General features: G+C 46.6%; 46 protein-coding genes, 1 tRNA gene, 1 rRNA gene and 2 other annotated features. All 48 genes read left to right on the top strand.

Translation table 11 applies throughout. From position 1 onward, the window contains the following. Positions 1–102 precede the first annotated feature (102 nt). Positions 103–176: transfer RNA gene (locus TCA2_RS24970), tRNA-Arg, on the top strand. 565 nt (positions 177–741) lie between these two features. Next, complete coding sequence (locus tag TCA2_RS24965) at positions 742–1,674, top strand: hypothetical protein (RefSeq protein WP_047914317.1); 933 nt, start codon at positions 742–744, stop codon at positions 1,672–1,674. A 129-nt stretch (positions 1,675–1,803) separates the two neighbouring features. After that, on the top strand, positions 1,804–3,135 hold the full coding sequence (gene tig, locus TCA2_RS24960; protein WP_047914316.1) for a trigger factor: 1,332 nt from the start codon (positions 1,804–1,806) through the stop codon (positions 3,133–3,135). Positions 3,136–3,511: 376 nt separating this feature from the next. After that, positions 3,512–4,102, top strand: coding sequence for an ATP-dependent Clp endopeptidase proteolytic subunit ClpP (gene clpP / locus TCA2_RS24955; protein ID WP_047914315.1), 591 nt, complete (start codon positions 3,512–3,514; stop codon positions 4,100–4,102). A gap of 12 nt (positions 4,103–4,114) precedes the next feature. Then, a complete protein-coding gene (gene clpX, locus TCA2_RS24950; protein WP_047914314.1) occupies positions 4,115–5,368 on the top strand; it encodes an ATP-dependent protease ATP-binding subunit ClpX in 1,254 nt (417 codons plus the stop codon). 101 nt (positions 5,369–5,469) lie between these two features. Beyond that, positions 5,470–6,567 carry a flavodoxin-dependent (E)-4-hydroxy-3-methylbut-2-enyl-diphosphate synthase gene (gene ispG, locus TCA2_RS24945; RefSeq protein WP_047914313.1) on the top strand — a complete coding sequence of 366 codons (1,098 nt, stop codon included), beginning with the start codon at positions 5,470–5,472 and terminating at the stop codon, positions 6,565–6,567. Between the two features lie 220 nt (positions 6,568–6,787). Further along, on the top strand, positions 6,788–8,527 hold the full coding sequence (lonB, locus tag TCA2_RS24940; RefSeq protein ID WP_047914312.1) for an ATP-dependent protease LonB: 1,740 nt from the start codon (positions 6,788–6,790) through the stop codon (positions 8,525–8,527). An 87-nt stretch (positions 8,528–8,614) separates the two neighbouring features. Next, complete coding sequence (gene lon, locus TCA2_RS24935) at positions 8,615–10,954, top strand: endopeptidase La (RefSeq protein ID WP_047914311.1); 2,340 nt, start codon at positions 8,615–8,617, stop codon at positions 10,952–10,954. Positions 10,955–11,026: 72 nt separating this feature from the next. Then, positions 11,027–11,641: a ribosome biogenesis GTP-binding protein YihA/YsxC gene (gene yihA / locus TCA2_RS24930; protein ID WP_047914310.1), complete on the top strand. Its 615-nt coding sequence runs from the start codon at positions 11,027–11,029 to the stop codon at positions 11,639–11,641. Positions 11,642–11,914: 273 nt separating this feature from the next. After that, entirely contained in the window at positions 11,915–12,505 is a 591-nt protein-coding gene (locus TCA2_RS24925) for a hypothetical protein (protein WP_047914309.1), read from the top strand. Between the two features lie 317 nt (positions 12,506–12,822). Beyond that, entirely contained in the window at positions 12,823–13,221 is a 399-nt protein-coding gene (speD, locus tag TCA2_RS24920; protein WP_047914308.1) for an adenosylmethionine decarboxylase, read from the top strand. Between the two features lie 382 nt (positions 13,222–13,603). Continuing rightward, positions 13,604–14,989, top strand: coding sequence for a glutamyl-tRNA reductase (gene hemA, locus TCA2_RS24915; RefSeq protein WP_047914307.1), 1,386 nt, complete (start codon positions 13,604–13,606; stop codon positions 14,987–14,989). A 14-nt stretch (positions 14,990–15,003) separates the two neighbouring features. After that, a complete protein-coding gene (gene ccsA, locus TCA2_RS24910) occupies positions 15,004–15,831 on the top strand; it encodes a cytochrome c biogenesis protein CcsA (protein ID WP_047914306.1) in 828 nt (275 codons plus the stop codon). A 5-nt stretch (positions 15,832–15,836) separates the two neighbouring features. Beyond that, entirely contained in the window at positions 15,837–16,493 is a 657-nt protein-coding gene (locus tag TCA2_RS24905) for a bifunctional precorrin-2 dehydrogenase/sirohydrochlorin ferrochelatase (RefSeq protein ID WP_047914305.1), read from the top strand. After that, positions 16,494–17,444, top strand: coding sequence for a hydroxymethylbilane synthase (gene hemC / locus TCA2_RS24900; RefSeq protein WP_047914304.1), 951 nt, complete (start codon positions 16,494–16,496; stop codon positions 17,442–17,444). A 4-nt stretch (positions 17,445–17,448) separates the two neighbouring features. Beyond that, positions 17,449–18,996 (top strand): uroporphyrinogen-III C-methyltransferase, encoded by a 1,548-nt coding sequence (cobA, locus tag TCA2_RS24895; protein ID WP_047914303.1) that lies wholly within the window; start codon positions 17,449–17,451, stop codon positions 18,994–18,996. Positions 18,997–19,014: 18 nt separating this feature from the next. Then, positions 19,015–20,016, top strand: a complete 1,002-nt coding sequence (gene hemB / locus TCA2_RS24890) for a porphobilinogen synthase (protein ID WP_047914302.1) — start codon at positions 19,015–19,017, stop codon at positions 20,014–20,016. Positions 20,017–20,077: 61 nt separating this feature from the next. Then, positions 20,078–21,382: a glutamate-1-semialdehyde 2,1-aminomutase gene (gene hemL, locus TCA2_RS24885; RefSeq protein WP_047914301.1), complete on the top strand. Its 1,305-nt coding sequence runs from the start codon at positions 20,078–20,080 to the stop codon at positions 21,380–21,382. Further along, positions 21,379–22,278, top strand: a complete 900-nt coding sequence (locus TCA2_RS24880) for an RluA family pseudouridine synthase (RefSeq protein WP_370510385.1) — start codon at positions 21,379–21,381, stop codon at positions 22,276–22,278. The genes hemL and TCA2_RS24880 overlap by 4 nt, the downstream gene beginning before the upstream one ends. Positions 22,279–22,430: 152 nt before the next feature. Next, the gene (locus TCA2_RS24875; RefSeq protein ID WP_047914299.1) at positions 22,431–23,888 is read left to right on the top strand and encodes a LysM peptidoglycan-binding domain-containing protein; all 1,458 of its coding nucleotides are present in this window, start codon (positions 22,431–22,433) and stop codon (positions 23,886–23,888) included. Between the two features lie 154 nt (positions 23,889–24,042). Continuing rightward, positions 24,043–24,326, top strand: a binding site (T-box leader). Positions 24,327–24,390: 64 nt separating this feature from the next. Continuing rightward, entirely contained in the window at positions 24,391–27,060 is a 2,670-nt protein-coding gene (locus tag TCA2_RS24870) for a valine--tRNA ligase (protein WP_047914298.1), read from the top strand. A 77-nt stretch (positions 27,061–27,137) separates the two neighbouring features. Beyond that, the gene (locus tag TCA2_RS24865) at positions 27,138–28,514 is read left to right on the top strand and encodes a folylpolyglutamate synthase/dihydrofolate synthase family protein (RefSeq protein WP_047914297.1); all 1,377 of its coding nucleotides are present in this window, start codon (positions 27,138–27,140) and stop codon (positions 28,512–28,514) included. A gap of 4 nt (positions 28,515–28,518) precedes the next feature. Next, entirely contained in the window at positions 28,519–29,889 is a 1,371-nt protein-coding gene (gene murC / locus TCA2_RS24860) for a UDP-N-acetylmuramate--L-alanine ligase (RefSeq protein ID WP_081872823.1), read from the top strand. A 125-nt stretch (positions 29,890–30,014) separates the two neighbouring features. After that, positions 30,015–31,295: an SPOR domain-containing protein gene (locus TCA2_RS24855; protein WP_052512294.1), complete on the top strand. Its 1,281-nt coding sequence runs from the start codon at positions 30,015–30,017 to the stop codon at positions 31,293–31,295. Positions 31,296–31,415: 120 nt separating this feature from the next. Beyond that, positions 31,416–31,658 carry a DUF4321 domain-containing protein gene (locus TCA2_RS24850; protein ID WP_047914296.1) on the top strand — a complete coding sequence of 81 codons (243 nt, stop codon included), beginning with the start codon at positions 31,416–31,418 and terminating at the stop codon, positions 31,656–31,658. A 119-nt stretch (positions 31,659–31,777) separates the two neighbouring features. Continuing rightward, positions 31,778–32,383: a nucleoside triphosphate pyrophosphatase gene (locus tag TCA2_RS24845; protein WP_047914295.1), complete on the top strand. Its 606-nt coding sequence runs from the start codon at positions 31,778–31,780 to the stop codon at positions 32,381–32,383. Positions 32,384–32,438: 55 nt separating this feature from the next. Beyond that, positions 32,439–33,128 (top strand): DNA repair protein RadC, encoded by a 690-nt coding sequence (gene radC, locus TCA2_RS24840; protein WP_047914294.1) that lies wholly within the window; start codon positions 32,439–32,441, stop codon positions 33,126–33,128. A gap of 159 nt (positions 33,129–33,287) precedes the next feature. Continuing rightward, positions 33,288–34,322: a rod shape-determining protein gene (locus TCA2_RS24835; RefSeq protein ID WP_047914293.1), complete on the top strand. Its 1,035-nt coding sequence runs from the start codon at positions 33,288–33,290 to the stop codon at positions 34,320–34,322. A 280-nt stretch (positions 34,323–34,602) separates the two neighbouring features. Beyond that, positions 34,603–35,442: a rod shape-determining protein MreC gene (gene mreC, locus TCA2_RS24830; RefSeq protein WP_081872821.1), complete on the top strand. Its 840-nt coding sequence runs from the start codon at positions 34,603–34,605 to the stop codon at positions 35,440–35,442. After that, a complete protein-coding gene (gene mreD / locus TCA2_RS24825; RefSeq protein ID WP_047914291.1) occupies positions 35,442–35,975 on the top strand; it encodes a rod shape-determining protein MreD in 534 nt (177 codons plus the stop codon). Before mreC ends, mreD begins: the two co-directional genes overlap by 1 nt. 79 nt (positions 35,976–36,054) lie before the next feature. Further along, positions 36,055–36,717 carry a septum site-determining protein MinC gene (minC, locus tag TCA2_RS24820; RefSeq protein ID WP_047914290.1) on the top strand — a complete coding sequence of 221 codons (663 nt, stop codon included), beginning with the start codon at positions 36,055–36,057 and terminating at the stop codon, positions 36,715–36,717. Positions 36,718–36,722: 5 nt separating this feature from the next. Beyond that, positions 36,723–37,517 (top strand): septum site-determining protein MinD, encoded by a 795-nt coding sequence (gene minD, locus TCA2_RS24815; RefSeq protein ID WP_047914289.1) that lies wholly within the window; start codon positions 36,723–36,725, stop codon positions 37,515–37,517. A 6-nt stretch (positions 37,518–37,523) separates the two neighbouring features. Beyond that, positions 37,524–38,705 (top strand): FtsW/RodA/SpoVE family cell cycle protein, encoded by a 1,182-nt coding sequence (locus TCA2_RS24810; RefSeq protein ID WP_047914288.1) that lies wholly within the window; start codon positions 37,524–37,526, stop codon positions 38,703–38,705. A 109-nt stretch (positions 38,706–38,814) separates the two neighbouring features. After that, entirely contained in the window at positions 38,815–39,714 is a 900-nt protein-coding gene (locus tag TCA2_RS24805; RefSeq protein ID WP_047914287.1) for a M23 family metallopeptidase, read from the top strand. Continuing rightward, on the top strand, positions 39,707–40,558 hold the full coding sequence (locus tag TCA2_RS24800) for a M50 family metallopeptidase (protein ID WP_047914286.1): 852 nt from the start codon (positions 39,707–39,709) through the stop codon (positions 40,556–40,558). Before TCA2_RS24805 ends, TCA2_RS24800 begins: the two co-directional genes overlap by 8 nt. Before the next feature lie 70 nt (positions 40,559–40,628). Continuing rightward, entirely contained in the window at positions 40,629–41,819 is a 1,191-nt protein-coding gene (locus TCA2_RS24795; RefSeq protein ID WP_047914285.1) for an Rne/Rng family ribonuclease, read from the top strand. A gap of 74 nt (positions 41,820–41,893) precedes the next feature. Beyond that, positions 41,894–41,978, top strand: a sequence feature (ribosomal protein L21 leader region). Positions 41,979–41,992: 14 nt separating this feature from the next. Then, entirely contained in the window at positions 41,993–42,304 is a 312-nt protein-coding gene (gene rplU, locus TCA2_RS24790) for a 50S ribosomal protein L21 (protein ID WP_047914284.1), read from the top strand. A 13-nt stretch (positions 42,305–42,317) separates the two neighbouring features. Then, a complete protein-coding gene (locus tag TCA2_RS24785) occupies positions 42,318–42,656 on the top strand; it encodes a ribosomal-processing cysteine protease Prp (RefSeq protein WP_047914283.1) in 339 nt (112 codons plus the stop codon). Positions 42,657–42,674: 18 nt separating this feature from the next. Continuing rightward, the gene (rpmA, locus tag TCA2_RS24780) at positions 42,675–42,986 is read left to right on the top strand and encodes a 50S ribosomal protein L27 (RefSeq protein WP_047914282.1); all 312 of its coding nucleotides are present in this window, start codon (positions 42,675–42,677) and stop codon (positions 42,984–42,986) included. Positions 42,987–43,190: 204 nt separating this feature from the next. Beyond that, positions 43,191–43,928, top strand: a complete 738-nt coding sequence (locus TCA2_RS24770; RefSeq protein WP_047914280.1) for a Spo0B domain-containing protein — start codon at positions 43,191–43,193, stop codon at positions 43,926–43,928. 13 nt (positions 43,929–43,941) lie between these two features. After that, positions 43,942–45,252: a GTPase ObgE gene (gene obgE, locus TCA2_RS24765; RefSeq protein WP_047914279.1), complete on the top strand. Its 1,311-nt coding sequence runs from the start codon at positions 43,942–43,944 to the stop codon at positions 45,250–45,252. A gap of 157 nt (positions 45,253–45,409) precedes the next feature. Beyond that, a complete protein-coding gene (locus tag TCA2_RS24760; protein ID WP_047914278.1) occupies positions 45,410–45,847 on the top strand; it encodes an ACT domain-containing protein in 438 nt (145 codons plus the stop codon). 35 nt (positions 45,848–45,882) lie between these two features. Next, positions 45,883–47,169, top strand: coding sequence for a homoserine dehydrogenase (locus tag TCA2_RS24755; RefSeq protein ID WP_047914277.1), 1,287 nt, complete (start codon positions 45,883–45,885; stop codon positions 47,167–47,169). Positions 47,170–47,202: 33 nt separating this feature from the next. Further along, on the top strand, positions 47,203–48,165 hold the full coding sequence (gene thrB, locus TCA2_RS24750; protein WP_047914276.1) for a homoserine kinase: 963 nt from the start codon (positions 47,203–47,205) through the stop codon (positions 48,163–48,165). Beyond that, positions 48,162–49,034 (top strand): prephenate dehydratase, encoded by an 873-nt coding sequence (gene pheA, locus TCA2_RS24745; protein ID WP_047914275.1) that lies wholly within the window; start codon positions 48,162–48,164, stop codon positions 49,032–49,034. Before thrB ends, pheA begins: the two co-directional genes overlap by 4 nt. A gap of 19 nt (positions 49,035–49,053) precedes the next feature. Further along, entirely contained in the window at positions 49,054–49,941 is an 888-nt protein-coding gene (ilvE, locus tag TCA2_RS24740) for a branched-chain-amino-acid transaminase (protein WP_047914274.1), read from the top strand. 189 nt (positions 49,942–50,130) lie between these two features. Next, positions 50,131–51,741: a LysM peptidoglycan-binding domain-containing protein gene (locus TCA2_RS27935; RefSeq protein ID WP_052512293.1), complete on the top strand. Its 1,611-nt coding sequence runs from the start codon at positions 50,131–50,133 to the stop codon at positions 51,739–51,741. Positions 51,742–52,132: 391 nt separating this feature from the next. Further along, positions 52,133–52,230: ribosomal RNA gene (locus TCA2_RS24730) — 16S ribosomal RNA — on the top strand; the annotation flags it as partial.

The raw sequence follows: 52,230 nt of genomic DNA, 5'->3' as shown, positions 1-52,230 counted from the left end.
AGCGTAGGCATCGATAGCATCCGCAGGCTTAACTAAATAAAAAACAGTTAACGCTTGCTATCGTCACATATATATGATACGATATATCTCGCGCTTGAATTTGTCCCAGTAGCTCAGCTGGATAGAGCAACGGCCTTCTAAGCCGTCGGTCGGGGGTTCGAATCCCTCCTGGGACGTAAAAAAAGAGAGACATCCGAAAGGGTGTCTCTTTTTTGCGTCCATAGGGATGAGAACCCCAAATGGGGGTTCGTCGAAGCATAGACATCGATAGCAATCGCATCGCAGTCAGCCGAGAGGCTGTACCCCGAGTGGGACGATGAGAGACATCCGAAAGGGTGTCTCTTTTTTGCGTCCATAGGGATGAGACCCCCAAATGGGGGTTCGTCGGAGCATAGGCATCGATAGCAATCGCATCGCAGTCAGCCGAGAGGCTGTACCCCGAGTGGGACGATGAGAGACATCCGAAAGGGTGCTCTTTTTTGCTTCCGTAGTGATGAGACCCCCAAATGGGGGGTTCGTCGAAGCATAGGCATCGATAGCATCCGCATCGCAGTCAGCCGAGAGGCTGTTTTATCTTAACAACATATCGCTGGTCTGAATGAAATAAGCTAAAATATGTTTTTTTAGACTGAATTCGGTTATGTTAATATATTAGAGCTATACACGGATATGTAGTTTCTATATAATTCAACAAGTCGATTTATAGTTGTCGTTAAACCGGATAGAGAGGAGGCAGTCATAATGAGCGATACGAACTCCCAAACCAAAGAGAAAAATATTGTTCTCTTCCCGAAGACGCTGGATTACTATCAGATTCAGCTTACCGTAATGCTGGAGAATGAGCGCTATTCGGAAGCGATGCGTTTGCTTGAGTTCCTGCTTCAATGCGAAGGGCAGGAGAAACGGAATTGTGAAGAATGGGAAGCTTTGCTGGACTGGCTGCGTGCAGCTTTCCCTCAATATATAGATCGTGATCAGAGAGAAGACGGACGAAGTGACGAGGATCTGGAAGAGAGTGAAGAGGATTTTGCTCGTCAAAATGCCCGAAATAAAATGGCGGAAGATGGAGCATATGCGGATAAGCTGCTAAGAACGGTCATGGAAGAGCCGCTGAGCGAGCAGACGATGCTGGCACTGGATCAGCTGGCCTATATCGAAACACCGGGTATTGATCATTCGCTGTGCGAATGGCTTCAGCAGCGAAAGCTGCATCCATTGCTTCAATTTCGAGTGCTGCAGACCTTGCGCAAAAGAGGATCACAGGCAACGGTATCTCTTACACGAGGATCGGAAAAAGTGGAGGTTGAGGTAGAATCTATTCCACTGAAGCCGGATGAATTCCCGTTTCCGATCATTCGAGTGCTGGAGCTCGTAGCAGATCAGACGGAAGTGCATGAACCAACCCTGTTTTATTTTGCTCAGGAATTATGGTCCCAATATGTGATGGCTGTATATGGCACAAGCGACTACCGTTCTATGCTTGAAGGCGATGATTCGACACTCGATATATGGGCTGCGGCGCTCCATGCGGCAGTCGCTGAGAGTCTGGGCGGATCACTGGACGAAGAAGAGATTAGAAGGGTCTACGAAATCACGAGTGAAGTCAGATTTAGATTCGAGCAGGCGTACCGATCCATTAAACGATTTGTATCCGGCGGACTGGATGTAAAATAGCCGAAAACTTCCTTTTGACGCCTGCAAGGGTTTACCCTTGAAATTGCATTTAATGTTGTTTATACTAAAATGGTTATTTTGTACGCGCTTGACATGGTTAACATGTGAAATTTGGAGGGGAAAGCATAAATGAAAGCAACTTGGGAAAAAATAGAGAAGAACCTTGGGGTTCTTGAAGTTGAAGTAGAAGCAGATCGTGTAGCTGCTGCTCTCGACAAGGCTTTTAATAAAGTCGTTAAACAGATAAATGTACCTGGATTCCGTAAGGGTAAAGTGCCTCGCTCGATCTTCGAAGCTCGTTTCGGCGTAGAGAGCCTGTACCAAGACGCGATTGATATCCTTCTTCCTGAAGTGTACACGGAAGCTGTTGATCAAACAGAAATCTTCCCTGTTGAACAACCAGAAGTGGACATCGATCAATTCGCAAAAGGTGAAGCTTTCAAATTCAAAGCAAAAGTTGTCGTTAAACCTGAAGCAAAACTTGGCGAGTACAAAGGACTTGAAGTTCCTAAGGCAAACACAGAAGTTTCCGAAGAAGAACTGAATGCTGAGCTTGAGCGTCTGCAACAACGTCATGCTGAGCTTGTAGTTATCGAAGAAGGTACTGCAGAGTCCGGTGATATCGCGGTAATCGACTACGAAGGTTCTGTTGATGGAGAACTGTTCGACGGTGGACAAGCTGAGCGTTATTCCCTGGAACTGGGTTCTAACACATTCATTCCTGGCTTTGAAGAGCAAGTAATCGGTCTTGCTACTGGCGACAACAAGGATGTTGAAGTGACATTCCCTGAGGAATATCATGCGGCAGAACTTGCTGGCAAGAAAGCCATCTTCAAAGTGAAAGTGCACGAAATCAAACGCAAAGAGCTTCCTGCAATCGACGATGAGTTTGCGAAGGATGTAAGTGAATTCGATACTCTTGCTGAGTACAAAGAAGATCTTACGAAGCAGCTGTCTGAGCGCAAAGCAGAAGAAGCAAAAGCTAACCAAGAAAATGTTGTTGTTGAGAAAGCGGCTGCTAATGCAGAAGTTGAAATTCCACAAGGAATGATTAACAGCGAAGTTCGCAACATGATGCGTGACTTTGACAACCGTCTTCGTCAACAAGGCATGAACCTTGAAATGTTCATGAGCTTCTCCGGTCAAACGGAAGCAGATCTTCAAAACCAAATGAAGGGCGATGCTGAGAAGCGCGTTCGCAACAACCTGGTTCTTGAAGCAATCGGTAAACAAGAGAACATTGAAGTATCCGATGAGGATATTAACGAAGAGCTGAACAATATGGCGACTTCCTTCAAACGTACTCCAGAAGAGATTCGTCAAATTCTCGAAAGCAACGGTTCTTTCGACAGCCTTCGTGAAGAAGTTCTGCTTCGCAAAACGATTGACTTCCTTCTTGCAAACAGCGTAGAAGTTGACGCTCCAGCTGAGGAAGCTGCTGTAGAAGCAACTGAAGAATAAGATTACACATCACGTTAGAAATAGAACAGATAAGGCACGTAAGGTATTTTACTAAACGTGCCTTATTTCTTCTCATGAATATCCATTTTATAGTTAAATATATTATTAAATGGCAATAAGTGAGCTGTCGTGATATTTTAACTGTACCTTCCATATACTTGAGTTATAGGTCTTAACTCCATAGGATGGAAGTCCGATTTGCACATACATAAAAAAAATGGTTAAATATGATCAAGCTTTCTCTTTAGCAGCTACTTGTCTGAGGAGAACAGTCATAAATGACATTGAACAGGGAACATGATAAAATTAAGACTGAACTTTATTTAACCCTGATTAATGTGGCAGTAAGATTCTATTATGGAGAAGAGGTCGGAACATGAATCTCGTGCCTATGGTTGTTGAACAAACCAATCGCGGTGAACGTTCTTACGATATATATTCAAGACTATTGAAGGATCGTATTATCTTTCTCAGCGGTGCAATAGATGATGATGTGGCCAACAGCGTTATAGCGCAGCTCTTATTCTTGGCTGCAGAGGATCCGGAGAAGGATATCAGCTTATATATCAATTCACCAGGTGGTTCTGTTACTGCAGGGTTGGGTATATATGATACAATGCAATTTATTAAGCCAGACGTTTCAACCATCTGCGTAGGGATGGCTGCCAGCATGGGCTCACTTCTGCTCACTGCGGGTGCACCTGGCAAGCGCTTTGCGCTGGAGAACAGTGAAGTTATGATACATCAGCCGCTTGGCGGGATCCAAGGTCAGGCATCCGATATTCAAATTCACGCCGACTGGATTATTAAAACGCGTCAGAAGCTTAATCAGATCTACGTGGAGCGTACGGGTCAACCCCTTGATAAAATCGAGCGTGATACGGACCGCGACTATTTTATGAGCGCGGAAGAAGCTTTAGAATACCGTATCATTGACCAAGTACTCACCAGACCGATTAATTCTTAAAGGGGTGGTTAGATGTTTAAATTTAACGATGAGAAAGGGCAGCTTAAATGTTCTTTCTGTGGTAAATCCCAGGAACAGGTTCGTAAGCTTGTCGCTGGACCAGGGGTATATATTTGTGACGAATGCATCGAGCTGTGTGCAGAGATTGTAGAGGAAGAACTCGGTCATGATGAAGAGATTGATCTGAAGGATATTCCAAAACCGATGCAGATTCGTGATATTTTGGATCAGTATGTTATCGGTCAGGAGCAAGCGAAGAAATCGCTGTCTGTTGCCGTTTATAATCATTACAAGCGCATTAATACACAGAGCAAGATTGACGATGTAGAAATGTCGAAGAGTAACATTCTGCTATTGGGACCAACGGGCTCTGGTAAAACGCTCTTGGCTCAAACCATGGCGAAGATTCTAAATGTTCCATTTGCGATTGCAGACGCTACCTCGCTCACAGAAGCAGGGTACGTAGGTGAAGACGTTGAGAATATTCTGCTCAAGCTCATTCAAGCTGCTGATTATGATGTTGAGAAGGCAGAGCGCGGCATTATTTATATCGATGAGATTGATAAAGTAGCACGTAAGTCGGAGAACCCTTCGATTACACGTGATGTATCCGGTGAAGGTGTACAGCAGGCCCTCCTCAAAATTCTAGAGGGTACGGTTGCTTCCGTTCCACCACAAGGCGGACGTAAACATCCTCATCAGGAATTCATTCAAATCGATACTACAAATATTTTGTTCATCTGCGGCGGTGCCTTTGACGGACTCGAGCAAATGATCAAACGCCGTATCGGCAAAAAAGTAATCGGCTTTAACTCTTCTGCTGAGCAGAAGGATCTGAAGCCGGGTGAGTACCTCGGAATGGTTCTTCCAGAGGACTTGCTGAAGTTCGGTCTGATCCCAGAGTTTGTTGGGCGTCTTCCGGTCATCTCTACATTGGAGCCGCTTGATGAGGCGACGCTCGTTCGCATTTTGTCTGAGCCGAAGAATGCTTTGGTTAAGCAATATACGAAGATGCTGGAGTTGGACAATGTAACTCTCGAATTTGAGAAGGAAGCACTCGAAGCGATCGCTCGAGAAGCAATCAAGCGTAATACGGGTGCCCGTGGACTTCGTGCGATCATTGAGAGCCTCCTGCTTGATGTGATGTATGAAATTCCTTCCCGCGAGGATGTTACGAAGTGTGTCATTACGAAGCAGGTTGTTGAAGAGAAGACAGCACCTGAACTGCATGGTGATAAAGATAAGAAGCAAGAAGAGAGTGCCTAAATAAACAAGTCTTACTCCACTCGTAATGAGGTTTATTTATACTGGATATTTCCAGGCCTCTAGCGGGTGGAGATTTGACGTTATGGGGAGAGAAAGGAATCATGTTTTTAAGACAAGATACACGTCCCGTAAAAGTCGGCAACATTACCATTGGCGGAAGCAATGAAGTCATTATTCAAAGTATGTGTACAACGAAAACGGCTGATGTGGATGCAACGGTAGCTGAGATTTTGCGGCTTGAAGAAGCGGGATGCCAAATTGTTCGTGTAACGGTCAATAATGATGAAGCGGCAGAAGCGATTAAGGAAATTAAGAAGAGAATTCATATTCCGCTAGTGGCGGATATTCATTTTAATTATAAATTAGCTCTAAAAGCAATCGAAAATGGGATCGATAAAGTTCGGATTAATCCGGGTAACATCGGCAAACGTGAAAAAGTAGAAGCCGTTGTGAAAGCATGTAAGGAAAAAGGAATTCCAATCCGTATCGGTGTGAATGCTGGCTCGCTTGAGAATCATTTGCTTGAAAAATATGGCTATCCTACAGCCGATGCGATGGTAGAAAGTGCCTTGTTCCATATCGGCATTCTGGAAGAGCTGGATTTCCATGATATTATCGTGTCGCTTAAGGCATCTGACGTTCCAATGGCCATCGAGGCTTATACTAAGGCTGCACAGGTGATTCCATATCCATTGCACCTTGGGATTACAGAAGCAGGTACGCTGTTCTCAGGTACAATTAAGAGCTCGGCAGGCATGGGTGCTCTGTTATCTATGGGAATCGGCTCCACAATGCGGATTTCACTCAGTGCAGATCCGGTTGAAGAGATCAAGGTTGCCCGTGAGCTGCTCAAAACCTTTGGTTTGATTACAAATGCGGCCACCCTGATTTCTTGTCCGACCTGCGGTCGTCTGGATATCGACTTGTTCTCCATTGCTAATGAAGTAGAGGATTATATCTCACAAATTAAAGTACCGATCAAGGTATCGGTGCTGGGTTGTGCGGTTAATGGTCCTGGTGAAGCGAGAGAAGCCGATATCGGGATTGCAGGGGCACGCGGCGAAGGACTTCTGTTCCGTCATGGAGAGATGATCCGCAAAGTGCCAGAGGCTGAAATGGTTGAAGAACTGAAGAAAGAAATCGACAAGATCGTAGAAGTGTATGAAGCAACCGGTGTTATTCCGGGACGCAAGCACTAATCTTTTTTTTATAAAATAAGAATTTAACTCTTCACTGCTTCCTCGTATGAGGAAGCAGTTTTCTTTTTGCCTGCCTGAAGAACCGTCTCTGTTCCTGTTTGATGTTGAAATCTATAAGAGAACTTCTGTTTTTGACGTTTATGCCGGAGTGAAAAGGCTATACTACCATGTATCGAACTTTTTGTGGTAAGTGACGAAAAGAACAGGAGGGACACCTAATATGGGTACTGAATTAACCGTTATTGTTATGTTAATCAATTTGTTTTTCGGAGTCGTAATCGGGCTCTATTTCTGGAATATGCTGCGTGGACAGAGAAACAATAAAAGTGCGGTGGAACGTGAGTCTCGGAAGGAACTCGACAAGCTGAGAAAGCTGCGGTCCATATCACTGACCAAGCCGCTTGCCGAGAAGACGCGTCCTGCCAAGATGGAGGATATTGTCGGTCAAAAGGATGGGCTCCGCGCGATGAAGGCAGCTCTCTGCAGTGCAAATCCGCAGCATGTTATCGTTTATGGTCCGCCGGGAGTAGGTAAAACCGCGGCAGCGCGGGTCATTTTGGAGGAAGCCAAAAAGAATCCGGCCTCTCCGTTCAAAGCAGATGCCAAATTTACAGAGATTGATGCGACAACCGCCAGATTCGATGAGCGCGGTATTGCCGATCCACTGATCGGCTCTGTTCATGATCCGATATACCAGGGCGCAGGTGCAATGGGCGTGGCAGGTATTCCTCAGCCTAAACCAGGAGCGGTTACGAAGGCGCACGGCGGGATTTTATTTGTCGATGAAATTGGTGAGCTTCATACGATTCAGATGAACAAGCTGCTCAAAGTATTAGAGGATCGTAAGGTTATTTTGGAAAGTGCGTACTATAACTCCGAAGATACGCATACTCCTGCTTATATCCACGATATTTTCCAAAACGGTCTGCCGGCTGATTTTCGTTTGGTAGGGGCAACGACCCGTTCACCTCACGAAATTCCTCCGGCTCTTCGTTCCCGGTGTATGGAGATCTTCTTCCGCGCACTGCTGCCTGAGGAGATTGGACAAATTGCGGAGGATGCGATCAGTAAGATTGGCTTTGCAGCCAATCCCGAAGCGGTGGAGGTTGTAAAAAGATATGCCACCAATGGTCGTGAAGCGGTGAATATTGTACAGCTCGCCGCAGGACTTGCTCTGACTGAGAATCGGGATGAGCTTCGGGCTTCGGATCTCGAATGGGTCGCCAGCAGCAGTCAGATTCAGCCGAGACCGGACAGGAAGGTGCCAAGTCTTCCACAAGTGGGCTTTGTCAATGGTCTTGCCGTATACGGACCTAACATGGGTGCGCTGCTTGAGATTGAAGTATCCGCGGTGCCTGTAATGAAGGGAAAAGGAATATATAACATCACGGGAGTTGTCGATGAGGAGGAGATTGGCGGCGGTTCAAGAACACTCCGTCGGAAGAGCATGGCCAAAGGGTCTGTAGAAAATGTAATTACCGTGCTCAGATCCATGGGGCTGGAGCCTTCTAACTACGATCTTCATATCAATTTTCCTGGAGGTACACCAATAGATGGTCCTTCCGCGGGAATTGCCATGGCAACGGCGATTGCTTCTGCAATTAAGGGGATTCCCGTCGATCATGAGCTGGCAATGACAGGTGAGATCAGCATTCATGGAAAAGTAAAGCCGATCGGCGGCGTGCTGGCCAAGGTAGAGGCTGCTTTTCAGGCTGGAGCGAAGACGGTTATTATCCCTGCAGACAACTGGCAGACCATTTTTGAAGGTTTGGATGGCTTGAAGGTTATTCCTGTTGAGTCCGTGGATGAAGTATTCGAGCATGTCTTCGGCAAAGAGCTGATGACAGACAATGAAGAGAAGGCTGCACCTGCACCCGAGCTGTTTCCACAATCTTCACCTTCAATACTACATGCGGACTTGAATCGCGGCGGAACGATGAATAGTACAGAAAGCATGTAAAGACTTCTCCTTCATTGGTTTTTTATGTGAACATTTGATAGAATAATGAATGATAACAACCTGAGAGCCATTGGAGGTGTGAAAGCGATGGGGCCGAGCAAAACCAAAGTTCGTCGTTTTCCTTTACTGCCTTTAAGAGGACTTCTCGTCTATCCGAGCATGGTGCTGCATCTCGACGTGGGCAGGGAGAAATCCGTCAAGGCTTTGGAAAAAGCGATGGTAGAAGAACATCTGATTCTCCTGTGTTCTCAATCTGACGTAAATATAGAAGATCCTGCACGTGAGGATATTTATCGGATCGGTACAGTGGCGAAGGTCAGACAAATGCTGAAGCTTCCGAATGGAACCATTCGTGTTCTCGTGGAAGGACTTGAACGAGCAGAGATAACAGAGTATACAGATCAAGACGAGTTCTATGAAGTGCTGGCGGTGGAGCTGCCGGAGGAAGAGGCGGACCATCCAGAGACAGATGCATTAATGCGGACCGTTCTCAGCCAGTTTGAAAATTATATAAATCTATCGAAGAAGGTAACACCCGAGACCCTTGCAGCTGTATCCGATATTGAAGAGCCGGGGCGTCTTGCGGATGTTATAACGAGTCACTTGTCCCTGAAGATCAAGGACAAACAGGATATTTTGGAAACAGTAGATGTAAAACAGCGGCTTGAGAAGCTGCTGGACATTTTGAATAATGAGCGTGAGGTCCTTGAGCTGGAGCGCAAGATTAACCAGCGGGTCAAGAAGCAGATGGAGAAGACCCAGAAGGAGTATTATCTTCGTGAGCAAATGAAGGCGATACAGAAGGAGCTTGGCGAGAAGGAAGGGCGTGCCGGTGAAGTTGAAGAGCTTCGTACGGGTGCGGCAGAGCTGTCACTCCCTGACAAAGTGCGAGAGAAGGTCGAGAAGGAAATTGATCGGCTTGAGAAAATGCCTGCCAGCTCCGCAGAGGGCGGCGTAATCCGCAATTACGTGGATTGGCTGTTAGCTCTACCATGGAGCCGCAAGACGGAAGATGATCTGGATATTCATGCCGCTGAAGAAGTGCTGGATGCAGATCATTACGGTCTAGAGAAGCCGAAGGAGCGCGTGCTTGAATATCTAGCTGTCCAGAAGCTGGTGAAGAAGCTGAAAGGTCCGATTCTTTGTCTTGTAGGTCCTCCAGGGGTAGGTAAGACATCACTTGCGCGTTCTATTGCCAAATCACTTGGCCGTGAGTTTGTGCGTATCTCCTTGGGCGGTGTAAGAGACGAAGCCGAAATTCGCGGACATCGAAGAACGTATGTCGGTGCCATGCCTGGCCGAATCATTCAAGGAATGAAGACCGCAGGTTCACTGAATCCAGTATTTTTGCTGGATGAGATCGACAAGATGGCTTCTGATTTTCGCGGAGATCCATCCTCTGCTCTACTTGAAGTGCTTGATCCTGAACAAAACAATACGTTCAGTGACCATTTTGTAGAGCTTCCCTTTGACCTGTCAAACGTCATGTTTGTAACGACAGCCAATACGATTCACAGTATTCCGCGTCCACTCCTCGATCGGATGGAAGTGCTTAACATTCCAGGGTATACGGAGCTGGAGAAGCTGCAGATCGCAAGCCGGTATTTGCTGCCGAAGCAGATCACAGAGCATGGATTGACCGAAGAACAAGTGGAAGTGCAGCAGGATGCTCTCTTGAAAGTCATTCGTGAATACACGAGAGAATCCGGCGTGAGAAATCTGGAGCAGCAGATGGCTTCCCTATGCCGCAAGGCTGCGAAGAAGATCGTATCCGGCCACACAGGCAAGATTGTTATCGCTCCGGATGATGTGAAAGATTACTTAGGTCCGCAGAAATTCCGTTACGGTGTTGCTGAGCTTGAGGATCAGATCGGGACGGTTACGGGACTTGCTTGGACAGAGGTCGGTGGTGAGACACTCGTTATCGAAGTGACTGTTGTTCCGGGTACAGGCAAGCTTACTCTGACGGGTAAACTGGGGGATGTTATGAAGGAATCTGCGCAAGCAGCCTTCAGTTATACACGTTCCAAAGCAGGGGATCTCGGGATCGCACCTGACTTCCACGAGAAGAACGATATTCACATTCACATTCCGGAAGGTGCCATTCCAAAGGATGGACCTTCTGCCGGAATTACAATGGCTGCTGCACTGATATCTGCATTGACTAACCGTCATGTATCCAAGGATGTGGCGATGACAGGTGAGATTACACTCCGCGGCCGGGTTCTCCCGATTGGCGGACTGAAGGAGAAATCGCTTGCGGCACATCGTGCAGGATATAAGAAAATTTTGCTCCCGAAGGATAATGAACGGGATTTAAGAGATATACCGGACAGTGTACGAGAAGATGTTGAATTCGTACCTGTTGCACACATGGATCAAGTGCTTCAGCATGCACTGGTCGAACAACAGGCAGGTGTGCACTAGATAAGCCAATGAGCATCAACGAGAGTTCCATTATTTCATTGGTGTGTTATGAAGAGAGGATAAATATCGATTATGAAAGTTACAAAATCCGAATTTATCATTAGTGCGGTCAGCCCTAGCCAATACCCTGAGGACGCCTTGCCGGAGATTGCTCTGGCAGGGCGTTCCAATGTGGGGAAATCTTCGCTGATCAATCGATTGATTAATCGTAAGAATCTGGCAAGAACGAGCTCAACCCCAGGCAAAACCCAGCAGCTTAATTATTACCGCATTAATGATGCGCTTTATTTTGTGGATTTTCCAGGCTATGGGTATGCCAAAGTATCGAAGACACAGCGTGCGCTCTTCGGTCAAATGATGGAGAAGTATTTGCTTGAACGAGAAGAACTGAAGCTGGTCATGCAGATGATTGATATGCGTCATCCCCCTACGAAAGACGACATTATGATGTATGAATGGCTGAAGCATCATGGGCTTCCCGTATGCGTCGTGACTACGAAGATGGATAAGATTCCTAAGACACGCCGAGCCAAGCATGCAAAAGTCATAAGAGATGCGATCGGTCTTCATCCCGAAGACAGCTTTGTCTCTTTCTCGTCAGAGGAAGGTTTAGGCAAGGATGAGCTGTGGGCAGTCATATCCCGTTATGCAGGGTTTACAGAAGAACAGCCGTCTATAGAAGAGTAGTCCTAACAATTCTCACCAAAAGCAAGTGACCAGACGATCTTGCAGAACAATCGAGCTAACACGAACTTTCTTGCAGAATAATGAGCATTTTCCCTATGGGATGTATAATTTCAAGTTTCTTCCTGATTTTTAATGATTTAAAGCAGAAATTCATTGCATGGCAGAAGGGCGGGTTCCGCCCGCGGTAGTGTATAATGAAGCTAAGTAATGAACATTACGGTTTTAAATCGGCCTGACTACAGAATGGTCGGGAAAGAATTGAGGAGATTTTTTATGGCTCAGCGGTTAGCCACAGAATATGTTAAAGCCACTTTGAAATTAACAGAACCTCAGATGCAGCAGTTTTTAAAAATGGCCGAAGACAGCCAGCTTCAGCACCAACGAGTGAAAGTGCTGGGCAAGGGCGGGCAGGATGTTGTACTTCGTGATGGTGCTGGAGAGGAAGTCTATTTCCCATTTGATCGAGAAGATGGATTATATGTCTGTGAGTTGTCTTGCCGTCTAGTGAATCCTCAGCTGACGAGTGTCGTGCGCAAATTGTTTCTTGCTTTCAAGGGTGAAGGAATGGAGAACCGGGTGTATGCTGGTTTTACCATGATGTATTTTTATTCCCAAGGCTCTGTTCGCAAGATTATTGAAGTCAAACAAGACCAAGCTCGCATCGTATACGAATACAAGAATTCCTTGCAGGAGTTTGAACAGCAATACCGATCACGTGATGTTGAACAGAAAATATTACGTGTGAAGAGCAGTATTAACCAACTGCTCGATGCAAGAAACAAGGTATCTTGCCAGGAGGAAATTCGTCATATTGATGAGCAGTTACGGATAGAAGCATTCATACTATTTACTCTTGAAGCCTAAATATATTCATAATGCAGAGCCTGCTCTTTACTGAGCGGGCTTTTCTTTGGTTCTAGTAAACCTTACACGGTATTATTTTTTTGGTGTTTGGTCCACTTCAGGTCAAAAAAAATATACTGTATTGTTCTTGAAAAAACTGTTGCATTTGTAATGAATAGGTGTTATTTTTATTCTCGTTGAAAAGAATATAGGAACCAGGATTCACTCAGGACATTGTGTATGTTGCGAGAGATTTATCCCTCGGGAAGTGAATGACGTAGGTCCTAGCGGATGAAATTTTTTCAAACATTTTATTCCTAGGAAGGGGGAACCGAAAGATGGGAAATACAACTTTCGGAAGACACGTTGCTGTTGACACTTGGGGAGTAGACTTTGATCTGTTGAACAATGAGGATTTCTTGCAAGTACAGATGGTAGAAGCCGCAGAAGCTTGTGATGCGACCATCTTGTCCGTGCAATCCAGACAGTTTGAGCCACACGGGGTTACTGTGCTAGTCATGTTGGCTGAGAGTCATCTCTCGATTCATACGCACCCTGAAAGAGGCTTTGCCGCGATTGATTGTTACACTTGTGGAGAATTGGTTGATCCGCAGCTTGCTGTTGATTACCTGGTATCGGCTTTGAACCCGGAGAAGATTTTTTCAAAGACATTAGTGCGTGGGAATGGCGAATTAGATGTCGAACAGCCTGTAAAACAACAGATTGAGCTTGTATAATACACAGATTTATAATACGATACATTTAATAAAGAACCATGGAATTTCCATGGTTTTTTTATATATTTTATGTAATAAACTAGAAATTCTCCTAACTGTAATATTCGATGGTGAGCTGTACAAGTTTCAAATGAGTTTACAACGTATAAATTAATGAAGTGGCGGTAAAATTAAGTAGGCACATTTGAATCCATAGGTTAAGAAGATGAGGATTTCATAAACATGTCATAAAAAGCATTAGGGCGAAACTGTACATATGTTATACTAAATACTGCTTAAGGCTAATTGCTAATAACACATTTAATTGTTTTTATAGACTGAATCTATTTCATGTGAATGGATTTAATGATTTACGAATTTTGTAGAGGCAGGTGAACTTGCAATGCACATCGTCGCAGTTGGGTTAAACTATCGCACAGCGCCTGTAGAAGTAAGAGAACGGTTTACATTTGATGAAAAAGACCTGCCATCAGCGCTCCGAGAGCTCAAGAAGACAAACAGTGTATTGGAAGGCGTCATCGTGGCTACATGCAACCGTACGGAAATGTATGTGGTGGTTGATCGTCTCCATATGTGCGGGTATTTCATACGCAGCTTCATGGAGCATTGGTTTGGTATTTCCCGCGAGGAGTTTACTCAACATCTCTATATATATGAAGATGAACAGGCGATACGTCATTTATTTCGGGTAACCAGCGGACTGGACTCCATGGTGATCGGAGAGACCCAAATTCTAGGCCAGGTTAAGCAGGCCTTCTTAACGGCTCAAGCTGAGAAGGCAACTGGAACGTGGTTTAATACGCTGTTCAAGCATGCCATCTCTGTAGGCAAGAGAGCGCACAGCGAGACTTCGATTGGTGAAGCGGCGGTTTCTGTCAGTTATGCTGCTGTTGAACTAGGGAAGCGCATCTTCGGCTCCTTTAATCATAAGAAGGTCATGATTCTGGGTGCAGGGAAGATGAGTGAGCTCACTGTTCAGCATTTGTATGCGAATGGTGCGGAAGAAGTCATTGTGGCGAATCGGACCTTCTCACGCGCAGAGGAGCTGGCAGCCAAATTTGACGGAACAGCATGCACCATGGAACAGGCATTTACACGTCTTCATGAAGTGGACATTTTGATCAGCTCAACAGGAGCGAAGGATTTCGTTATCTCGGCTGATATGGTTAAAGACAGCATGAAGCGAAGAAAGTCACGTCCGTTGTTCATGATCGATATTGCTGTGCCTCGGGATATAGATCCTGTAATTTCAGATATCGCTAATGTCTTCTTATATGATATCGATGATCTTGAAGGCGTGGTTGAGACCAATCTGGAGATGCGCCGGATCGAGGCAGCGAAGATCGATTCCTTTATCGAGGAAGAGATTGAAGAATTTAATCATTGGCTCAAAACCTTGGGGGTTCGTCCTGTGATTCGAGCTTTGCAGGAGAAAGCCAACAGTGTTCATGAGGAAACGCTGGAGAGCTTGTTTAACAAGCTGCCCGAGCTGGATGAGCGGCAACGTAAGGTGATACGGCGACTGACAAAGAGTATGCTTAATCAAATGACGCATGAGCCCATTAATCGTATAAAAGAAATGGCAGTGGATAAGAATGCGGATGATGCATTATCGATGTTCACTACCATGTTTGGTCTTGAGGAAGAGCTCGAAGACAAGGAAGAGTCTTCTGTTTCCTCAAGAGTGAATATGAAGCCGGCCACGGAGCCTGGTCGTGAGGTGGAGCAAGCACCTTCACGGATTGCATATGTTCCAGTGAGCCTGTAAGGCAGGTGTAAGAAGTGTCTACAGTAGATACGATTCACACTATGCTGATTTATATTTATGCCCTGAGCCTTCTGTTTTATTTCTCGGATTGCATTCGACGCAACACGAGTGCGAAGCGGATGGGCACAGGGCTTCTTGTTGTCGTGTTCCTGATGCAGCTGATTTACCTCATTCTTCGGACGGTGGAACTGGGACATATTCCAATCTATTCGATGTATGATTTTGTATTCTTATTCACCTTCAGCATGGTTATTACATCTCTGATCATGACAACGTTCAGGAAATCAGAATATATCGTATTCCTGCTGAATGTGGTCGGATTTAGTGCTTTGGTGCTCAGTGATTTTTGGCTTGCTCCGGTCGTCAATCCTATGCTGAATTGGCAGACTGTGCATGGGCTTCTTGTCATGCATATCGCTCTTGCTAATCTGGGGTTTGCTGCACTAACGCTCGCTGCCGTATTTGCTGCGATCTATCTCTTTCTGCATTTCCGGCTCAAGTCGAAGCAATGGGGCGATACGATGCGGCGCATGCCGAGTCTTGAAATGCTCTATTTGTACATGAACAAGTCAAGCTCTATCGGGACCCCGATGCTCGGCGTTTCGGTCATGCTTGCTGTATTATCGATCATGGCAGAGAAACGCTGGCCATTATTACTCGATGCCAAAGTGCTTTCAACACTCATTGCATTATGCATCTATTTAGGATACTTCATTTCAAAACGATATAATGGTCATGCTCCCCATGTTATGGCACGGTGGACGCTAATCGGTTATGTCTTTGTCATTATTAGTTTTATCAGTAATGCTTGGTCTGTATTTCACCGCTGGACAGGAGAGTGAAGTAAATGGAGCAAGCTTATGTTCCGATATGGCTGGATTGTTCAGGCCGCACTGTCATTATAATTGGCGGTGGTCCAGTGGCTGAGCGCAAGGTAAGTGGACTTCTTAATTCAGGAGCGAACATTACGATCATCAGTCCCACGATGACCGAGAGACTTCTTCAGCTGGCCCAGCTGAGTGAAGTCTCCTGGATTCAAAGGCCCTACCGTCAGGGAGACCTGAGAGGGGCTTTTCTTGTATATACAGCTACAAATCACGCGGATATTAACCGACAGGTGGTTAAAGAAGCGAAAGAGACAGGTGCTTTGGTGAACAGTGCAGATGAGCCTCGCAGCGGTGATTTTATTACACCGAGTGTCGTACGCCGCGGCAGGATGTCAATCGCTGTGTCAGCCTCGGGTTCAAGTCCAGGAGCAGTCGCACGCATTGCACAGCAGCTGGAGCAAGAATATGGTGATGAATATCAAGTGTACTTTGATTTTTTGCATCAAATTCGTCAAACGATTCTGTCTCGTATTGAAGTTCCAAGCAAGAGAAGACATCTGCTGAGAAAAGTATTAGAGTTAGATATATTAGATGAAATCAGAGAAGGACGCTTCGAATTATGGTCCGATGAACAACGAAATAATTGGATTGCAGACAATCAGGAGGGTAATGAATAAATGCGAACGATTGTAGTAGGAAGCAGACAAAGTGCACTGGCTCTAACACAGACAGGGCATGTCATTGATGATTTGAAGAACCTGTGTAAGCAGCATGGGCTTCTATTTGATTTTGAGATCAAGAAGATTGTAACGAAGGGCGATCAAATCCTGGATGTCACGTTGTCCAAAGTCGGGGGCAAGGGGCTGTTCGTCAAAGAAATTGAGCAGGCTATGATGAACGGCGAGATTGATATGGCCGTACATAGTATGAAGGATATGCCCTCTGTACTTCCCGAACCACTGACTACTGGTGCTGTGCCGCGCAGGAAGGATCCAAGAGATGCCCTCATATCCAGAACCGGATCTTCCCTGGATGAGCTGCCTCAAGGCGCAAAAGTAGGGACAAGCAGTCTGCGCAGAGCGTCTCAGCTCAAAGCTTATCGTCCTGACTTTCAAATTGAATGGATTCGCGGCAATATAGATTCCAGACTTCGCAAGCTTGAGACAGAAGGCTTCGATGCTATAATTCTCGCTGCGGCGGGTCTTTCTCGTATGGGATGGGAGGATCGGATAACGGCTTATTTGTCTCCGGACACTTGTCTGCCAGCGGTAGGCCAGGGTGCGCTCGGTATTGAATGCAGGAAGGATGACAAGGAGCTCCTTCATTTGCTCAGTTTGTACAATGATTTGGAGACGGCCCTGCCGGTTGCAGCTGAACGGAAATTTTTGAATGTGCTGAACGGAGGCTGCCAAGTACCTATCGGAGCGTATGCAACCTGGGCTTCCCATCAAGAAGAGGATGAACATAAGCAGCTTATCGAGCTGACGGGGATGGTTGGAACACCAGATGGATCGACGGTGCTTAAAGAGACGCTGATCGGGAGCGATCCTGAACGTCTTGGGGAGGAAGTTGCAGAACGCTTGATTCAAAAAGGCGCAGAGAAGATACTGGCAGACGTAAGGGGATGAGGAAATGGCAGGTAAGGTCTATCTCGTGGGTGCAGGACCGGGGAATGCGAAGCTTATTACAGTAAAGGGCTGGGAGTGTATTCAGAAGGCAGATGCGGTCGTCTATGATCGTTTGGCCAGTCCCAGACTGCTTCGAATCATGAAGCCTGGAGCTTCCAAAATCTATGTTGGCAAAAAAACAAACCGTCACACAATGAAGCAGGAGGATATTAATCAGCTGCTTGTAGATCTCGCTCTTGAAGGTAAAACCGTCGTTCGTTTGAAGGGCGGGGACCCGACCATTTTTGGAAGAGTCGGTGAGGAGGCAGAGCTGCTTCGCAGGTATAATATTCCTTTTGAGATCGTGCCGGGAGTCACCTCTGCAATCAGTGTGCCGGCCTATGCCGGTATTCCTGTCACACATCGGGATTATGCATCATCCATTTCGATTATTACTGGACATGAGAGTCCGGATAAGCTCAATAGAGCGATCTATTGGGATAAAGTAACGAATGCCACAGGAACCTTGGTATTTATGATGGGAGTCGCTAACATCGGCTATATCAGTCAGCAGCTGATTGATCATGGCAGACCCAAGGATACGCCTGTAGCGCTGATTCGCTGGGGAACTTGGGCTGAGCAGGACACTCTTGTAGGCACACTTGAGGATATTGAGCACAAGGTGCAGGAGCACGGATTCCGTCCACCCGGCGTCATTGTCGTTGGTGATGTCGTCAAGCAGCGTGAACGGCTGCAATGGGCAGAATTCATGCCTCTCTTTGGCAAAAGAATACTGGTGACAAGAGCAAGAAGTCAGGCAAGTGAGCTCGTCACACGGATTGAGGAATTAGGTGGAGAGCCTTATGAGCTGCCTGTTATTGAGACGGTTCCTGTGCAAGCGGATCATCAGAGGGAGCAAATAGCAGAAGCTTTTAATCAGTTAGAACAGTATGACTGGGTCATATTTACGAGTGTGAATGGAGTCGAGCATTTCTTTAGAGCGATGGAGGAACAGGATAGAGATATACGTTCACTCTATCGCGCGAGAATTGTAGCCATTGGACCGTCAACGAAAAAGGTACTTCGAGACAAAGGAATTCTGGCAGAACAGGTCCAGGGATCTTATCAGCAGGAAGGGCTGATGGATACCTTTGATGCTGATCTTCTCCCGGGACAGAAAGTGCTGCTGCCCTCAGGTAACCTGGCTCGTCCTTGGCTCTCTGACAGACTGAAGGAGAAGGGGCTTGAAGTCCACAGTGTCAGTGTATATGAGACGGTCGTTCCTGAAGAGCAGGACGATGAACTGATAGGACTCCTGCAGAAGGGCAAAGTTTATGCTGTCACGTTCACGAGCTCTTCAACAGTAACTCATCTCCTGACGCTATTAGAACGGATGGGATGTGAACAGCCTGCTTCTTTATTTAAAAATGTTCACGTCGCGTGCATTGGACCTGTTACTGCAGAAACGGCGGCAAACGCGGGGCTTCATGTCAGTATCGTTTCAGAAGAGGCGACAATAGAGAGCTTGGCTGATGCACTGTGTCATATGGGAGAACACGTTCATGTTAATTAATGAAAGGGGTTATTCAGAATGGGATTTCCAATCGTAAGACATCGCAGACTACGGCAGTCGGCCGGTATTCGCAATATGGTGCGAGAAACACATTTGAATGTTAGTGATTTTATACAACCGATCTATGTTACATACGGTACAGGGGTTAAACAAGAAATCTCGTCAATGCCGGGAGTATACCGTTTCTCACTCGATACGCTGAAAGAGGAAGTACAAGAGATTGCTGAGCTCGGTATTCCGGCTGTACTTCTATTTGGTATTCCAGATACGAAGGATGCTGTAGGTTCCTCCGCCTATGCAGAGAATGGAATTGTACAGGAAGCGACAAGACTCATCAAATCCTGGTACCCCGATCTGCTCGTCATTGCAGATACCTGCCTGTGTGAGTTTACGGATCACGGTCATTGCGGAATGATTCATACGCATGAACGAGACGGTCATGTATGTGTTGATGTCCTGAATGACGAATCACTTGAGCTGCTGGTGAAGACTGCTGTGTCTCAGGCAGAAGCTGGAGCTGATATCATTGCACCATCCAACATGATGGACGGTTTCGTAGGTGCAATTCGTGCAGGACTTGATGAAGCAGGATTCACCCATATTCCAATTATGTCTTACTCGGTGAAATACGCCTCCGGCTTCTACGGACCTTTCCGTGAGGCAGCAGATTCAGCACCCCAGTACGGTGATCGCAAAGCTTACCAGATGGATCCGGCTAATGCCAGGGAAGCGCTGCGTGAAGCCGAAACGGATGTTCTTGAGGGAGCAGATATGCTGATGGTGAAGCCTTCTTTATCTTACCTGGATGTGATGCGCACGATTAAGGATCAATTTGATCTGCCGCTGGTTGCGTATAACGTCAGCGGTGAATATGCGATGGTCAAAGCCGCAGCGATCAATGGTTGGATTGATGAAGAGAAGGTGGCCATGGAAATCCTGCTCAGTATGAAGCGTGCTGGAGCAGATATGATTATTACGTATTATGGCAAAGACGCAGCCCGCTGGCTGGCAGTTCGTTAATATTTTCGTAAAGATACACTATTGGCATATAAATTTATGAACAGAGGAGTGAGGTTTAAGAATGAGTGAACAGAATCGACAGCCGCGCCGGGAGGAACGTTCCCGTACCGCTTTTGAAGAAGCGAAGCAATACATGCCTGGCGGAGTGAATAGTCCGGTACGTGCATTTAAATCTGTAGGACTGACTCCTGTATACGCAGACCATGGCATAGGTTCTAGAATCTATGATATTGATGGTAATTCTTTTATTGATTATGTGGCCTCCTGGGGTCCTCTTATTATGGGACATGCCCATCCGGAAGTGATATCCGCGATTCAGGAGACAGCTGTCAAAGGGACAAGCTTCGGCGCACCAACACTCATTGAAACGGAAATGGCCAAGCTGGTATGCGAGCGTGTACCCTCCATCGACGTTGTTCGTATGGTGAACTCTGGCACGGAAGCAACGATGAGCGCGATCAGACTTGCTCGAGGAGCAACAGGCAGAAGCAAAATTTTGAAATTTGAAGGCTCTTATCATGGACACGCAGACAGCCTGCTAATCAAGGCAGGTTCGGGAGTAGCAACTCTTGGACTTCCGGATAGCCCTGGTGTTCCAGAAGGAGTAGCTGCCAATACGATTACCGTTCCTTATAATGATCTTGAATCGGTTCGATTGGCATTTGATAAATTCGGGGAACAGATTGCTGCGATCATCGTTGAGCCTGTAGCAGGCAACATGGGGGTTGTGCCGCCAGCGGCAGGATTCCTTGAAGGGCTGCGCCGGATTACCGTAGAATACGGCAGCCTGCTTATTTTTGACGAGGTCATGACGGGTTTCCGGGTAGGGCTTCACAGCGCACAAGGCCGGTTCGGTGTCATCCCGGATTTGACTTGCCTTGGCAAGGTCATTGGAGGCGGCCTGCCTGTTGGCGCCTATGGTGGAAGACGAGACCTGATGGAACAGGTGGCTCCGGTGGGTCCAATCTATCAAGCGGGTACACTCAGCGGTAATCCGTTGGCCATGGCAGCAGGCTATACAACACTTAAGCTTCTTAACGAAGAAGTATACACTCGTCTTGAAGAGCTCGGTGCAAGACTTGCTGCTGGTTTTGAGAAGAATGCGAAGGAGCTGGGTGTTCCTGTAACCATCAATAGAGTCGGATCGATGGTATGCCCATTCTTCACTGATCAAGCAGTGACGAATTATGATGTTGCCAAGTCGAGCAATCTGGATCATTTCCGTGCTTACTTTGGCCATATGCTTCAGGAAGGAATCAGCGTAGCCCCTTCTCAATTCGAGGGGATGTTCATCTCCGGGGTGCACAGCATCCAGGATATCGATGATACAATTGAAGCGAACTATAATGCGTTGAAGGCACTATGATGAAGTATAAGAAAAGAGGAGACTGGGCTGAGCTGATGCCAGGCAAAAAGGTGCTCTCCCAGGATGACCGAAGTATGGCAGCTGAGAAATGGCTGCTTGAGGAGCTGGGTATGCCCGAGAAGCTCCTGAACGAGCTTAAAGCTAATAACGGTATTCAACTTGCAGGGGACCGGCTTCGGCTGGCCCTTTTTCCTTCTGCACCGTATGGAATTGTACCCCGATATGTAGAGCTGGATGTACTCTATGAGGATGATTTTTGCCTTGTTGTAAACAAGCCGGTAGGTATGCCCATTCATCCAGATGGAAGTGAGCGTCAGGACGGAACAGTCACCCTTGATCATGCTGTCGCTGGATACTACCAGGTAAGCGGACTAGAGATTGCGGTGAAGCATATCCATCGTCTGGATGTGGATACGTCAGGTCCAGTGCTGTATGCGAAGAACCGCTATGCAGAACTGAAGCTGAACGCCATGATGCAGCTGAAGCAGATTGAGCGCAAATATGTTGCAATCGTTCACGGGGTCGTAGCTCAGAATAAAGAGAAGATAGACTTGCCAATCAGCAAGGACAGGCATCATAAGCAGAGAAGAAGAGTCTCCCCTACGGGGCAGCATGCGGTAACTCATATGGAGACATCCGAAAGACTAAGTGAAGCAACCGTAGTCCGGCTTCGTTTGGAAACAGGAAGAACACATCAGATTCGGGTACACCTAAGTCATTTGGAACACCCCTTGTTTGGAGATACGCTGTATGGCGGCTTGAGAGAAGGGATTCGCAGACAAGCATTGCATGGAGAAGAGCTCAGCTTCAAGCATCCTTTTACAGGGGAGCTACTCACGGTCACAGCTCCTTGGCCTCAGGATATGATTGATTTATATGACTCGTTAAAAGTGTAAATAAAAATATGAATCCGCGGATGAATGGTATGAGTCCTCTGAACGGTGCATATACATGTACACGAGAAGCATCTTGAGTTTACTTGTGTAACATGACGTAAAGCTATGAAAATCTCATGGTGAATATATGCTGTGAAAGGAGGACTAGCGCTATGTTAAACCCGCCGTATGGACTTCGGTTTGATATTTACGAGCGTGTTCATCTGCCCGAAGATGTGCCTGCCATTAGTGAGCTGGATGAGATTGAATTGTATCCTCGCATACAGGTTGTATCGGAGCAGGAGCATGCTGCGCTGCGTGGACACTTGCTGTTGTCCGGTATTTATCAAGGAGAGAACAATCAGCAGGAGGAGCTGTCGCACGAGATTCCTGTTGAGATTACAATTCCACTCAGCCGTGTCGCATCCATTGAAGATATTGCAGTGGAGATTGAGAATTTTGACGTGGATTTACTGTCGACGCGCAGTCTGAACATTACGGGCGTGCTCTCTTTGCGCGGAATTGAAGGAATCGGACCGGCAGAAGAAACCTCTGACTGGAATCCGGAGGAGTTTACCGTTGTGCATTCCAATTCAGGCGAGGAAGAGGCAACGACGAACCCGCTATATTCAGGGTACAATCCGTATAACCGTGATCCCATAGCGGATTCAGAACAACAAGAAGCGATATTGTCGAATTCGGAATCTCCAGCTGAGCTTCAATATGATACAGAAGCTTCGGTGTACTCACCTTCAAGGCCTTTTTTGCATACGCCTTATGAGACGCCTGTATCCGAGCCGGCTGCTGCAGAGGGCAATGCTGCATGGTCTCTTCCGTATGAAGCAGAGTCAGTCGGTGATTCCACGAATCGGGAAGAAGCTCAGGCACAGGCTCCGTACAGCGCAGATGCATTTGGCAGCACGGAGGAACAATATGAACAGGATGAAGCAGAGTCGGACCGGGGACAAGATGATCCATCGAATCAATACGGTGCATTCACATCCGGTAATCAAGAACCGGAAGCATACTCAGCTCCAGAGGTGTGGAGCTTCGAGCCTGCTGTAGTGTCGGGCTCAGAGCGTGACTCGGGGGCTCCTGCTGCGAGTAATGCTGCAGATGCGAATTCAGATTCTGCAGTGATTGAGGAGACAGCCGGTCTTGGTGATTCTGCGGATGAGCTTGAGACAGACTCTAGTCCGCGAGAGCCGGAAGCTCAGGAGGTCTTGCTCGAAGCGGATGTGCCACAGCCGGATCCTTCCGAAGAGAAGCCTGAATTGAAGGTTGCCTTTGGAACCAAAAAATCGGGCGAAGCTTCAGCACAAGGCTCCTATGGCATTACTTCGCTCTTACAAAAGAACAGAACGGCAGAAGAAGTCCTGCAGCTGGAAGAGGAGCTTCCGATTGAACAGCGTGAAGAAGAACCGGCAGAGGAAGTTCAATGGAAGAGCCTGTTTCTCGGAAGTGGTGCTGAGCAGACACCATTCAAGAAGGTTAGACTCTGCATCGTGCAGCGTGAAGAAACGCTTGAAACCATTGCCGACCGGTATCAGCTCAGTACGCGTGAGCTGCAGCTATATAACCGTCTGTCCGAGCAATCGGTAGAGGAAGGTCAGGTACTCTACATTCCTTAGTAGAGCTGCTTACAGGAGAGTTCCCGGTTTGAATCGGGGACTCTTCTTTTTTGTCATGTAAGGTCAAATGCCCGGTTGACGAATGGCACAAAAGAAATGTATGATGACAGTAGGATTGGGAATACAATGAATAACAACAGTACTTAAACTTAATCTAACGACTTGGATCGGGAATAGTAGGCAGTGAGCCCTTCAGAGAGTGGAATTGATATGGTGTGAAATTCCGCAGGATTGTGAGCTGTACCGAAGTCGCCCGTGAGTTGCCCTTTTGAACTTTCTTGTATGATGAGGAAGCTAGAATGCGGCCGGTAGCAGCCGTTATCTGCCTAATGAAGTGTCATATCGAGCTTAATGTTTTCTCTTTTTACAAGTGAATTCGGACCTGCTCGGCTATGAAACAAAGGTGGTACCGCGAAAGAATGGCCTTTCGTCCTTTGAGGATGAAGGGTCTTTTTGTATTTTCAAGAATGTGTTAAACGAAGATAAATTGGAGGAATGTATGATGTCAGAACCGACAGCGAATCCGAATCAGACGGAAATGTCGACAACGTACGATCCGCGGGCAGCGGAACAGAAATGGTATCCATATTGGATGAATAATGAATTTTTCAAGGCAGGTCAGCGCAAGGATGCGAAGCCTTTTACGATCGTGATCCCTCCGCCTAACGTTACGGGTATTCTTCATATTGGGCATGCACTGGACTTTACGCTGCAGGATATCATTATTCGGGCAAAAAGAATGCAGGGCTACGATGCGCTCTGGCTTCCGGGCTCTGACCATGCAGGAATTGCTACACAAACGAAGGTAGAACAGAAGCTTAGAGAAGGCGGCGTATCCCGTTATGATCTGGGCCGTGAGAAATTCCTTGAGAAGGTATGGGACTGGAAGGAAGAATATGCAAATACGATTCGTTCCCAATGGGCGAAGATGGGGCTTTCACTGGATTACTCCCGTGAGCGGTTTACGTTAGATGAAGGTCTGTCCAAGGCCGTTCGTGAAGTCTTTGTTAAGCTGTACGAGAAAGGGCTCATTTACCGCGGTAAACGCATTATTAACTGGGATCCTGCAGCACGCACGGCCTTGTCAGACATTGAGGTTGAATACAAAGAGGTACAGGGACATTTGTACCATTTGAAATATGAGCTGAAAGACGGAAGCGGCTCGATCACGGTTGCGACAACACGTCCGGAAACGATGCTTGGAGATACCGCTGTTGCTGTACATCCCGAAGATGAGCGTTATAAGGACATGATTGGCAAGATCCTCGTGCTTCCGATTATTGGTCGTGAAATACCGGTGATCGCGGATGAGTACGTGGACAAAACGTTTGGCAGCGGAGCTGTGAAAATTACACCTGCTCATGATCCGAACGATTTTGAAGTAGGTCTGCGTCATGATCTGCCGCAAATTACGGTTATGGATGAGTCCGGTAAAATGAATGAAGAAGCCGGCAAATATAAAGGTCTGGACCGCAGTGACTGCCGCAAGCAGATCGTTCTTGATCTCAAAGAATCCGGCGTCTTGATTAATATTGAAGACCACACACATCAAGTGGGCCATAGTGAGCGTTCCGGTGCGGTTGTAGAGCCTTACTTGTCCACACAGTGGTTCGTAGCTATGCAGCCGCTCGCGGAACGAGCCATTGAAGCACAGAAGAGCGGTAAAGGGGTTAACTTTGTTCCTGACCGATTCGAAAGAACCTACTTGCAATGGATTGAGAATGTTCGCGATTGGTGTATTTCGCGTCAGCTGTGGTGGGGTCACCGTATACCTGCGTGGTACTGTGATGCTTGTGGTGAAATTCATGTCAGCCGCGAGGATATGACGGCTTGTCCGAAATGCGGATCGCAAGAGCTTCGTCAGGACGAAGACGTCTTGGATACCTGGTTCAGTTCTGCACTATGGCCGTTCTCTACGCTTGGCTGGCCGGAAGAGACAGAGGACCTGAAGCGTTACTATCCGACCTCTGTACTTGTAACGGGATATGATATCATTTATTTCTGGGTAGCACGGATGATCTTTACGGCACTTGAGTTTACGGATGAGATTCCGTTCAAGGATGTTCTAATGCATGGACTCGTGCGTGATTCCGAAGGACGCAAGATGTCCAAGTCGCTGGGCAACGGAGTGGATCCGCTCGAAGTTATCGAAAAATACGGAACAGACGCAATGCGCTATATGCTGTCGACAGGAATTACTCCAGGACAGGATCTGCGCTTCCGCTGGGAGCGTGTTGAGCAGGCCCGCAACTTTGCGAACAAGATTTGGAACGCATCCCGTTTCGCGCTCATGAACTTGGAGGGCTTTAAGGCAGAGGACATTGATATTACGGGTGAACTGACTACAGCTGACCGCTGGATCCTGCATCGCCTGAATGAAACAGCTAAGGACGTAACCCGTCTGATGGATGCCTATGAATTCGGCGAAACGGGCCGTACACTGTATAATTTCATATGGGACGATCTCTGTGACTGGTACATTGAGTTCTCGAAGCTCTCGTTATATGGTGAAGATGCGGAAGCCAAACGCAAAACACAATCCGTTCTTGCCTATGTCCTTGACCAAACCATGCGCCTGATCCATCCGTTTATGCCGTTTATCTCCGAGGAGATCTGGCAGCACCTTCCGCATGAGGGTGAGACAATTACTTTGGCAGCTTGGCCGGAATTCAATGAGGCCTTTGTTAATGACAAGGCTGTAGCTGAAATGAATATGCTGATGGATTTGATCCGTGCAGTACGCAACATTCGGGCCGAAGTAAATGTACCGATGAGCAAAAAGGTTGAACTGCACATTAATGCAAGTGGTCAGGATGGTCTGAACATCATTGACAATAACCTGATTTATGTTCGTCGTTTCTGTAATACTTCAGAACTATCTACTGGAACAGAGCTGTCTACACCAGATAAAGCGATGACTGCTGTGATCTCCGGCGCCGAGCTGTATTTCCCACTGGCAGGCTTGATTGACATCGATCAAGAGATTGCACGTCTCACGAAAGAAAAGGAGACGCTGGATAAGGAAGTATTGCGGATCGAGAAGAAGCTCGGCAATGAAGGCTTTGTATCCAAAGCGCCTGAGAAAGTTATCGAAGAAGAGCGTGCGAAGCTTGCAGACTATTCTGATAAGCGGACAAAAGTCATTGCACGGATTGATGAACTTCAAAATTAATATAAGACGGCAGGTGTTCCTCACTAACGTAAGGGATGCCTGTCTCTTACTTACTTTATACTTAGAAGGTGAAGCATATGGATCGAACCACTGGCAATAGCACGGCTGCTCCGCTGAATACGTATAATGAGGCGGTAGCTTGGATCAACAATCTCATTCCGTTTGGAATCAGACCGGGACTCTCCCGCATTGAATTGCTCTTGTCTAAGCTGGGTAATCCCCATCAGCATCTGAAGTTTATCCATGTCGCAGGAACGAACGGAAAAGGTTCTACCTGTGCCTTTTTGACGTCAGCCTTAAGACAGTCCGGTTACGATGTAGGTACATTCACTTCACCGTACATTACCAAGTTTACGAATCGGTTTCAGTATAACGGGGAAGACATTCCTGAAGAAACTTTACTGGCACTTGCAAGACGTCTTTATCCGTTAGTAGCGGAAGTGGGGGAGACAGAGCTGGGTTCTCCCACCATGTTTGAGGTTGCGACGGCGCTTGCAATTCTGTATTATGCTGAGGTGTGCTATCCTGATGTAGTGGTATGGGAGACAGGACTCGGGGGAAGGCTTGATGTAACAAATGTCGTAACTCCGATTATTTCCGTAATCACCAATATTGGAATGGACCACACTGATATTCTTGGAGATACGATTAGCCAAATCGCAACTGAAAAGGCAGGAATTATTAAACCCGGCGTTCCTGTCGTCAGTCTAGTAGAGCAGCCGGAAGCGATTCAAGTCATTCGTGAGGTCGCAGAGAAACAGAAATCCACCTTATATCTTGCGGGTGACCAGTTTACCTATGAACAGGTTCAGGTTAATAAGGATGGACAGAAATTGCATTTTAATGGACCGTTTCGTGAACTTGATGTCGAGCTGACATTGCAGGGCAAGCATCAATGTGCCAATGCCGCTGGGGCTTTAATGACACTTGAAGTGCTGCGCCAATACATGGCGTTCTATATGGAAGAGGAAGATTTGCAAAAAGGTTTCCGCCTTGCCTCTTGGGCAGGCCGTTTCGAGAAGGTGTCCGACGAGCCGCTTCTCATTCTGGATGGAGCTCATAACCCTGAGGGGGCTGAGATGCTGGCACAGAGCATCAAGGATCTGTATCCTGAGCGGAAACTAATTTTAATGATGGGCATGCTGGAGAATAAGCATCACAAATTGTATTTTGAGCATATACTGCCACTAGTGGATACGCTTATCCTGACTGAGCCAGATTTCCGACGTAAAATGGACGCGGCCCAGTTAAAAAATATGGTAGAAGAGCTTCGTCCATCCTATGCCAAACCAAACCTTGACATCATCGTAGAACCTTCATGGAAACAAGCATTGAGCTTACTTAAGTTACGGACGGAAGCGGAAGATCTGGGGGTTGTGTCCGGCACATTATATTTGATTGCCGATGTAAGGGCCGCCCTTCTGCATCAAACCGATTCTGAAAAAGGTTGGTGAAAATTTGTTAAACACTTCGGAACATGTACATTTTATCGGTATCGGCGGCTATGGGATGAGCGCCATTGCAAGAGTTATGCTGGAAATGGGATATACCGTCACGGGATCGGATGTCGTATCCCAGGAGCTCACTGAGAAGCTTGCCGCTAAGGGAGCAAAAATATATATCGGGCATACGCCGGAACAAGTCCACGGTGCGGACCTGGTTGTCTATTCAACAGCGGCTTCCAAGGACAATGTGGAACGCGTTGAGGCCGAGCAGCTGAACATCCCTATTCTTCATCGTGCTCAAATGCTTGCAAGGCTGCTGAATGAACGTAAAGGGGTTGCTGTTGCCGGTGCGCACGGTAAGACAACCACTTCTTCTATGATTGCGCTTGTCATGGAGGAGTGCGGCGTAGATCCGACCTATATTATCGGCGGAGAAATAATGAACCTCGGTACGAATGCCAAGGCGGGCAAGGGTGAGCATGTTGTAGCAGAAGCGGATGAGAGCGATGGCTCCTTCCTGCAGTATCATCCTTGGCTGGGTATCGTAACGAATCTTGAAGCCGATCATATGGAGAATTACAACAATGATTTTAATGAGCTGAAGAATGCTTACATTAAATTCTTGAATCAGGTTAAGCCGGAAGGCTGTGCGATTGTCTGTGCGGATGATGAGAACATTCAGAGCATCATGCCGCAGCTCAAATCCAACATTATCACTTATGCGATCGATGCAGAAGCTGATTATACGGCAACAGATATTGAGCTCGGTGATCGCCATATTTCATTTACGATGAATCATCGAGGTGCGCCTCTTGGAACCGTTGAGTTGTCCGTACCTGGTAGACATAATGTGAGCAATGCCATGGCGACTGTGATTTCTTGTCTCGAAGCAGGTATTCCGTTTGAGTCTATTGTGAAGGCAATCGTGAAGTTCAGCGGAGCGAAGCGGAGATTTCAGGTGCTCGGAGAAGCCCGTGATATTCTCATTATTGATGATTACGCGCATCACCCAACGGAGATTGAAGCGACGATCAGTGCTGCCAAAGCGACAGGCAAGCGGATCATAGCGGTCTTTCAGCCGCAGCGCTACACACGTACCTTCTTCCTGCTGGATGCGTTCAGCCGTGCATTTGGAGAAGCAGATGAGGTCATTATTACGGACATCTTCTCCCCTGCTGGAGAGAAACAGATCGAGGGTGTACATTCCTCCAAGCTGGTAGATCTGATCAAGCTCAACAGTAACCCAAATGCCGTATATATTCCTACCAAAGAGGATGTTGTGAAGCAGCTCGAACATCGTTTGCAGCCTGGAGATCTCGTCTTAACCATGGGAGCCGGCGATATTTGGAAAGCAGGCTATGAGCTTGCGAAGGGAATCAAGTAAGATCCTTACCGTTTGTGTCATACCAAGCATCGTTTCTTTAATTAAAGAAACGGTGCTTTTTTTTGCATAACTCCTCTACTAGACACATATAGCTGTTAGAAAGGACAAGAGGAGGGTGGTTAGCCGTGAACAAAGCTAGAATGACATTTCGTTTCAATGAGGACAAGCCTGCTGCCAAGCTCGAATCAGACATCGTAAAGTCTGGCGATGAACGGAAGCTCAGCAAGGAGCGTACAACTGCGAAACATGATATAACAGATCCTGAACCTGTTGAAATGCCGCAGATCACCAACCCGCCGCAGACCGTGACAAGCCTTCCTCTTGACGAGCGGGAAGTAGAAGGGCGTTCTGATCAAGACAGCTTCAGTGCAGATCGTGTTTACGTGGATCGGAGAATATACGAGGATTGGGAAGAGCCTTTTGGTTCTTACTCTTCTGTGCCTATTGTTGCAGGTCATGAGCACTACAAAGAGCCTCAGGAGAAAGACAAGCAGCACCGAGATTCATACGAGGAAGCCGAGGATCAGAACCCATTCTATGTGGATCAAGCTAGTGAGAATTACAGCATTTACCGGGGACCTCGGAATGTATGGAAAATGACGGGATCCATTATCGCTGCAGTCGTTACAGGTGTCATGTTCGGATTTGTCGCCATGTCCATGGTGAATTCAGAGAACACCTCAAACACCGTTTCGCCTGTATCGGTGCCTGCATCATCAGGTGTCACTCAAGAAACAGCTGCAGAGGGAGCAGGAACTGTTCCTGCCGGCACAACATCCGCGGTAACCATTCCAGCTGTAACCTACTATATGCTGCAATACGGGGTGTTCAGCAGTTCAGAAGGTGCCGAGCAAGCCAAAGCTGAGCTGACAATCGCCGGTATAGCGGCTGGGAGCGATCCTTTGGATGAGCTGCGTGTGTACGCGGGAGTTTCCGCCGATCGTGAGAATGCCAAACTGATCAGTAACCAGTTAAGAACGGAAGGGGTGGAGCTGTACGTACGTGAGATTCACCTTCCTGAGATAACGGGCCTTCAGTTCTCAGGTGATCAGAGCACGGCTGCAGAGTTTTTTAGTTCAAGCCGGGCGGTTACAGAAATATTGACCTCTTTATCAATCAAGCAGCTGGGTCAGCAGGAGCAGAAAGCACTGTCAGAAGCGGATATGATCGCTGTCACGGACGCGCATCAGCGCTGGACAGGCACGGTGACAAAGGTCAGAAGTGGTTTACCGGCGGAGAGTGAGTCTGTCGAGCTGCAAATGGAGGCCGCTATGAATACGGCAGTCACTGCAGTTGCAGAATATAATAAAAATCCCTCCAAAGAACATATTTGGAAAGTGCAATCACAGGTCATGAATTATATACTGCTCGAAAAACAACTGCTTGAAATCATCAAACAAGCATAGTATGCGCGCTGATCCGGCACGGGACTGGAAATAGTTCCCCATGCCGGATTTCTGTTTGTACTTACGTCTAGGTTCCCGTATAATAATGAAGGTGTCAAAATATGGCGAGGGAAGAGTAGAATGAAAAAAAACTTCGGAATATTCATCTTGTTTCTGCTCCTCGGTTGGTTGATTGGAGCATCCATATCCAAAGGTTTAGAGCAGTTTGAGGCTCTTTCTTTTTTAACGAATGCAACGACGATCAGCTGGTCGCCAAAGGCAAATTTCGACATCATTAGCTATCATCTTAACATTCAATTAAAGATCAGCCTGCTCAGTCTGTTAGGGGTTGTATTTGCGATTTGGCTCTACCGGAAACTATAGTTTTTTTATAATTACGGAGCTGAATCCAGTACAGAAGCATGAGCAGGAGTAAACACAGACTAAAAAAGATATGTAACACATGCGAATAGCATTATCATTCTCACGAAGGAGTTCATTTCTTGAAAAAGCAGCGGATCATACTCGCCTCCACGTCTCCAAGACGCAGGGAACTCATAGCGACGCTTGGCCTTCCGTTTGAAGTTCGCCCTAGCCACACCCCGGAAGATACACCAGAAGACTACACACCTCAGCAAATTGTAGAAGAACTTGCCTACCGCAAAGCAAAGACTGTCTATGATTCTTATGATTCTGAACTGGCAGGAGCCATCGTAGTAGGCAGTGATACAATTGTCGTACTCGGCGGAGAAGTGCTTGGCAAGCCAAAGGATGAGCAGGATGCTTACCGGATGCTTAGTTCGCTTCAAGGCCGCATTCATGAAGTGTACACAGGAGTGACTTGTATATCGGGTGAGGATGGACGTGTAATTACGCGGCATCGCCGTACGAAGGTGAAGATGAAGCCGCTCGAGCCAGATGCCATTCATGCTTATATTCGGACAGGCGAGCCTTCTGACAAGGCAGGCGCATACGCCATTCAGGGTTTGGGTGCAACATTCGTTGATTCCATCGAAGGATGCTATTTTAACGTTGTGGGTTTGCCGCTCTCCTTGCTTAGTGAACAACTGGCAGAGCTGGGCTTGAACGTGCTGTCCATTGACGAATAGGAAGTCATAGTAACTAGAGAACGGATTCGTTTTTTTATGTGAAAAGAGGGAGAAGATGAGTTCGCCACAGTATATGCTGCGCGACATCCCCCAAGAACAGCGCCCGAGAGAACGCATGCTAGAAGTAGGGGCGGGTGCACTAAGTCATACGGAGCTTCTGGCGATTCTGCTTAGAACAGGAACGAAGCAGGAATCAGCCATTCATATCGCTCAGCGTATTCTGAACGAAGCAGGGAGTCTTCGGAATCTGGTGGATATGAGTGTTGATGAGCTGTGTCAGCTCAAAGGCATTGGCCCCGCCAAGGCAATTCAGCTGAAGGCTGGCATCGAGCTGGGACAACGGGTTATGCAGACGAGATTAACGGAGAGACCTGTCATTCGCAGTCCGAAAGATGCGGCTGATCTGCTTATGGAACAGCTTAGGTATTTGCAGAAGGAGCATTTTGTCTGCCTCTTCCTGAATACCAAGAATCACGTTATTGCCCAAGAAACGTTATCGATGGGCAGCCTCAACGCTTCCATCGTTCATCCGAGGGAAGTGTTCAGGGCTGCCATGAAATGCAGCAGTGCCTCCATCGTGTGTGCGCACAATCATCCGAGCGGTGATCCTGCCCCGAGTCCGGAGGATATACAGCTGACACGTCGTCTTGTCAAAGCTGGTGAAATTGTAGGAATTGACGTTCTCGATCATATCGTGATCGGGGACGGGAAATATGCAAGTTTGAAGGAGCAAGGGTTCATATAATATAATGTGGTACGTTAACGGTTTTTTTATTAAGCGTAAATTACAAGGAGCGTTTTCCTTCATCGCTTCAATCGCTTTATTCTGAATCGGATTATAATGACGCAGCTGCTAAGCAAGTGGCAGCATAAATAATGCAAGCAAAGAAAGGGAGAAAATAGCATGTTAGGTGGCTTTACTAAAGATTTGGGGATTGACTTGGGAACGGCGAATACGCTCGTTTACGTACGGGGAAAAGGCATTGTGGTCAGAGAACCTTCCGTTGTTGCATTACGTACAGATACACAGGTTATTGAAGCTGTCGGTGAATCTGCAAAAAAAATGATCGGACGTACTCCTGGTAACATCCGTGCCATTAGACCAATGAAGGATGGAGTTATTGCCGATTTCGATACTACGGCAACGATGATTAAATATTTCATTCGTCAGGCTCAGAAGCAGCGTTCCTTCTTCCAGCGTCATCCAAACGTGATGGTATGTGTTCCTTCCGGCATTACGGCGGTAGAACAGCGTGCTGTAGAGGATGCTACGAAGCAGGCGGGAGCAAGAGAGGCATACACTATCGAGGAGCCGTTTGCTGCAGCGATCGGTGCAGATCTTCCTGTATGGGAGCCAACGGGAAGTATGGTCGTTGATATCGGCGGCGGTACAACAGAAGTTGCAGTGATCTCCTTGGGAGGCATCGTGACAAGCCGTTCCGTGCGTGTTGCCGGTGATGAGATGGACGAGTCCATCATCCAGTACATCAAACGTCAATACAATCTGATGATCGGTGAAAGAACAGCGGAACAGCTCAAAATGGAAATCGGATCTGCACTTCCTCTGGAATCGGTAGAAACGATGGAAATTCGTGGACGTGACCTTGTTACCGGGCTGCCGAAGACCATCACAATTACTTCAGATGAAATTAGTGAAGCACTTGCCGATACAGTGGGCTCCATTGTTGAAGCTGTTAAAGTAACCCTTGAGAAATGCCCGCCTGAGCTGGCTGCGGATATTATGGACCGTGGTATTGTGCTGACAGGAGGAGGAGCTCTTCTTCGTAACCTGGACAAGCTGCTTGCAGGCGAAACAGGAATGCCGGTCATCGTTGCTGAGAATCCGCTGGATTGTGTAGCTATTGGTACAGGCAAAGCGCTGGACAACATTCATTTGTTCAAATCTAGAAGCAGCGCTGCAATCAGATCTAAACGTTAATATACGAAACATTGAAAGTCACAGCTAAGCAGGCTGCATCCACCCGTGCTGGCCGCAAAGCGTTAAGGCATATCTGCGTAAGGAGATGCAGCTATGCCCAGATTTTTATGATGTTGCTACCCATGGGATAGTAAGTCAGTAGTTTAAGGTTCGCTCAGCTATAGGACCACTACGTACTTGCTTTCCCTTTTTAAGTGAAGCTTATAATCGGCTTAGCATCATAACGAAATAAGGATGTTAGAGGGTGTTGTAACTGTTTAAATGGTTAGGCAACAAGCGATTGTTTATTTTACTCGTTGGTATTATCATTTTTATCGCACTTATGGGCTTTACAGTAGGATCGAGAGCAGGGTTATCACTACCCGAGAAGTTTACAAAAGATATGGTCGGATTCGTGCAGCAGGTCTTCTACAAACCGACCTCCTATATTGCTGGATTCTTCGAGGATATAGCGAATCTTAAATCACTGCAGGAAGAGAACGAAATTCTAAAAACCTCAGTTGCTCAGTATAAGCAAGAAGCGGTGAGATACGGTAATTTGGCAGAAACGAATCAGCGTCTGCAGGAGAATCTCGATTTTACCGAGGAGCAAAAGAACAGACATAATTATAAACTGCGCACAGCCCAAGTCATCAGTGTCAATTCGGATCCGAACAACAGGGTTCTGAACATTGATATTGGAGAAAATGCAGGGCTGAAGGTTGGGATGGCCGTAACGACGCTGGACGGGCTGGCAGGTACCATCAGTCATGTCAGCAACTTTACTTCTACGGTCACCCTGTTAACAGCGCTGGATCCGAGCTCAAGCGACGCCAATGCAATTGCAGCTACCGTTGTGGGCAAGGAAAATGATACTTTCGGTATGATCGAGAAGTATAACCCGCAAACGGGTTATCTGGAAATGACCAAAATCAGCGAAAATTCCAAGATTGCCAAAGATGATGTCGTCATGTCCTCAGGAATTATCGAAGGATTTCCGAAATATATGATTATAGGGACAGTCAAAGAGATTAAGGAAAGTGAATTCGGACTTGCACAAGTCGCCTATATCGAGCCGGCAGCGAACTTTACGGACTGGAAGGAAGTCTTCGTCGTCATTCCACCGGAGGTAACTCCATAGTGGCCGGGCGGAAGCAGTTACTGATCATTCTGTTGTTTGTGCTCTTTATTATTGAAGGGACTGTCGTGCCTTGGATCATCCCGGACAGCTGGCTTCCTCGAATTGGACACAACTTCGTGTTTATAGCCATTTTGTTTGTCACGGTATACTATCATCGCCATTCGGCTCTCGTGCTGGGCATTATCTTTGGCTTGCTTCATGATGTGGTCTACTATGGCCATATGATTGGTCCGTATTCCTTCGCCATGGGGCTGACAGCCTATCTGATCGGCTTGTTCTTCAAATCTCCAAGAGCGACGATGCCGGTCATGATGATGATGGTGATTCTGGGGAGTCTGCTGTTCGATTCGATTCTCTTTTTCACCTATAAGCTATTCCGGCTTAATCAGGAATCTTACAATTGGGCACTGCTGGAATACATGATTCCAACCGTGTTTATTCATTTTATATTTGCATTAATTATTTATGTTCCGCTACGAAAACAACTTGATCGACTAACACGGCGTAGAGTAACGAAGAAGGATAAAGTGTAATAATATCTAACGCTTTTCAGGCAAAAAGAAGGAACTGCTGCGCTTCGGCACGAATGTTTGAGATGGGAGGGACAGGCTTATGACAGTAAAATCGAATCATGTGACGATCAAAGGCATCAAAGATGGCCTGGTATTCCTGATGGATGACGAGTGTGATTTGGAGGAACTGCTGAGCGAGCTTCGCTTTAAGCTTGAACATAGCCATCAAAATATATTGTCCGGTCCCATTATTCATGTCGATGTAAAGCTTGGATCTCGAATTGTGACCGAAGAGCAGAAAGAAGAAATTCTTCATATTTTGAAGCAAAAAGGCAATTTGCTCATACGTTCCATTGAATCTCCGGACGCTGAAACCGATGAGAACAAGGCTTCGGCTCTGACCACCATTACCGGTATTGTGCGTTCCGGTCAAGTGCTTCACCATGAAGGAAACTTGCTGCTGCTTGGTGATGTCAATCCTGGCGGAAGTGTCAGCTGCACGGGTAATATTTATATTATGGGTGCACTTCGCGGAATGGCGCATGCGGGAAACAAGGGCAATGAGGATGCTATTATATGTGCATCTTATTTTGCGCCGACGCAGCTTCGAATCGCGGAGGTGATCAGCCGTCCTCCGGATGAATGGGAGCAAAGAGAAGCAGGGATGGAGTTTGCTTACTTGCAGAACGGACAAATGCAGATCGACAAAACGAGCAATATCGTTCGGTTGCACCGTGATTTTAACGTGTTTAAAGGGGTGTAGCATACATGGGAGAGGCGATTGTTGTCACTTCAGGAAAAGGCGGTGTCGGCAAAACAACCACATCGGCCAACATTGGCACTGCACTTGCGCTGCTTGGTAAAAAAGTATGTCTGGTCGATACAGACATTGGCCTTCGAAATCTCGATGTCGTTATGGGACTCGAGAATCGAATCATCTACGATTTGGTGGATGTAGCAGAAGGAAGATGCCGATTGAACCAAGCTTTGGTCAAAGACAAGCGCTTTGATGAATTATATATGCTGCCAGCCGCGCAGACAAAAGATAAAAACTCGGTTACACCTGATCAGGTAAAGGATATTGTGCTGGAGCTCAAAAAAGATTTTGAGTATGTCATTATCGACTGCCCTGCAGGTATTGAGCAAGGATTTAAGAACGCCATTGCCGGTGCCGATCAGGCCATTGTTGTAACTACACCAGAGAATGCTGCAGTTCGTGATGCAGACCGTGTAATCGGGCTGCTCGAGAGCTCACACGTCGGATCTCCAAAGTTAGTCGTTAACCGGATTCGGAATAATATGGTTAAAACCGGCGATATGCTGGATATCGATAGTATTTTACAAGTGCTTAATATTGATCTTATTGGGATTGTTCCTGATGATGAGCTTGTTATCAAAGCAGCCAATTCTGGTGAACCGACCGTGATGAATCCGAACTCGCAAGCTGCCATGGCCTATCGTAATATCGCAAGACGCATTCTTGGTGATACGGTGCCACTCATGCTGCTTGATCAAAAGAAAGGTGTCTTTACACGGTTTAAGAAGTTTTTCGGAATGGGTTGATGCAATTTGCTTCGCAAATGGAAAGAGCTGGACTGGCCGCTAATGGCCGTTCTCGTTTTATTTATGCTGGTAAGTACGATGGTTGTACATAGTGCCATTATTCCAACACCGGAATTCGAGGGTTATGATATAAGGACTGCGATCTTTTACATCCTTGGATTCATCATTGTGCTGGGGATCGCTTTGGTCGATTATCGGGCATTGCTCAAGTATAGCTTCGTTATATACGGAATAGGCTTGATTATGATCATTCTCCTGTTCTTTATTGGAGCAGAAGTGAATGGTGCGAAGAGCTGGTTCAAGCTGCCGGGAGGATTGCTGTTCCAGCCCGCTGAGTTGGTCAAGCTGGTGCTTATTCTCGTCTGCGCATACATGCTCGGCAAGCGGGGCGGAGAACCGCTGAGATTCAGGGCGGATATTATTCCAGCCGCACTCATCGTTCTTGTTCCTTTTGTGCTCGTGCTGATTCAGCCGGACCTCGGGAATGCCATCATTTATTTGGTTGTATTTGTCGGGATGCTGTGGATTGCGGGAACAAGGTATAAGCATGTGTTGATTGGCGTTACGACAGTGCTTGCCGCACTGATCCTATTTGTCACCTTGTTTAATACGTTTAATGATCAGATCAAAGCATCGCTTGAGGAACAGAATCGCTTGCATTGGTATCAGCGTATCAATACCTTTCTTAATCCGGGAGAGGCTTCGAGTGATGATAGACACCAATCCAGCTATGCCATCATTGCGATTGGCACCGGCGGACTGGCGGGGGACGGCTTTAAGCAGGGTGAACTCAAGAACAATCATTTTATCCCGTATCCCTATTCGGACTCCATATTTGTGGTCATAGGAGAAGAGTTTGGATTTTTGGGAAGTGCGTTTGTTCTGCTGATGTATTTTGCACTGATCTATCGTTTGGTCCGAATCGCAGCAGCTTGTTATGATAAACGAGGAGCTTATATCATCATTGGGATCGCAACCATGTTCATTTTTCAGGTATATGAAAATGTAGGTATGATGGTAGGGCTAATGCCGATTACGGGCATCACACTGCCCTTTATCAGCTACGGTGGGACATCCCTTCTCATCAATATGCTCTGTATCGGAATTGTGATGAGCATCAAGCTGCATCAGGATAAATACGATTTGCAAAATAATGAAACTACAACGACAACAGCACCTGGGCTTTAGAGCCCATGGTGCTTTTTTGTATGCACGTTCGAAGGCTCGTTCATATTTGCTCGTCCCTATTCATAAGATGTAACAGTTAGAGTGAATCCTCACAAGGAGGACAATAGGGATGAACATTAAAGCCAATATTAAACAGCGGAGACAGGAACGGATCCGACAGCTTCTTGATGTAGAAGATACCCGCGAGAAACAGAGCTTAAAGACCATAGAACATGGACGACCTATAGACAGGAGAAGGGTGCCGCAGGCAGAACAGCATCCTCCCTTTTTTCAATCGGTTGATGAAGCAGATATAAACACAGCTGAGCGAGATCCTGAGCTGTTATGGAAGAAGGATCGAAGAAGATGGGTAGAGGATGAGACTTATTACGATGGTCCGGATCAACAGCCACGTTTTCTGAACGGACTGCTTAAGCGGATTGTGATCAGCGGTATATTATTTGGTGCGATCTGGGGTGCGTTTCAGTGGGATGCTCCGTTTTTGGAAAGAGCCAAGTTTTTTGTGGCAGACAGCCTTCATCAAGAAATGGATTTTCAAGCAGCGGCAGCCTGGTACACAGATCATTTCGGCGGCACCCCTTCTTTTTTGCCGATCTTTCAAGATGATGGCGCATCCCCGCTGAAAGTGACGGCTTCCCGTAAATTGTCTCCTCCCATTGCAGGCACAATTGCACAGCCCTTTGCTATAACAATGGAAGGGGTAGAGATTGTACCTAACTCTGAAGGTGGAGGCGTTTTTCAAGTTGACAGCATTGATGCAGGACGAGTTATCCAGGTAATTAACAACCCCGAGACAGGTACGACGGTAGTTGTTCAGCATACAGGCGGGCTGACAGGCATTTACGGACGTCTTGCAGAAACCAAGCTGGAAACAGGCTCTTGGGTTGAAGAAGGCGGGCAGATCGGTCAGATCCCAGCAGGCACATTAGAGCATGATCAGACTTTGTACTTTGCAGTAAAGGATGGGGACACCTATATTGATCCAGCGGAAGTGATTGCTTTTGATTAATGTAATGGGGATCCGGCTATCCCTGCATCCGGTATTTGTTCTTGTTATGATGCTCTCTGTCGTAACAGGCCGATTTATTGAGCTGTTAACGTTATTTGCCATCGTGTTTATCCATGAGCTTGGTCATGCAAGCTGCGCTTTGTTATTAGGGATTCGGGTTACCTCTATTCAGATGCTTCCTTTTGGGGGAGTGGCAACGATTGAGGATCGGGGGGATTTGACGGCCAGAAAAGAGATCCTGATCTCACTTGCGGGTCCCTTCCAAAATGTATTGATGATTGCAGCAGCCTATGCGATGAATGCCACAGGGATGTGGGATGGACAGTTTCTGGATTATTTTATTTCCTCAAACCTCATCATTGCCTTATTTAATTTGCTGCCGATTCTGCCATTGGATGGAGGCAAGATCATCCAAGCCTTGCTGAGTATATTTCTGCCCTATCACAGGACACTGCTCGTTACTTATAAAATAAGTATCATGTTCAGTGCAATGATGCTGACCTACGCATTTTTGCCGCTGATGAGGGGACAGGAAATGGTGGATCTGAGCGTAGCTATGATGGGCTCCTTTCTCCTTTATGCCAACATCGTGGATTATCGGAATATCCCTTATCGATTCGTACGCTTTTTGATGAACAGGGATATTCTTTTTTCAGTCCATGCCTCTTCCGGGAGCTTGGCTCAACCAATAATTTCGATGCCAGCGAAACCTTTGGACAATATCTTGCGTTTATTTAAGAGAGAGAAATATCATATGATATACGTGATGGACAAGCATGGGAATATTGTTGGCGTTCTGCCAGAGCAGCGCATAATCAAGTCGTATTTTGATAAAAGAACGTAATTTACAAAATAGGAGAGCGCAAACGAATGCCACTATCTTCTCTCTAAAAGAGTACTCTAGAGGTGAAGCCATGAAGCAAACGATTGTGAACTGTGAACCAAATCTGATTCGAATGGCTCTTCTGGAGGAAGGTAAAGTAGTTGAATACGCAGCGGAACGGGCGGGTGAAAGAGGACTGCTCGGTTCCTTTTTTAAGGGACGTGTAGTCAATGTGCTTCCAGGTATGCAGGCGGCGTTTGTTGATATCGGGCAGAAGAAAAATGCCTTTTTATATATTGATGATGTACTGCATCCCAACCTGGACAAGCAGCCTAAGATCAAGCCGGCCATTACAGAGCTACTTTCCGTGGGTCAGGATATTGTCGTTCAGGTGTTCAAGGAGCCGGTAGGCGGAAAAGGGGCAAGAGTCACAACGCACTATGCACTGCCGGGTCGCTGGATCGTTTATATGCCGATGGCGGGATATATAGCGGTATCCAAGAAAATTGCAAAAGAAGGTGAGCGATCTCGTCTCAAAAGTATTGCTGAGCGTTGTAAACGGGATGAAGAGGGTATGATCATACGAACGGTTTCTGAGCATGAAAGTTTGGAAGCGATTGAAGGTGATGTCATTCAGCTGCGCAAGGTGTGGCAGAGGATTGAGCAAAAAGCCAGCATGAACAATGCTCCGCGGCTGCTGCATCAGGATCTCAGCATTCTGCAAAGATTCATTCGGGACAGTTATACTGTTCATAGTGATGAATTTGTAATTGATAACGAGCATCAGGCGAGAGAAGCGAAGCTGTTCTATCAGGATGTCGCTTTGAATGGAGTACCTCATTTTCATATTTATCGCGGGGATAAGCCTGTTTTTGAAGCATATGGAGTTCAGGAGCAGCTGGTAAGGGACTTTAAGAGAAAGGTGTGGCTTGAAGGCGGCAGCTATGTCGTCATTGATCATACCGAAGCTCTGACCGTCATTGATGTCAACACGGGTAAGTATATAGGTGGTCGAAATCTGGAAGAGACGGTGACGAAGACGAATCTTCAAGCAGCGATTGAAATCGCCAGATTAATCAGACTCCGAGATATCGGCGGAATCATCATTATTGATTTTATAGACATGGAATTCGATCGACATCGGGATGAGGTTATGCTGACACTCGAGCGGGAGCTTCAGAAGGATCGCACCAAATCTCACGTAGTAGGATGGACAAGGCTCGGTCTGCTGGAGCTTACCCGCAAGAAGGTAAGGGAAGAGAGCATCCTGGTGCTGGAGTGATTATTGCAAAATGATTGATTTCAGAATAGACTCATGATATAATCTTCAGGTATGTGTTTAGTATTAAGTTGCTGCACATGCTGTAACCGCTCCGATCGGGTAGAAGCATTCTGCTTTTTGAGGCAGGATCACCTGGATTAGGCGAGTCTGAGACATGAGGAGGTGCAAGCAAAATGTACGCAATTATTGAAACTGGTGGTAAACAGTACAAAGTTCAAGAAGGCGATGTTCTTTTCATCGAGAAATTGAACGCTGCAGACGGTGAAACAGTAACGTTTGACCGCGTGTTGGCTGTTTCTAACGACAATGGTTTGACTGCAGGTACACCGGTTGTTGCCGGCGCAACTGTAACAGCGACTGTTGAGAAGCATGGCAAAGGCCAAAAGGTTGTTGTATACAAATACAAGCCTAAGAAGAACTACCATGTGAAACAAGGTCATCGTCAACCTTACACTAAAGTAACTATCGGCAAAATCCAAGCGTAAGTGGGTGTAAACAGTGATTACTGTACACATCTTTCGTTTGAGTGACGGCAGCATTCGTGGCTTTTCCGTGAAGGGTCATGCGAATTATGCTAAAGCTGGTGAAGATATTGTATGTGCGGGAGTTTCCGCAGTGACGGTTGGTACGGTCAATTCGATCGAGACACTTACAGGTGTTGAGCTCGATGCCGAGATGGAGCATGGCTTTCTGAGCGCATATGTTCCTGAAGGAGCCAAGTTGTCAGACGATATTCGTTCCCAGGTTCAGTTGCTGCTTGAATCACTTGTGGTGATGCTGAAATCGATCGTCGATTCGTACGGAAAGTATATTCAGATAAAGCAGCATAATAACTAAAGAAGGAGGTAGACTACAATGTTAAAATTGGATCTTCAGTTGTTCGCATCCAAAAAAGGTGTGGGTTCCACAAAGAATGGTCGTGATTCCCAGTCCAAACGTCTTGGCGTTAAGCGTGCAGACGGTCAGGCAGTGTCTGGCGGAAGCATCCTCGTTCGTCAACGTGGTACTAAAATCCACCCAGGAACGAACGTAGGAATCGGTAAAGACGATACTTTGTTTGCGAAAGTAGACGGCGTTGTTAAATTTGAACGTTGGGGCCGCGATCGTAAAAAAGTGAGCGTCTACCCTATTGAAGTTGCTCCTGTAGCAGCTGCAGTAGAAGCGTAATAGGCATTTCGCCTAAGGAGCCTTCGGCATGTTTGCCGAAGGCTCTTTTTATTCAGATCATCACTTCACCTGGGCTCGTGTTTCAACTGACGGATCGGAGATGTTTTTTGTTTTTTGGTACTGTTTGGCAACTTCGTCTGTGATATACTGCCTTTATGACCTTTATATTATAATGGGGTTAACATTGATGAACGGGGAGAAGTCATGAATTACTGGAAAAAAGTGCCCTTAGCGGTATCTTGTTCGGTCATATTTCCGTTAGTTTTGGTGATCATCTCTAAGACTCTGATCTCCTGTATTTTGCTTGCGTTATGGTTAGGAGTTGTCCTTTATTATGTCTTTAAGGCTGTGGACAAGCAGCTCGAAGAGCAGCGCCGCCAAACGCAGCAGAGAATGGAAGATACAGCGATATCCGTGTTAAATCATCATAGACATGATTGGATGAATGACCTCCAGGTGTTGTATGGATATATTCGTCTAGGAAAGAATGATAAATCAATACAAACGGTGGAAAGAATAAAGGAGAGAATGACGGAAGAGAGCAAGATTTCCAAGCTGGGTGTGCCGTCTCTCATCTTTTATTTGCAGTCGTATAGAATAAGCGGCAGTCTTGTTGTTCTAAGTGTGGAAGTGGAGGACGGATTGCGGCTGGATACCTTGATTTCTCCCGAGGACGGTGAGATGCTGACAGGGACGATTGCGGATACAGTCAGGGCTTATCAGTTCAGCAACCGATCGTCTTGGGGAGAAATTCGTCACCTGTTAATTCGTTTTGGTCAGGATCAAGGGGATGTTATTGTACGTTTCGAGGGAGAGAGAATAGCATCTGAATCAGAAGCATGGAGTAATTTGTACACGATGAAGCAAGGAACCAAGGTGATAGCGGAGCCGCCTGCAACAGGGGATGCGCTCATTCAATTCCGTGTGACTTGTGGGATATAAGGAAGGGATAATCATGTTTGTAGATAAAGCGAAGATTTATGTTAAAGGCGGGGACGGCGGAGATGGACTCGTATCGTTCCGTCGTGAGAAATATGTACCTGAAGGCGGTCCTGCTGGTGGGGACGGCGGCAAGGGCGGAAGTGTTATTTTTCGTGTAGACGAAGGTTTAAGAACACTGATGGATTTCCGTTATCAACGTCATTTCAAAGCAAAACGCGGTGAAAAAGGCCGTAATAAAAGTCAGCACGGTGCGAATGCAGAGGATATGATCGTTCGTATACCGCCGGGAACGGTAGTAACCGATGAGGATTCAGGCGAAGTACTGGCTGATTTGACCCGTCACGGACAGCAGGTCGTCGTTGCGAGAGGCGGTCGTGGCGGAAGAGGAAACATCCGGTTTGCAACTCCGAAGAATCCTGCACCTGAGCTTGCCGAGAATGGTGAAGAAGGCGAAGAGCGCTACATTGTACTCGAAATGAAGGTCATGGCCGATGTAGGCCTGGTTGGATTTCCGAGTGTGGGCAAATCTACGCTTTTGTCCGTCGTATCTGGTGCTAACCCGAAGATTGGGGCATACCACTTTACGACAATTACGCCGAATCTCGGTGTTGTGGACGTAGGAGAAGGCCGCAGCTTTGTTATGGCAGATTTGCCTGGACTGATTGAGGGAGCGAGTGAAGGTATTGGACTGGGTCATGAGTTCCTGAGACACGTTGAGCGTACCCGCGTTATCATTCATGTCATCGATATGGCTGGATCTGAGGGCAGAGATCCGTATGAGGATTTCGTCAAGATCAATGACGAGCTTCGTCAGTACAATGCTAAATTGATGGAGCGTCCACAGATTGTGGCTGCGAACAAAATGGATATGCCGGAGTCAGCAGATAACCTGGATAATTTTAAACAACAGCTGGCTGCTTCTCATCCCGAAATAGAGATTATGCCGATCTCATCCCTTACACGTCAAGGCGTGAAGGAGCTTCTCTACAAGGCAGCAGATCTGCTGGATCAAATGCCGGAAGAGCTGCATGTGGAAGAAGTGGCTGAAGTAAGTGAACGCAAAGTTTACAAGCTGGATAAAGAAGAAGAGGAAGGCTTCAAAATTGTGCGCGAGAATGAGATGTTCATTGTGGAAAGTCCGAAGATCGAGCGCATGATGAAACGAATGCAGCTAAATTCACATGAGGCAATTATGAAGCTTGCGCGTACCCTTCGCCATATGGGTGTTGATGATGAACTTAGAAAACGTGGTGCGAAGGACGGTACGATCGTTCGTATTGCTGATTTTGAGTTTGAATTCGTAGAGAGCAGCAGCTACTATTAATAAATATAACGAAATTTACCGTGGGTATCTTCCTTAGATATCCACGGTTTTTTGGAATATGGGCAGTAAGAGACTCCATTTGTCTATTGCCCTTTTCGATACGATTCGATATAATGTCCACTATATGAATACAATAGTCTTTGAGGAGAGGACGTTTTTGAAAGAACGCTACTATTTAGTACGTGAAGATATATTGCCAGAAGCTGTGGTGAAGACGATGCAGGTGAAGCAGCTGCTCGCTTCCGGTGAGGTGAAAACTGTCCATGAAGCGGCTGAGCGTGTTGGTCTGAGCCGAAGTGCATTTTATAAATATAAGGATGGAATTCATCTGGTCAATCAGCTGGAGAGAGAGCGAATCGTCACCATCTCGATCGATCTGGAGCATGAGTCTGGAATGCTGTCCCAAGTACTATCGCATGTGGCATCTTATGGAGGCAACGTGCTTACCATTCATCAGAGCATTCCGCTTCAAGGGCGTGCCAATGTTGTGATTTCAGTAGAGACATCTCGGCTGAGTGGAGATCTTGGTGAGATGATGGAGCAATTTTCGCAGGTTCCGGGGGTCAAACGCACACGCTTGATTGGTCAGGGGTAGAGGAGATACTTTAGTTACATAAAGGGGATGAGAAGATGAAACCGATTAAGGTGGGTTTGCTTGGATTAGGAACTGTAGGCACAGGTGTAATACGAATCGTGGAAGGGAATCAGGAGGATCTGAGCAGTCAAGTCGGCTCTCCTATCGTTATTGAAAAAGTAGCTGTAAAAAATCTGGTCAAGGCTCGTAACATTACCGTGGATGCGGATAAATTAACAGAAGATCCATGGGAGGTTATTCGTAACCCGGAGATCGACGTCATTGTCGAAGTTATGGGTGGAGTGGAGAGCACAAAAGAATACATTCTGGAAGCGCTGGAACGGGGTAAGCATATCGTGACGGCAAACAAGGATTTGATGGCGCTCTATGGTGCAGAGATTTTGGCCAAAGCAGAAGAGAAGCGCTGTGATGTCTATTATGAGGCGAGTGTTGCCGGAGGAATTCCGATAATTCGTACGCTGATTGAGAGCTTTTCGTCTGATCGAATCACCCGAATTATGGGAATCGTAAACGGGACCACGAACTTTATATTAACCAAGATGAGTCAGGAGGGGGCTTCGTATGATGAAGTTCTGACAGAGGCTCAGGCACTTGGTTATGCCGAATCCGATCCGACCTCGGACGTTGAAGGGTTAGACGCCGCGCGTAAGATGGCAATTCTCGGAACACTTGGCTTCCATACGAATGTTGAGCTTCGCGATGTGTCGGTCAGTGGGATTTCCAGTGTTACTAAAGAAGATATCGCTTATGCCAAGAGGCTTGGATATGAAATGAAGCTATTAGGTATTGCAGAGCGACAGGACGATCAGATCTCAATCAGTGTAGAACCAACGATGGTGAGTCAGCAGCATCCTCTGGCCTCTGTCAACGGCGTATTTAATGCAGTATTCGTTCACGGTGAAGCGGTTGGCGAGACGATGTTCTATGGGGCAGGTGCAGGTGAGCTGCCTACGGCTACCTCTGTCGTAGCTGACTTGGTATCTGTGATTCGTAATTTGAAGCTTGGAGTGAGCGGCCTGAAATCCATCAGCCCTTACAAAGAGAAGCATCTGATCCAAGATGAGCATATTTCTTATAAAAACTTCATCTTGCTGCATGTCGATGACAAAGCAGGTGTGCTTGCTCAAATTACACAAATATTTGCGGAGTACGACGTCAGTCTTGCTTCTGTGGTCCAGCAGCCGAATGAACAAAATCCGGATGCCGAGATCATTATTGTTACCCATAATGCCAGCAAAGCAAGTATGGATAAAGTACTGAAGCATTTTGACACACTTAGTGTTATTCGTAAAGTGAAGAGTGTTTACCGGGTAGAGGGATGAGCTTCCCCGTACTTTTGAGGAGGACCGAACACAATGAAGAACAGCGTAAGAGTAAAAATCCCGGCGAGCACAGCGAACTTAGGCCCAGGCTTTGATTCATTGGGTATGGCGCTCAGCTTATATTCTTATATAGAGATGAAGAGAGCGGAGGAGACCTCTATTTCTCTGTATGGCGAGCATTTAAAGGGGATTCCTACGGATAAGACGAACCTTGTCTATAAAGTGGCACAAGCTGTATTTAATCAAGCAGGAGTCCTTATTCCTGAGCTTGAGATTTCGATGTATTCCGAAATACCTCTTACACGAGGGCTTGGAAGCAGCGCAACTACGATTATAGGTGCTATGGTTGCCGCTAACGAACTTATCGGGTCACCTTTAACCCGGGAAGAGCTGTTCACAATGGCTACGCAAATGGAGAAGCACCCTGATAATGTGGGGGCATCGCTTTTTGGCGGCTTTGCTGTCTGTGCCTGGGACGGTAGTACTGCACATCATATCTCATTTGATCCGCCTGAACATCTGGAAGTGCTTGTCGTTATACCGCGGTTTGAACTGTCGACAACGAAGGCGAGAGAAGCATTGCCAAGCGAGCTTTCATTTCAGGATGCGGTCTATAATATTGGGCGGACCTCACTGCTCGTTGGTGCCTTAGCGAGTGGTCGTTACGATCTGTTAAGTGCGGCGATGAAGGATAAGCTCCATCAGCCCTACCGGGCTGCACTTGTTCCTGGAATGGCCGAAATACTGGAAGAGGCCCCACGCAAAGGTGCTCTTGGAGCGGCTCTTAGCGGTGCGGGTCCGACGGTACTCGCTTTTGTACATCAAGAAGAGCCGGATAAGCAAGGTCTTGAAGCTTATATGATTGAGACCATGCGAGCCCAAGGCATTGAAGCAGATACGATGTGGATCAAGCCAGATCTGCGGGGTGCACAGCTTGTTTCTGACGAGCATCAGAGCACATTTATGGATATCATTAAAGGGGAAGTAAAAGCATGAAACGAGTTGCAATATTACCTGAAGGCACTGTGTCACATGAAGCACTCGATTTTTTACTCGGAGACGAGCCGTATGTAGGCAAACACTTCAAGCTGATATCGGATGTGTTTCGGTCTACAGAACGAGGAGAAAGTGATTATAGTGTTATACCGGTGGAAAATACGATAGATGGATCGGTTAGTCTACATATGGATTGGCTTGTACATGAAGTGGATATCCCTATGCAGTGCGAATGGGTTTATCCTTCTATTCAGAATTTAATTGGCGATCGAGATGAGTTTCTGAATACAGCGGGAGATTTAGATTTTACCAAAATCCGCAAAATCATGTCACATCCCGTGGCGATCCCTCAATGTCAGCAGTTTATCCGCACGTATGCGCCTCAAGCAGAGCTTGAAAGTGTAGGCAGTACAGCAGAGGCGGTAGAAATCGTAAAGAAGAACCCGGGACAAGGCTGGGCGGCCATTGCTACGAGACTGGCTGCTGCGAAGCATGAACTAGATATTATGGCGGAGCGGGTCACAGATCATGATAATAACTACACCCGGTTTGTGTTAATTGGACCGGATGCAGTTAATCTGCAGCGAGCGGCAGATCATCAGAAGACAAGCATACTTATCACGCCTCCGGAAGATTTTCCTGGAGCACTTCATCAGGTATTATCCGCTTTTGCTTGGCGCAGACTGAATTTGTCTCGAATCGAGTCCAGACCAACGAAGAAGAAGCTCGGCAACTATTATTTTTATATTGATGTTATGGAATCAATGGATTCGGTACTCCTTCCTGCAGCGATTTCAGAGATAGAAGCTCTGGGATGCCAGGTTCGTGTACTGGGTTCTTATCCATGCTATGTATATACAGGACAATAATGCGGAGGTGTAACTTGTTATGACAGCAGAACAATGGATTTATCTAGATGGTCAGTATGTTACGAAGGAAAACGCAAAAGTATCCGTTTTTGATCATGGATTCCTATACGGTGACGGGATTTTTGAAGGGATACGGATATATAACGGTAATATTTTTAAATGCAAGGAGCATTTAGATCGGCTCTATGATTCAGCCAAATCCATTATGCTGGATATCCCTTTGTCTTATGATGAGATGAGGGAAGCCATGGCAGAAACCATTCGTCGTAACGAAATGAGAAATGGGTACATTCGTCTTGTTGTATCGCGCGGCTATGGTAATCTTGGAATTGATCCGCTTCGGTGTGAGAAGGCAAGTGTCGTCATCATCGTGGAAGAGCTGTCCATCTACCCGGAGGAAGCGTATCTCAAGGGCTTAAGAACAATCTCGGTTTCGCAGCGCCGCAACATCCCGGATGCACTCAATCCAAAGATCAAATCATTGAACTACTTGAACAACGTGCTTGTCAAAATTCAGTCAAACCACGCGGGTGTTGGAGAAGCGATTATGCTGAATTCGCAAGGTTACGTTACAGAAGGCTCGTCAGACAATATTTTTATCGTCAAGAATGGGGTTCTCATTACGCCACCATGCTACTTGGGTGCGTTAGAAGGCATTACTCGTAATGCTATTATTGAGCTCGCAGACAAAATAGGTCTGTCCTTCAAGGAACAGCCTTTCACATTGCACGATGTGTATGTAGCAGATGAAGTGTTCTTTACGGGCACAGCTGCTGAGGTTATCGCTGCTTATGAGGTAGATGGGAGAACGATTGGAGCCGGTGTCGCGGGGCCAATTACACTCAAGCTGCTTGAGGAGTTCCGCCAAATTGTAGACAAAGACGGGTATAAAGTATTTGCAGAGTAGTGCTGCTCTGAAATGAGCAGATAAGATCCTCTTCTTCGCATGTGGTCTCTTTTTTTAAAAGGGATTGCTGCTTAGAAGAGGATTTTTTTATAAGGAATGATGTCATTTGGGCGGATGCTGCATAGGATGAGAGTAACGAAAGAACGGGCGAATGTCATGCCTGAAGAAACGTGAGGAGGTTTTGGGCCTGTGAAGATCCATATTGTCAAAGAAGGAGATACCTTATATAAGCTGTCCCAAAAATATAATGTATCTTTAGAAACGATGATTAGTGCAAATCCGCAAATTGCAAATCCCAATGAATTAACGATCGGGATGAAAGTCAAAATTCCATCTGCACCGGTAACTCCACCGCCAGGAAATACGATTATTCACTCTCATACCGTAGTACAAGGAGACTCGCTGTGGAAATTGTCTAAAGCATGGGGGATTCCTCTGCAGGATTTAATTGCTGCCAACCCGCAGTTGAAAAATCCGAACGTGTTATTAGTTGGGGAAACAGTGAACATTCCTGCGGGGACATCCGCTAGTAAGGAAATGGGAACGGGTACACAAACAAATCCAACCCACACGGGTACATCTCCAAAAACGACAGTGGGAAGCGAGCAGTATACCGGTTCAAAAGAAGGAATCGTTCCGCTCGATGCATTGCCTAACTATCCTCAGCTTCCTGAACTCCCAACCATGCCAGAAGCACCAGTCGCCCCAAAAGCCGAATTAACAAAGCCGAAATCAACTGCACCCAAAGCCGAGCTAACCAAACCAAAGCCAGAGCAGCCGAAGGCAGAAGTCACTAAACCTGCACCAACGCCTCCCAAGGCAGAAGAGACCAAACCGAAACCAGCGCCTCCCAAAGCCGAAATCACCAAGCCGATTGCTCCTGCACCAAAGCCTGAGATGACGAAACCTATGCCACCTAAAAAAGAATTCAAACCAGTACCTCCACCGCCAAAACCTTTGCCTAAGCCTGTAAAACAGCCTGAAATGGTTAAACCTATGCCGCTGCCTGCACCCGTTAAAAAACCAGACTACGGATATTGCGATCCTTGTTACCCATCACACGGAATGATGATGCCATTTTATGAAGATAAGCATTATGGTAAAGGGCATGTCGGACATTGGCCGGGATTCCATCAGCCATATGGTCAGCATCCAGTTGCTCCAATGGGGTATCATGGTTCACATGAAGGTGCTGTTCCTTATGGTGAACAATCACCTATGGTGCAAGGAGCTTATGATCAGACGGACGGATCTTATACCACATACGAGAATGGCGGATATATTGTGGATTATATGCTTGTACATGGAGAGCCGTATGGAGATTGCGGATGTGGTCAGCCCGTAGCCTTGCCATATAGCTATGATCAAGCGGAATCGGATTGGAAGGCAGCAACAGCTCAGAATCAGCAGCCCGCAATGCATCCGCAAGCGTACGGACATCAGCCGCACTACACGAACTATTACAGACCTAATGAATACGGACCTCAAGTTCCGTATGTAGACTATTACAATAACCCCTACAATAATGTTGAAGCACAAGCAGCTGTACAGAATTTTGTGGGTGGAGAGAATGATGCTATCGAGCAGCAAGCAGGTATCAACTTAGATAGCTTAAGCGATCTCCCAAAGATAGAGGATGCAAAGACCTCTACTAAAGCAAAAACAACAATCGGAAAGACTAAGGCTAAGAAAGTGATGGTATCATCCAGTGCCAGGAAGCGTACTTCGTCCAATCGAAATCAAAGCAGCAAAGGATCTGGTTTAAAAAAGGCACGTAGAAATCCATGGCTTAAGAGATAACATAGTGTCTAGGTTAAGCAGCTCATAATGAGCTGCTTAATTTTTATATAAAAGTGTTGCATTAGTTTTTTATATGTGGTATTCTATAATTCCTGTCGCGTTGACGGGGATGAGCGTTGAGAAATTGATAGTTTCATAGAAAAACTTTTTTAAAAAAACTATTGACGAAACAACATCATCTATGATATATTATAAAAGTCGCCGCTGAGAGAAATTGAGTGTGGATGACGAAGTTGATCTTTGAAAACTGAACAACGAGTGAGCAGAATTTTGTGACTACAAAATTCTAAACGCGAGGTTATGGTACAAGTCGTCAGACGGTATGATAACCGAGCGAAATAAAGAGAACATTATGTTCTCGTCAGTTTTTCTAAATGAGCTTAATCGATCTCTAATGGAGAGTTTGATCCTGGCTCAGGACGAACGCTGGCGGCGTGCCTAATACATGCAAGTCGAGCGGAGTCTCAGAGAAGCTTGCTTCTCTGAGAC

The organism is Paenibacillus sp. TCA20, assembly GCF_000732325.1.
GTDB classification, from domain to species: domain Bacteria; phylum Bacillota; class Bacilli; order Paenibacillales; family Paenibacillaceae; genus Paenibacillus; species Paenibacillus urinalis.
This window is presented reverse-complemented; position numbering and strand designations above follow the sequence as displayed.

Coding starts and splice junctions, on each gene's coding strand:
- TCA2_RS24965 (WP_047914317.1), top strand. CDS start 742: ATGAGCGATACGAACTCCCAAACCAAAGAGAAAAATATTGTTCTCTTC.
- tig (WP_047914316.1), top strand. CDS start 1,804: ATGAAAGCAACTTGGGAAAAAATAGAGAAGAACCTTGGGGTTCTTGAA.
- clpP (WP_047914315.1), top strand. CDS start 3,512: ATGAATCTCGTGCCTATGGTTGTTGAACAAACCAATCGCGGTGAACGT.
- clpX (WP_047914314.1), top strand. CDS start 4,115: ATGTTTAAATTTAACGATGAGAAAGGGCAGCTTAAATGTTCTTTCTGT.
- ispG (WP_047914313.1), top strand. CDS start 5,470: ATGTTTTTAAGACAAGATACACGTCCCGTAAAAGTCGGCAACATTACC.
- lonB (WP_047914312.1), top strand. CDS start 6,788: ATGGGTACTGAATTAACCGTTATTGTTATGTTAATCAATTTGTTTTTC.
- lon (WP_047914311.1), top strand. CDS start 8,615: ATGGGGCCGAGCAAAACCAAAGTTCGTCGTTTTCCTTTACTGCCTTTA.
- yihA (WP_047914310.1), top strand. CDS start 11,027: ATGAAAGTTACAAAATCCGAATTTATCATTAGTGCGGTCAGCCCTAGC.
- TCA2_RS24925 (WP_047914309.1), top strand. CDS start 11,915: ATGGCTCAGCGGTTAGCCACAGAATATGTTAAAGCCACTTTGAAATTA.
- speD (WP_047914308.1), top strand. CDS start 12,823: ATGGGAAATACAACTTTCGGAAGACACGTTGCTGTTGACACTTGGGGA.
- hemA (WP_047914307.1), top strand. CDS start 13,604: ATGCACATCGTCGCAGTTGGGTTAAACTATCGCACAGCGCCTGTAGAA.
- TCA2_RS24905 (WP_047914305.1), top strand. CDS start 15,837: ATGGAGCAAGCTTATGTTCCGATATGGCTGGATTGTTCAGGCCGCACT.
- hemC (WP_047914304.1), top strand. CDS start 16,494: ATGCGAACGATTGTAGTAGGAAGCAGACAAAGTGCACTGGCTCTAACA.
- cobA (WP_047914303.1), top strand. CDS start 17,449: ATGGCAGGTAAGGTCTATCTCGTGGGTGCAGGACCGGGGAATGCGAAG.
- hemB (WP_047914302.1), top strand. CDS start 19,015: ATGGGATTTCCAATCGTAAGACATCGCAGACTACGGCAGTCGGCCGGT.
- hemL (WP_047914301.1), top strand. CDS start 20,078: ATGAGTGAACAGAATCGACAGCCGCGCCGGGAGGAACGTTCCCGTACC.
- TCA2_RS24880 (WP_370510385.1), top strand. CDS start 21,379: ATGATGAAGTATAAGAAAAGAGGAGACTGGGCTGAGCTGATGCCAGGC.
- TCA2_RS24875 (WP_047914299.1), top strand. CDS start 22,431: ATGTTAAACCCGCCGTATGGACTTCGGTTTGATATTTACGAGCGTGTT.
- TCA2_RS24870 (WP_047914298.1), top strand. CDS start 24,391: ATGTCAGAACCGACAGCGAATCCGAATCAGACGGAAATGTCGACAACG.
- TCA2_RS24865 (WP_047914297.1), top strand. CDS start 27,138: ATGGATCGAACCACTGGCAATAGCACGGCTGCTCCGCTGAATACGTAT.
- TCA2_RS24850 (WP_047914296.1), top strand. CDS start 31,416: ATGAAAAAAAACTTCGGAATATTCATCTTGTTTCTGCTCCTCGGTTGG.
- radC (WP_047914294.1), top strand. CDS start 32,439: ATGAGTTCGCCACAGTATATGCTGCGCGACATCCCCCAAGAACAGCGC.
- TCA2_RS24835 (WP_047914293.1), top strand. CDS start 33,288: ATGTTAGGTGGCTTTACTAAAGATTTGGGGATTGACTTGGGAACGGCG.
- minC (WP_047914290.1), top strand. CDS start 36,055: ATGACAGTAAAATCGAATCATGTGACGATCAAAGGCATCAAAGATGGC.
- minD (WP_047914289.1), top strand. CDS start 36,723: ATGGGAGAGGCGATTGTTGTCACTTCAGGAAAAGGCGGTGTCGGCAAA.
- TCA2_RS24805 (WP_047914287.1), top strand. CDS start 38,815: ATGAACATTAAAGCCAATATTAAACAGCGGAGACAGGAACGGATCCGA.
- TCA2_RS24795 (WP_047914285.1), top strand. CDS start 40,629: ATGAAGCAAACGATTGTGAACTGTGAACCAAATCTGATTCGAATGGCT.
- rplU (WP_047914284.1), top strand. CDS start 41,993: ATGTACGCAATTATTGAAACTGGTGGTAAACAGTACAAAGTTCAAGAA.
- rpmA (WP_047914282.1), top strand. CDS start 42,675: ATGTTAAAATTGGATCTTCAGTTGTTCGCATCCAAAAAAGGTGTGGGT.
- TCA2_RS24770 (WP_047914280.1), top strand. CDS start 43,191: ATGAATTACTGGAAAAAAGTGCCCTTAGCGGTATCTTGTTCGGTCATA.
- obgE (WP_047914279.1), top strand. CDS start 43,942: ATGTTTGTAGATAAAGCGAAGATTTATGTTAAAGGCGGGGACGGCGGA.
- TCA2_RS24755 (WP_047914277.1), top strand. CDS start 45,883: ATGAAACCGATTAAGGTGGGTTTGCTTGGATTAGGAACTGTAGGCACA.
- thrB (WP_047914276.1), top strand. CDS start 47,203: ATGAAGAACAGCGTAAGAGTAAAAATCCCGGCGAGCACAGCGAACTTA.
- pheA (WP_047914275.1), top strand. CDS start 48,162: ATGAAACGAGTTGCAATATTACCTGAAGGCACTGTGTCACATGAAGCA.
- ilvE (WP_047914274.1), top strand. CDS start 49,054: ATGACAGCAGAACAATGGATTTATCTAGATGGTCAGTATGTTACGAAG.